48 protein-coding genes and 2 riboswitches (1 of these 50 running past the window's edge) are annotated in these 44,908 nt (G+C 70.0%); of the genes, 18 read left to right on the top strand and 30 right to left on the bottom strand.

Annotated features, from left to right (window positions below):
* Nucleotides 1–745: 745 nt before the first annotated feature.
* Both ACFQ4H_RS17805 and ppdK read right to left on the bottom strand, forming a co-directional pair.
* Nucleotides 746–1,099 carry a VOC family protein gene (locus ACFQ4H_RS17805; protein WP_377572100.1) on the bottom strand — a complete coding sequence of 118 codons (354 nt, stop codon included), beginning with the start codon at nucleotides 1,097–1,099 and terminating at the stop codon, nucleotides 746–748.
* Between the two features lie 220 nt (nucleotides 1,100–1,319).
* Entirely contained in the window at nucleotides 1,320–4,052 is a 2,733-nt protein-coding gene (gene ppdK, locus ACFQ4H_RS17800; protein WP_377572099.1) for a pyruvate, phosphate dikinase, read from the bottom strand.
* Between the two features lie 291 nt (nucleotides 4,053–4,343).
* Here ppdK and ACFQ4H_RS17795 point away from each other — a divergent pair, with 291 nt between their 5' ends.
* Nucleotides 4,344–6,125, top strand: coding sequence for a beta-N-acetylhexosaminidase (locus ACFQ4H_RS17795; protein WP_377572098.1), 1,782 nt, complete (start codon nucleotides 4,344–4,346; stop codon nucleotides 6,123–6,125).
* A 41-nt stretch (nucleotides 6,126–6,166) separates the two neighbouring features.
* Here ACFQ4H_RS17795 and dusB read toward each other — a convergent pair whose 3' ends face one another.
* The 7 genes from dusB to ACFQ4H_RS17760 form a co-directional block, all read right to left on the bottom strand.
* A complete protein-coding gene (gene dusB, locus ACFQ4H_RS17790) occupies nucleotides 6,167–7,336 on the bottom strand; it encodes a tRNA dihydrouridine synthase DusB (RefSeq protein ID WP_377572097.1) in 1,170 nt (389 codons plus the stop codon).
* A gap of 150 nt (nucleotides 7,337–7,486) precedes the next feature.
* Nucleotides 7,487–8,329 (bottom strand): hypothetical protein, encoded by an 843-nt coding sequence (locus ACFQ4H_RS17785; RefSeq protein ID WP_377572096.1) that lies wholly within the window; start codon nucleotides 8,327–8,329, stop codon nucleotides 7,487–7,489.
* A complete protein-coding gene (locus ACFQ4H_RS17780; protein ID WP_377572095.1) occupies nucleotides 8,326–9,240 on the bottom strand; it encodes a hypothetical protein in 915 nt (304 codons plus the stop codon). The genes ACFQ4H_RS17785 and ACFQ4H_RS17780 overlap by 4 nt, the downstream gene beginning before the upstream one ends.
* Nucleotides 9,241–9,282: 42 nt before the next feature.
* On the bottom strand, nucleotides 9,283–10,194 hold the full coding sequence (locus tag ACFQ4H_RS17775; RefSeq protein WP_377572094.1) for a hypothetical protein: 912 nt from the start codon (nucleotides 10,192–10,194) through the stop codon (nucleotides 9,283–9,285).
* Between the two features lie 162 nt (nucleotides 10,195–10,356).
* Nucleotides 10,357–11,736 (bottom strand): glycine--tRNA ligase, encoded by a 1,380-nt coding sequence (locus ACFQ4H_RS17770; protein WP_377572093.1) that lies wholly within the window; start codon nucleotides 11,734–11,736, stop codon nucleotides 10,357–10,359.
* Between the two features lie 139 nt (nucleotides 11,737–11,875).
* A complete protein-coding gene (locus tag ACFQ4H_RS17765) occupies nucleotides 11,876–12,397 on the bottom strand; it encodes an Rv0361 family membrane protein (RefSeq protein WP_377572105.1) in 522 nt (173 codons plus the stop codon).
* A gap of 161 nt (nucleotides 12,398–12,558) precedes the next feature.
* On the bottom strand, nucleotides 12,559–12,900 hold the full coding sequence (locus ACFQ4H_RS17760; protein ID WP_377572092.1) for an antibiotic biosynthesis monooxygenase family protein: 342 nt from the start codon (nucleotides 12,898–12,900) through the stop codon (nucleotides 12,559–12,561).
* A 27-nt stretch (nucleotides 12,901–12,927) separates the two neighbouring features.
* Here ACFQ4H_RS17760 and ACFQ4H_RS17755 point away from each other — a divergent pair, with 27 nt between their 5' ends.
* The 6 genes from ACFQ4H_RS17755 (at nucleotide 12,928) to ACFQ4H_RS17730 (ending at nucleotide 16,707) form a co-directional block, all read left to right on the top strand.
* The gene (locus tag ACFQ4H_RS17755; RefSeq protein ID WP_377572091.1) at nucleotides 12,928–13,185 is read left to right on the top strand and encodes a hypothetical protein; all 258 of its coding nucleotides are present in this window, start codon (nucleotides 12,928–12,930) and stop codon (nucleotides 13,183–13,185) included.
* 181 nt (nucleotides 13,186–13,366) lie between these two features.
* On the top strand, nucleotides 13,367–14,299 hold the full coding sequence (locus ACFQ4H_RS17750; RefSeq protein ID WP_377572104.1) for a metal ABC transporter substrate-binding protein: 933 nt from the start codon (nucleotides 13,367–13,369) through the stop codon (nucleotides 14,297–14,299).
* On the top strand, nucleotides 14,296–15,084 hold the full coding sequence (locus ACFQ4H_RS17745; RefSeq protein ID WP_377572090.1) for a metal ABC transporter ATP-binding protein: 789 nt from the start codon (nucleotides 14,296–14,298) through the stop codon (nucleotides 15,082–15,084). Before ACFQ4H_RS17750 ends, ACFQ4H_RS17745 begins: the two co-directional genes overlap by 4 nt.
* 1 nt (nucleotide 15,085) lies before the next feature.
* A complete protein-coding gene (locus ACFQ4H_RS17740; RefSeq protein ID WP_377572089.1) occupies nucleotides 15,086–15,958 on the top strand; it encodes a metal ABC transporter permease in 873 nt (290 codons plus the stop codon).
* A 48-nt stretch (nucleotides 15,959–16,006) separates the two neighbouring features.
* Entirely contained in the window at nucleotides 16,007–16,309 is a 303-nt protein-coding gene (locus ACFQ4H_RS17735) for an ArsR/SmtB family transcription factor (RefSeq protein WP_377572088.1), read from the top strand.
* On the top strand, nucleotides 16,306–16,707 hold the full coding sequence (locus ACFQ4H_RS17730) for a Fur family transcriptional regulator (RefSeq protein WP_377572087.1): 402 nt from the start codon (nucleotides 16,306–16,308) through the stop codon (nucleotides 16,705–16,707). The genes ACFQ4H_RS17735 and ACFQ4H_RS17730 overlap by 4 nt, the downstream gene beginning before the upstream one ends.
* A gap of 37 nt (nucleotides 16,708–16,744) precedes the next feature.
* Here the strand turns inward: ACFQ4H_RS17730 and ACFQ4H_RS17725 are convergent, their stop codons facing one another.
* A complete protein-coding gene (locus tag ACFQ4H_RS17725; RefSeq protein ID WP_377572086.1) occupies nucleotides 16,745–17,689 on the bottom strand; it encodes a phosphotransferase family protein in 945 nt (314 codons plus the stop codon).
* A gap of 136 nt (nucleotides 17,690–17,825) precedes the next feature.
* Here ACFQ4H_RS17725 and ACFQ4H_RS17720 point away from each other — a divergent pair, with 136 nt between their 5' ends.
* Nucleotides 17,826–18,011 carry a hypothetical protein gene (locus tag ACFQ4H_RS17720; protein WP_377572085.1) on the top strand — a complete coding sequence of 62 codons (186 nt, stop codon included), beginning with the start codon at nucleotides 17,826–17,828 and terminating at the stop codon, nucleotides 18,009–18,011.
* A 52-nt stretch (nucleotides 18,012–18,063) separates the two neighbouring features.
* On the opposite strand, the gene ACFQ4H_RS17715 is transcribed toward ACFQ4H_RS17720, so the two are convergent.
* The 5 genes from ACFQ4H_RS17715 to ACFQ4H_RS17695 all read right to left on the bottom strand — a co-directional run bounded on the left by ACFQ4H_RS17715 (nucleotide 18,064) and on the right by ACFQ4H_RS17695 (nucleotide 21,162).
* A complete protein-coding gene (locus ACFQ4H_RS17715) occupies nucleotides 18,064–19,092 on the bottom strand; it encodes a cupin-like domain-containing protein (protein WP_377572084.1) in 1,029 nt (342 codons plus the stop codon).
* On the bottom strand, nucleotides 19,089–19,289 hold the full coding sequence (locus ACFQ4H_RS17710; protein WP_377572083.1) for a hypothetical protein: 201 nt from the start codon (nucleotides 19,287–19,289) through the stop codon (nucleotides 19,089–19,091). Before ACFQ4H_RS17710 ends, ACFQ4H_RS17715 begins: the two co-directional genes overlap by 4 nt.
* 33 nt (nucleotides 19,290–19,322) lie before the next feature.
* Nucleotides 19,323–19,634: a hypothetical protein gene (locus ACFQ4H_RS17705; RefSeq protein ID WP_377572082.1), complete on the bottom strand. Its 312-nt coding sequence runs from the start codon at nucleotides 19,632–19,634 to the stop codon at nucleotides 19,323–19,325.
* On the bottom strand, nucleotides 19,607–20,488 hold the full coding sequence (locus tag ACFQ4H_RS17700) for an AfsR/SARP family transcriptional regulator (RefSeq protein WP_377572081.1): 882 nt from the start codon (nucleotides 20,486–20,488) through the stop codon (nucleotides 19,607–19,609). The genes ACFQ4H_RS17705 and ACFQ4H_RS17700 overlap by 28 nt, the downstream gene beginning before the upstream one ends.
* Before the next feature lie 86 nt (nucleotides 20,489–20,574).
* Nucleotides 20,575–21,162, bottom strand: a complete 588-nt coding sequence (locus ACFQ4H_RS17695) for a hypothetical protein (RefSeq protein WP_377572080.1) — start codon at nucleotides 21,160–21,162, stop codon at nucleotides 20,575–20,577.
* Nucleotides 21,163–21,246: 84 nt separating this feature from the next.
* Between ACFQ4H_RS17695 and ACFQ4H_RS17690 the strand changes: the two genes are divergently transcribed.
* Nucleotides 21,247–21,858 carry a CGNR zinc finger domain-containing protein gene (locus ACFQ4H_RS17690; protein WP_377572079.1) on the top strand — a complete coding sequence of 204 codons (612 nt, stop codon included), beginning with the start codon at nucleotides 21,247–21,249 and terminating at the stop codon, nucleotides 21,856–21,858.
* A gap of 78 nt (nucleotides 21,859–21,936) precedes the next feature.
* Nucleotides 21,937–22,545, top strand: a complete 609-nt coding sequence (locus tag ACFQ4H_RS17685; RefSeq protein WP_377572078.1) for a hypothetical protein — start codon at nucleotides 21,937–21,939, stop codon at nucleotides 22,543–22,545.
* Nucleotides 22,546–22,599: 54 nt separating this feature from the next.
* Here ACFQ4H_RS17685 and ACFQ4H_RS17680 read toward each other — a convergent pair whose 3' ends face one another.
* Together ACFQ4H_RS17680 and ACFQ4H_RS17675 are read right to left on the bottom strand one after the other, a co-directional pair.
* The gene (locus tag ACFQ4H_RS17680) at nucleotides 22,600–23,331 is read right to left on the bottom strand and encodes a DUF2510 domain-containing protein (protein WP_377572077.1); all 732 of its coding nucleotides are present in this window, start codon (nucleotides 23,329–23,331) and stop codon (nucleotides 22,600–22,602) included.
* Between the two features lie 129 nt (nucleotides 23,332–23,460).
* Nucleotides 23,461–25,455: an acyl-CoA dehydrogenase family protein gene (locus ACFQ4H_RS17675; protein WP_377572076.1), complete on the bottom strand. Its 1,995-nt coding sequence runs from the start codon at nucleotides 25,453–25,455 to the stop codon at nucleotides 23,461–23,463.
* A 229-nt stretch (nucleotides 25,456–25,684) separates the two neighbouring features.
* A riboswitch (cobalamin riboswitch) is annotated at nucleotides 25,685–25,808 on the top strand.
* A gap of 104 nt (nucleotides 25,809–25,912) precedes the next feature.
* Here ACFQ4H_RS17675 and ACFQ4H_RS17670 point away from each other — a divergent pair.
* From ACFQ4H_RS17670 to ACFQ4H_RS17660, 3 genes are all read left to right on the top strand, one after another.
* Nucleotides 25,913–26,962, top strand: a complete 1,050-nt coding sequence (locus ACFQ4H_RS17670; RefSeq protein ID WP_377572075.1) for a peptidase — start codon at nucleotides 25,913–25,915, stop codon at nucleotides 26,960–26,962.
* 71 nt (nucleotides 26,963–27,033) lie between these two features.
* Nucleotides 27,034–27,519 carry a hypothetical protein gene (locus tag ACFQ4H_RS17665; protein ID WP_377572074.1) on the top strand — a complete coding sequence of 162 codons (486 nt, stop codon included), beginning with the start codon at nucleotides 27,034–27,036 and terminating at the stop codon, nucleotides 27,517–27,519.
* Between the two features lie 202 nt (nucleotides 27,520–27,721).
* Nucleotides 27,722–28,444 (top strand): helical backbone metal receptor, encoded by a 723-nt coding sequence (locus ACFQ4H_RS17660; protein WP_377572103.1) that lies wholly within the window; start codon nucleotides 27,722–27,724, stop codon nucleotides 28,442–28,444.
* A gap of 144 nt (nucleotides 28,445–28,588) precedes the next feature.
* Here ACFQ4H_RS17660 and ACFQ4H_RS17655 read toward each other — a convergent pair whose 3' ends face one another.
* The 4 genes from ACFQ4H_RS17655 to ACFQ4H_RS17640 form a co-directional block, all read right to left on the bottom strand.
* Nucleotides 28,589–29,101 carry a DUF6328 family protein gene (locus tag ACFQ4H_RS17655; protein ID WP_377572073.1) on the bottom strand — a complete coding sequence of 171 codons (513 nt, stop codon included), beginning with the start codon at nucleotides 29,099–29,101 and terminating at the stop codon, nucleotides 28,589–28,591.
* Nucleotides 29,102–29,220: 119 nt separating this feature from the next.
* Nucleotides 29,221–29,970, bottom strand: a complete 750-nt coding sequence (locus tag ACFQ4H_RS17650; protein ID WP_377572072.1) for a sugar isomerase domain-containing protein — start codon at nucleotides 29,968–29,970, stop codon at nucleotides 29,221–29,223.
* Nucleotides 29,971–30,141: 171 nt separating this feature from the next.
* Nucleotides 30,142–31,185: a P1 family peptidase gene (locus tag ACFQ4H_RS17645; protein WP_377572071.1), complete on the bottom strand. Its 1,044-nt coding sequence runs from the start codon at nucleotides 31,183–31,185 to the stop codon at nucleotides 30,142–30,144.
* A gap of 23 nt (nucleotides 31,186–31,208) precedes the next feature.
* On the bottom strand, nucleotides 31,209–31,352 hold the full coding sequence (locus ACFQ4H_RS17640) for a hypothetical protein (protein ID WP_377572070.1): 144 nt from the start codon (nucleotides 31,350–31,352) through the stop codon (nucleotides 31,209–31,211).
* Nucleotides 31,353–31,672: 320 nt separating this feature from the next.
* On the opposite strand from ACFQ4H_RS17640, the gene ACFQ4H_RS17635 reads away from it, so the two are divergent.
* A complete protein-coding gene (locus tag ACFQ4H_RS17635; RefSeq protein ID WP_377572069.1) occupies nucleotides 31,673–32,068 on the top strand; it encodes a VOC family protein in 396 nt (131 codons plus the stop codon).
* Between the two features lie 122 nt (nucleotides 32,069–32,190).
* Here the strand turns inward: ACFQ4H_RS17635 and ACFQ4H_RS17630 are convergent, their stop codons facing one another.
* Complete coding sequence (locus tag ACFQ4H_RS17630) at nucleotides 32,191–32,952, bottom strand: TIGR03943 family putative permease subunit (RefSeq protein ID WP_377572068.1); 762 nt, start codon at nucleotides 32,950–32,952, stop codon at nucleotides 32,191–32,193.
* Between the two features lie 115 nt (nucleotides 32,953–33,067).
* Nucleotides 33,068–34,225, bottom strand: a complete 1,158-nt coding sequence (locus ACFQ4H_RS17625; protein WP_377572067.1) for a permease — start codon at nucleotides 34,223–34,225, stop codon at nucleotides 33,068–33,070.
* 176 nt (nucleotides 34,226–34,401) lie between these two features.
* Nucleotides 34,402–34,507, top strand: a riboswitch (TPP riboswitch).
* A 77-nt stretch (nucleotides 34,508–34,584) separates the two neighbouring features.
* On the opposite strand from ACFQ4H_RS17625, the gene ACFQ4H_RS17620 reads away from it, so the two are divergent.
* The 3 genes from ACFQ4H_RS17620 (at nucleotide 34,585) to ACFQ4H_RS17610 (ending at nucleotide 37,581) form a co-directional block, all read left to right on the top strand.
* Nucleotides 34,585–35,175 carry an ECF transporter S component gene (locus tag ACFQ4H_RS17620; protein WP_377572066.1) on the top strand — a complete coding sequence of 197 codons (591 nt, stop codon included), beginning with the start codon at nucleotides 34,585–34,587 and terminating at the stop codon, nucleotides 35,173–35,175.
* Between the two features lie 88 nt (nucleotides 35,176–35,263).
* A complete protein-coding gene (locus ACFQ4H_RS17615) occupies nucleotides 35,264–36,781 on the top strand; it encodes an ABC transporter ATP-binding protein (protein WP_377572065.1) in 1,518 nt (505 codons plus the stop codon).
* Nucleotides 36,778–37,581 carry an energy-coupling factor transporter transmembrane component T family protein gene (locus tag ACFQ4H_RS17610; RefSeq protein WP_377572064.1) on the top strand — a complete coding sequence of 268 codons (804 nt, stop codon included), beginning with the start codon at nucleotides 36,778–36,780 and terminating at the stop codon, nucleotides 37,579–37,581. Before ACFQ4H_RS17615 ends, ACFQ4H_RS17610 begins: the two co-directional genes overlap by 4 nt.
* Nucleotides 37,582–37,718: 137 nt before the next feature.
* On the opposite strand, the gene ACFQ4H_RS17605 is transcribed toward ACFQ4H_RS17610, so the two are convergent.
* Nucleotides 37,719–38,450, bottom strand: a complete 732-nt coding sequence (locus tag ACFQ4H_RS17605; RefSeq protein ID WP_377572063.1) for an NAD(P)-dependent oxidoreductase — start codon at nucleotides 38,448–38,450, stop codon at nucleotides 37,719–37,721.
* A gap of 105 nt (nucleotides 38,451–38,555) precedes the next feature.
* Between ACFQ4H_RS17605 and ACFQ4H_RS17600 the strand changes: the two genes are divergently transcribed.
* A complete protein-coding gene (locus ACFQ4H_RS17600) occupies nucleotides 38,556–38,963 on the top strand; it encodes a winged helix-turn-helix transcriptional regulator (protein WP_377572062.1) in 408 nt (135 codons plus the stop codon).
* Here ACFQ4H_RS17600 and ACFQ4H_RS17595 read toward each other — a convergent pair.
* From ACFQ4H_RS17595 to ACFQ4H_RS17570, 6 genes are all read right to left on the bottom strand, one after another.
* Complete coding sequence (locus ACFQ4H_RS17595) at nucleotides 38,944–39,549, bottom strand: hypothetical protein (RefSeq protein WP_377572061.1); 606 nt, start codon at nucleotides 39,547–39,549, stop codon at nucleotides 38,944–38,946. The two genes, ACFQ4H_RS17600 and ACFQ4H_RS17595, sit on opposite strands and share 20 nt — an antisense overlap.
* 14 nt (nucleotides 39,550–39,563) lie before the next feature.
* The gene (locus ACFQ4H_RS17590; protein ID WP_377572060.1) at nucleotides 39,564–40,829 is read right to left on the bottom strand and encodes an ABC transporter permease; all 1,266 of its coding nucleotides are present in this window, start codon (nucleotides 40,827–40,829) and stop codon (nucleotides 39,564–39,566) included.
* Nucleotides 40,826–41,623 carry an ABC transporter ATP-binding protein gene (locus tag ACFQ4H_RS17585; RefSeq protein WP_377572059.1) on the bottom strand — a complete coding sequence of 266 codons (798 nt, stop codon included), beginning with the start codon at nucleotides 41,621–41,623 and terminating at the stop codon, nucleotides 40,826–40,828. Before ACFQ4H_RS17585 ends, ACFQ4H_RS17590 begins: the two co-directional genes overlap by 4 nt.
* On the bottom strand, nucleotides 41,620–42,858 hold the full coding sequence (locus tag ACFQ4H_RS17580; RefSeq protein WP_377572058.1) for an efflux RND transporter periplasmic adaptor subunit: 1,239 nt from the start codon (nucleotides 42,856–42,858) through the stop codon (nucleotides 41,620–41,622). The genes ACFQ4H_RS17585 and ACFQ4H_RS17580 overlap by 4 nt, the downstream gene beginning before the upstream one ends.
* 41 nt (nucleotides 42,859–42,899) lie before the next feature.
* On the bottom strand, nucleotides 42,900–44,477 hold the full coding sequence (locus tag ACFQ4H_RS17575) for a sensor histidine kinase (RefSeq protein ID WP_377572057.1): 1,578 nt from the start codon (nucleotides 44,475–44,477) through the stop codon (nucleotides 42,900–42,902).
* An 86-nt stretch (nucleotides 44,478–44,563) separates the two neighbouring features.
* Nucleotides 44,564–44,908: the final stretch of a response regulator transcription factor gene (locus tag ACFQ4H_RS17570; protein ID WP_377572056.1), read on the bottom strand. Its footprint extends 384 nt past the window's final position; 345 of the gene's 729 nt are visible here — the last part of the coding sequence; its start codon lies beyond the right edge, outside the window; its stop codon occupies nucleotides 44,564–44,566.

Raw genomic sequence — 44,908 nt, 5'->3', positions numbered from 1 at the left:
CCGGCCAGACCATCACCCTCAGGTTCACCGCCGTCGAAGACATCTCGCTACAGACCTCGTTCGTCGTCGACGACACCGCACTCGACATCTCCTGACCCGACGCTGAACCACCACGAACGCTGAACCACCACGAACGCTGACCCCGGTGATCGCGCGCCCCAACCGCGTGCTCACCGGGGTCGGTGGGTTCCGACGCCCCTGGCCCAGGCTCCCGGCCTGTTGCGGCCGAGTAGCACAGGACGACCAATGTGGACAGTTACCAACCGCAGCCAGCTGGTCCACGCCGGGGTCCCGACTGTCGAGCCGAGTCGTCTGCGACATCGGCTCCACAGCCAAGGTGCAGAGTCACCGCCCCCTGTGCCGACTTCCTTCGGCAACCTCTCCCGCAACGCCGTCCAATTGTCGCTGGTCGATACGAGTAAGCCTCTCCGGGACACATTCATTCCGACTGTCGAGCTGGGCGCACAGACGGGGCACACGCATCGCAACATTGGGCCGACCGGAAACCTGAACCCCCGGCCGGATCGGTTGCCGGACGAGTAGCCCCAAACTGCATCCTGTGCCCTGCGCACAATCGGGTAGGACATTGCGGGAGCACACACGGGGCAGCTCGACAGGCACCGTGCTCACCGTCCCTCATGGAGGCCGAAGAAGGTCCGCTCTGGACCTCCGAGCGGCCTCCGAGCGACCTCGTAGCGACCTCGTAGCGACGCCGGCCCGACAACCGACCCTCGACTACCCTCGACTACCCGCGCCCCCGCAGCACGCAGAACTCGTTGCCCTCCGGATCGGCCAACATGGCCCCGGCGCTGTTGCCACGCCGACCCACGTCGACGTACCGCGCGCCCATGTTGACCAGCCGCTCGATCTCGGCCTCCTGGTCACTCGGCCGCAGGTCGATGTGCAGGCGGTTCTTCGTCGCCTTGGCCTCCGACGCCCGGACGAAGAAGAGACCGGGCAACTCGTCAGGGGATCGCCGGATCGCCACCTCGTCAGGTCCCTCATAGGTGATCTGGTAGCCGAGCGCCTCGGCCCACCAGCGCGCAAGACGCGCGGGATCCTGGGCGTCGATGACCAGGCTCTCCCACAGACTGCCCATTCGATACCTCCATGGCGAGGAGACGACGAAATTCGAGTGACGCATAGGTTACGCCGAGGCTGATCACCGGGTAACCCGGTAGCCGGCCCGACAAACGTTGCAGATCACCCAATCTCGTGAACGCGCTCCCGCCCGCACCGAGGCACTCCGGCCGGGGGCAGGCAAAACGCCAAGGCTGCCCGCCCCCGACCGGAAAGGTGCCCGCCCCCGACCGGAGAGGTCAGCGGCTGTCCGAACCCGTCGACTCGACCATCGCCCGGCCCGCCTCCAGCCGGGCCACCGGAACCCGGAACGGCGAGCAGGAGACGTAGTCCAGCCCGACCTCGTGGAAGAAGTGCACCGACTCCGGGTCACCGCCATGCTCACCGCAGACGCCGAGCTTGAGTCCGGGACGGGCAGCCCGCCCCTCCTCGGCCGCGATCCGGACCAGCCGCCCGACGCCGTCCCGGTCGATCGACTCGAACGGCGAGATACCGAAGATGCCCAGTTCGAGGTAGCGCCAGAAGAACGCCCCCTCCACGTCGTCCCGTGAGAAGCCCCAGCCCATCTGGGTCAGGTCGTTGGTGCCGAAGGAGAAGAACTGTGCCGCCTCGGCGATCTGACCGGCGGTCAACGCCGCCCGGGGCACCTCGATCATCGTGCCGATCAACACCTCGACGTCGCAGTCCCGGGTCACCTCCGCGATGATCTTCTCGGCTTCGGCGCGTACGGTCTCCAACTCCTGCACCGCGCCGACCAGGGGCACCATGATCTCCGGCTTCGGCACCCCGCCCTGCCGGGCGCACTCCACGGCCGCCTCGACGATCGCCCGTACCTGCATGGCGAAGAGTCCGGGGATGACCAGGCCGAGGCGTACGCCGCGCAGGCCCAGCATCGGGTTCTGCTCGTGCATCCGGCGTACCGCAGCCAGCAGGGCCTCCTCCTTGGCCACGTCCTCGCCGCGCTCCTGGGCAACCGCCACGTTGACCGCCAACTGCTCCAGCGGCGGCAGGAACTCGTGCAACGGCGGGTCGATCAGCCGTACGGTGACCGGGAGGCCGTCCATCTCCCGGAAGATCTCCACGAAGTCGGCCCGCTGTAGCGGCAGCAGTGCAGCCAGTGCCTCTTCCCGCTCCTGCTCGGTCCGGGCCAGGATCAGCCGCTCCACCATCTCGCGCCGGTCACCGAGGAACATGTGCTCGGTCCGACACAGGCCGATGCCCTCCGCGCCGAACCGACGGGCCCGGGCGGCGTCCGTACCGGTGTCGGCGTTCGTCCGGACCGCCAGCCGCCGCCGCGCGTCCGCATGCGTCATGATCCGGTGTACGGCCTTGACCAGCGCGTCGTCGGTCTCGGCCGGGTCGAGGTTCCCCTCGAAGTACTGGACCACCTCCGAGGGCATCACCGGCACCTCGCCGAGGTAGACCTTGCCCGTGGTGCCGTCGATGGAGACGACGTCACCCTCCCGGACGGTCTGCCCCGCTACGGTGAACATCCGCTGCGGGACGTCGATGTCCAGCTCGTCGGCACCGGAGACACAGGTCTTGCCCATGCCCCGGGCCACCACGGCGGCGTGGCTGGTCTTCCCGCCCCGGGAGGTGAGGATCCCCTGCGCGGCGATCATGCCGTTTAGGTCGTCCGGGTTGGTCTCCCGGCGGACCAGGATCACCTGCTCGCCTTCGGCTGCCACCTCGACCGCGCGGGCAGAGGTGAAGACGACCTTCCCGACCGCCGCGCCGGGGGACGCGCCGATGCCCTTGGCCACCGGCTGGAACTCGTGGTCGAGCTGGAAACGCGGGAACATCAGCTGGGCGAGTTGGGCGCCGTTGACCCGGTGCAGGGCCTCGTCGAGGTCGATCAGGCCCTCGTCGACGAGCTGACCGGCGATGACGAACGCGGCGGCGGCCGTACGCTTGCCGACCCGGGTCTGGAGCATCCACAGCTTGCCCCGCTCGATGGTGAACTCGATGTCACACAGGTCGAGGTAGTGCTCCTCCAGCCGGGCCATGATCCCGAGCAGTTCGTCGTACGACCGCTTGTCGAGCTTCTCCAGTTCCTGCAACGGGACGGTGTTGCGGATGCCGGCCACCACGTCCTCGCCCTGGGCGTTGGCCAGGTAGTCGCCGTAGATGCCCTGCGCCCCGCTGGCCGGGTCCCGGGTGAAGGCAACCCCGGTGCCGGAGTCCGGGCCGAGGTTGCCGAAGACCATGCTGCAGATGTTGACCGCGGTGCCGAGGTCGGCGGGGATCCGCTCCTGGCGACGGTAGAGCACGGCGCGCTCGGCGTTCCACGAGTCGAAGACCGCCCGGATGGCCAGGTCGAGCTGCTCGCGGGGGTTCTGCGGGAAGTCCCGCCCGGTGTGCTTGTTGAAGATCTTCTTGTACGCCTCGACCAGGCTACGCAGGTCGTCCGCGTCGAGGTCCAGGTCGTTGCTGGTGCCCTTGGCCCGCTTGATGCCGTCCAGCGCGTGTTCGAACTCCTCGCCCGGCACGTCACAGACCGTCTTGCCGAACATCTGGATCAGACGGCGGTACGAGTCCCAGGCGAAGCGGTCGGAGCCGGCCGAACCGCCGGCAGCAGCCCCACTGGCCTGCCGGGCCAGCCCCTCCACGCTCTCGTCGTTGAGCCCGACGTTGAGAACGGTCTCCATCATGCCGGGCATCGAGAACTTGGCTCCGGAACGTACGGAGACCAACAGTGGATCGAGCGGATCCCCCAACCGCCTGCCCATCGCCGCCTCCAATGCGGTTAGATGGGAGTCGATCTGTTCGGCCAGCCCGGCCGGCTCCTCGCCGGTGGAAAGGTAAGCCTTGCAGGCTTCGGTGGTAATGGTGAAGCCCGGGGGTACCGGAAGACCGAGGTTGGTCATTTCTGCCAGGTTGGCGCCTTTGCCACCAAGCAGGTCCTTAAGTTCTTTGTTGCCCTCGGCAAAGTCGTACACGTACTTGTGTTCCGCCAACTCCTGCGATGCCACCGGAAGCCTCCCAACGCGTCCGACCGAACCCAAACGAAGGTTAAAAGCGGTCTCTTCGTACCCCGGCGCAGACTTTCGTACCAGTGGTCAAGCAGATTCGGTGACAATAGGCACAGTCGTCACCACTATGCGCGCTCGGGGCAGTTTCTGGGAACGCTTCCACGCGCAGGATCACGCATAGCCACCAGCCTTTTTGTTGACAGTGCCGCACGATCGAACGTACCGTGGTATGCGCATTTTCTGTGGATATTCCCCAATCATCCCGCCCCCTGGCTCCCCGGAGGAAGCTCCGTGCCAATCCCCACCCCTCGCCCACAGCCCGCCGCCGAACACCTCGAAACGGTCACCGGCCGCGACGCCCTGGACCGCCTCGCCCCGCCCAGCCCGTGGGCCCCGGACGCGCCCGCTCTCGGCGACGTCGTACCGGTCCCGGTCGACGTCCGGCCGACCCCCGGGGTGACCTACGCGTTGACCGCCGACGCCGTCGTCACGACCACCCCGGAGCCGTCCGCCACCGCCGTCGGGGAATACCTGGCCGACCTGCTTCGCCCGGCCACCGGCTACCCGCTGCCGGTCAGCGAGGCGGGCCCGGACACCCCGGCGGGCGGAATCTCACTGCTGATCACCGACACCGTCACGGAACTCGCCGACACCGTCACAGGGCTCACCGACCACCCGGAGGGCTACCGGCTCGACGTGACGGCCGACCGGGTCGTCATCCGCGCCCGGACCGGGGCCGGGCTCTTCCACGGCGTACAGACGCTGCGACAACTCCTGCCGGCCGCCATCGAGAGCCGCACCACACTGGCCGCGCCGTGGATCGTGCCCGGCGGCAGCATCGTCGACCACCCCAGGTTCACCTACCGGGGTGCAATGCTCGACGTGGCCCGGCACTTCTTCCCGGTGGCCGACGTACGTCGCTACATCGACCAGATCGCCCGCTACAAGATCAATCACCTGCACCTGCACCTGACCGACGACCAGGGCTGGCGGATCGCCATCGACTCCTGGCCTCGGCTGGCCACCGTCGGCGGGGCCACCGAGGTCGGCAACGGCCCCGGCGGCTACTACACCAGGGAGCAGTACCGCGAGATCGTCGACTACGCGGCCAGCCGACACGTCACGATCGTCCCGGAGATCGACCTACCCGGGCACACCAACGCCGCGCTGACCGCGTACGACACGCTCGCCCCGGACGGTGTCACGCCCACGCCGTACACCGACACCGAGGTCGGGTTCAGCACCGTCGCCGTGAACCGCGAGCTGACGTACGACTTCGTCACCGACGTACTCCGCGAGCTGGCCGAGTTGTCCCCGGGTCCGTACCTGCACATCGGCGGGGACGAGGCGTTCAAGCTGGCCGCCGCCGACTACGTCGCCTTCATGGACCGTACGCAGTCGATCGTCGCGGCCACCGGCAAGACGGTCGTGGGCTGGCACCAGCTCGCACCGGCCGCGCACGTGCCGGGCCGGATCATCCAGTACTGGGGTACGGCCACCGCCGACCCGGTCGTGACCGAGGCGGTACGCCAGGGAGCCCGACTGATCCTCTCCCCCGGCAACCGGACCTACCTGGACATGAAGTACACCAGCGACACCCCGCTCGGGCAGGACTGGGCCGGCCTGATCCCGGTCCGGACGGCGTACGACTGGAACCCGGGTGCCTATCTGGACGACGTGCCGGCTGACGCCGTACTCGGGGTCGAGGCACCGCTGTGGACCGAGACCATCAAGTCGGCCAGCGACATCGAGGTCATGGCGTTCCCCCGGCTGCCCGCCGTTGCCGAACTCGGTTGGTCCCCGGCCACGGCCCACGACTGGGCCGGTTTCCGGGACCGGCTGGCTGCCCAGGGTCCGCGATGGACGATCGCGGGCATCGCCTTCCACCGTTCACCCGAGGTGCCCTGGCCCGGGACCGCCCCGCAGCCCGAGGCACCGGCACCGACACCGGACGCGACCGACAGCGGTGCCGCAGCGCCGGCCGGCCTGCCGGCCGGGTCACCTACCCGGGTGATCGGCCCGGCCACCCCGGAGGTGACCACGCCGGACGGCGGTTCCCTCGACCGCGCCTGACCGGCCACCCCGGGTCGGCTGCCGGGACGGCAACCCCATGGTCAGCCGCCGGAATCGTCCAGCTCCGCGCCGGCCGGGACAGCCTCGCTGTCCCGGTCGGCCAACCAGCCGTCCGGCAGGAACACCTTCCCCGGCGAGTTCGTCCGCCCGCGCGGCTGACCGAGCGTGCTGACCGGGAACGGCTCCGTCGGGTCGAGCTTTCCGAGCAGGTCGTCCAACTCGGCCAGGCTGTTCACCATCGCCAGGGCGCGGCGCAGCTCACTGCCGACCGGGAAACCCTTCAGGTACCACGCGACGTGCTTGCGGAAGTCCGTACATCCGTCGCGCTCGGTGCCGAGCCAGTCGGTGAGCAGTTCCGCGTGCCGGCGCATGGTCGTCGCCACCTCGCCGAGCGTCGGCAACCGCCGGTACGACCGCCCGTCGAAGGCTGCTGCAAGATCGGCGAAGAGCCACGGCCGGCCCAGACAGCCCCGGCCCACCACGACTCCGTCCGCACCGGTGTGCGCCACCATCCGCAGCGCGTCGTCGGCCTCCCAGATGTCCCCGTTGCCCAGCACCGGCACGTCCAGCGCCTGTTTCAGGGTGCCGATCGCGTCCCAGTCGGCGGTGCCCGAATAGCGTTGTGCCGCCGTACGGCCGTGCAGGGCGACCGCCGCGACCCCGGCATCCTGGGCAGCCAACCCGGCCTCGACGTAGGTCAGGTGATCGTCGTCGATGCCCTTACGCATCTTGACCGTGACCGGCACTCCGGCGGAAGCCGCCGCCGCGACCGCACCCCGCACGATGCGGGCGAACAGCCGACGCCGCCAGGGCAACGCCGACCCCCCGCCCTTACGGGTGACCTTCGGCACCGGGCAGCCGAAGTTGAGGTCGATGTGGTCGGCGAGGTCCTCCTCGACCACCATCCGTACCGCCGCTGCGGTGACCTCCGGATCGGTCCCGTAGAGCTGGAGGCTGCGCGGGCGCTCGTCGGTCCCGAAAGCGATCATGCGCAGGGTCTTCGGGTTCCGCTCGACCAGTGCCCGGGTGGTGACCATCTCGCAGACGTAGAGACCACCGCCCTGTTCCCGACAGAGCCGGCGGAACGCGACATTCGTGATCCCCGCCATCGGGGCCAGCACGACCGGAGGCCACACCTGGTGCTGCCCGAGCGTCAGCGGGCGTACGGATGGCGGGACGGTTCCACTCCCGGCGATGGCGTTCCTGGTCACGCCTTCGAGGATTCCATGCCGGCCGCAGTAGCCCCCACCCCGCCCGGTCCTGGACGACGCCAGGGTGACCGGCGTTACGGCCGAACAGCCGCACATACGGCAGATCGCCGTTCCGGCAACCGCACCGGAACGGCGATCCAGGTAGTCTGATCAGATCCCGAACGGGTCGGCCAGCACCAGTCCGGAGACGTCCACCACCAGTGAGGTGGCCGACTTCGCATAGATGGCGAACGAGAACCCGTTGCCGTTGTGCGCCCCGAGCTGCACCTCCACCAGGTTCGACAGGATCTGCCCCGCGTCCCACCAGTTGAGCGACGACGCCGACGAACGGGGAACCGACGAGCTGTGCGCGCTGAGGAAGCCGGCCGAGATCGTGTTGACCACGGTCAGGTTGACGTACGCGGCCACCGCGCGGAATTCGGCCGCCCGGTCGACGTGGCGGACCGTCAGGTGGATGGTCGTCCCGGCCCGCAGCCGGCCGTTGGCGTCGATGTTCTCGCGGCCACCGGCGATGTGCGTGTCGTAGCGCGACGAGCGCGGAACCTCACGGCTGTCGAGGATCCGCTGCGGTGCGATCGCCAGGGTCTGGTTGGCCCACCCACTCAGGTTGACCAGGGCCATCTCGTTGACCCCGCCGAGCACCAGGTCACCCTCGGGGGTGACCGTCATGGTCCCGGGTGGCGCAGCGTCGGGCACCTTGTCCGCCGGGGTCGGGGTCAGCACCAGCGCCGGAGCGCTGTTCCCGTTCGCCACCGTCAACGCGGGCACCGTCCCCGAACCACCGGTGAGGCTGGTGCCCGCCGCCCCGGCGTCGTTGTCCTGCCCGACCCGGACCGGGTCGGCATCCGCACTGGCCGGGCTGGCGAGGGCGGTGACACCGATACCCATGCCGGCGCCGGCGGCAATCCCGGTACGGAGCAACCGCCGCCGACTGGGGGTCGCCGTCTCTTCGGTCGTCATGTTGTCCTTCCCCTCGGTCTCACCCGCGCTCATCGCTGCGGCCTCGAGTTCGTCCGGCTGGCCGGCAGGTTGTTGCGCACCTGCTCCAGACGCTGCTGCCGCGCACCTGCGCTCGCCGAGCGGAGCGCCGTCGACCCGATCAGGCTCTGCTCGGGGACGTAGACCAGCAGCGCCGTCACATCGAGGATCACCACGGTCGGGGACTTCACGTAGATGGCCACCACGTCCGGGTAGGTTTCGTCCCAGGGACCGATCTGGGTCATGTACCCGTTGGAGAGCAGTTGACCAGCCGCCCACCAGTTGATGGTGGAGGACGTCGGGGTCTCGCCCCGTCCCCAGACGGTGGCGAAGCCGGCACCGGCGGTGTTCGCGACGGTGATGTTGCCCAGTAGTCCGTCACCGTATTCGACGATGCCGCCCAGGTGCACCACCAGGAAGGCGTTGGCGATCGCCCGGCCCGACGAATCGATCTCGTCCTGCCCGGCGAGGAGACGGCTCCGGCCGGCAGCGGTACGGGTGTCCAGGACCCGGGTGGGCGGAACCGGCACCGGCATGGTCGCGTTCTGCGCGGTGAACGCATGACGCTGCTGCACCGCGCCGGTCCCCGGGTCGGTACCGACGATGGAGAAGCCGCCGAAGGTCGGGAGGAAGGCGCCGGGCACGGTGCTGGTGTTGCCGCCCGGTTGCAGCCTCAGGTGCACCCCGTCGGGGTTGGCCACTTCCAGGGTGCTGGCCCCGCCGGGTGCGGCGCTGCGCAGGGTCGTCCTACCCGTTCCGGCGTTCTCCTGTCCCAGCTTGACCGGATCTCCGTTGCTGGCGGAGGCCGGCGCGGCGGTGGCCGCCGTCACGGCGACGGTGGCGGCCACCGCTGCCCCCGTCGCGGTGGCGGCGGTCCGCAACACACCGCGTCGGGGCACCACGTTCTCGGTTTCGGATGAAGTCATGATCGTTTCCCCCGTGCGTAAGGGTTTGGCATGAGGTCGGTTCTAGATCTGCGGGGCACCGAGATCGCCGCGCTTCGGCGTGGCCGCCGGGAGTTGCGCCGCCGGAAGTTGCGCCGCCGCCTTCGCCGCCGCACCGATCCGGACCTGAGCAGGGTGGCGCACCACCAGGCTGGTCAGGTCCAGGATGACCTGGGTCGGGGTGTGGGCATAGATCGCGACGACGCTGCGGGCGGTGCCGAGTTGGCCGAAGGCGGTGAAGACGAAGTTGGACAGGATCTGGTTCGCCCCCCACCAGTTCAGCGTCGAGGACACCGGCCGGGCACCACTGCCCCAGACCGTGACGTAGCCGGCGCTCGTCGTGCCGACGACGGTCACGTTGCCCTTCATCGCCAGACCATCCTTGACGTACGCGTCAAGGCTGACCACGATCGACGTACCGCCCTTGATCCGGCCGGTCGCGTCCAGGTTCCCGATGCCGCTGACGATGTTCGCCCGCTGCGCCGGGTCCCGGGTGTCGATCACGCGGGTGGGCGGAACAGCCACCGAGGTGGTCGCCCACTGGGTGGTCCAGGCCCAACTGTTGAACTCCTGCCCGGGGTCTCCACCCCGGACGCAGATGTCGCCCACCTCGTCGATCGCGACGGCTCCGGCCGGCTGCTGGCGCAGCGCCGGACTCAGCGCGCTGAGGGGGGTGGGCACCAACCGCAGGGGCGCCCCTTCGGAATTGGCCAGCACCAGGGTCGCCTCACCGGAGGTCGAGGTCAGCGACGTGGACTGGGGTTGTGCGGTATTGGTCGTGCCCATCAACATGTCGTCGCCGGGGGCGGCCTGAGCGGCACTCGGCAGAGCCGTCGCACCGACGACGGTCGCACCGGCGGTGGCGGCGGCAACCGTCGCTCCCCGGCGCAGCAGTCCCCGACGACTCAGGCTCCGATCATCTCGCGCGTGTGACATGAACACTCCCCGTAGTGAGATTCAACGGGGGAAATATTCGCATGAAGATCAAATCGCTGGGGATCATCCGAAAGGTGGATAGGCGCAGAAAACGTGTCGGGTGCCTCCGGAAGCTTCCGGAGGCACCCGACACGTTCCAATCCGGGCACCCGCTACGGCAGGTCAGCAGCCGGGGAGCCGCTCGATCAGGTAGTTCTCCACCCGGTCCAGCGGAATGCGTTCCTGGGTCATGGTGTCCCGGTCCCGCACGGTGACCGCGTCATCGTCGAGCGTGTCGAAGTCGACCGTCACGCAGAACGGCGTACCGATCTCGTCCTGGCGACGGTAGCGGCGGCCGATCGCCTGCGAGTCGTCGAACTCGACCACCCAGCGCCGACGCAACCGGGCCGCCAGGTCCTTCGCCTTCGGCGAGAGCGCCTCGTTGCGGGACAACGGCAACACGGCCACCTTGACCGGGGCCAGCCGGGGGTCGAAACGCATCACCGTACGCTTGTCGACCCCGCCCTTGGTGTTCGGCGCCTCGTCCTCGTCGTACGCCTCCAGCATGAAGGCCAGTACGGCCCGGGTCAGGCCGGCGGCCGGCTCGATCACGTACGGCACCCAGCGCTCGCCCTTCTCCTGGTCGAAGTAGGACAGGTCGACGCCGGAGTGCTTGCTGTGCGTGGAGAGGTCGAAGTCGGTCCGGTTGGCGATGCCCTCCAGCTCGGAGAACTCGGTGCCACCGAACATGAACCTGTACTCGATGTCGACGGTGCGCTTCGAGTAGTGCGACAGCTTCTCCTGCGGGTGCTCGTAGAAGCGCAGGTTCGACTCGCTCAGGCCGAGGTCGATGTACCAGTTCCAGCGCTCCTGGAGCCAGTACTCGTGCCACTGCTCGTCGGAGCCCGGCTCGACGAAGAACTCCATCTCCATCTGCTCGAACTCGCGGGTCCGGAAGATGAAGTTGCCCGGGGTGATCTCGTTACGGAACGACTTGCCGGTCTGGGCGATGCCGAACGGCGGCTTCTTCCGCGCGGCGGTGGCGACGTTGTTGTAGTTGACGAAGATGCCCTGGGCGGTTTCCGGGCGCAGGTAGTGCAGCCCCTCCTCGCTCTCCACCGGGCCCAGGTAGGTCTTCATCAGGCCGTTGAACATCTTCGGCTCGGTGAAGGAACCCTTGGCACCGCAGTTGGCACAGTTGATCTCCGCCAGGCTGGTGGGCAGCCGGCCGTGCTTGGCCTCGAACGCCTCTTCCAGGTGGTCGGCCCGGTAGCGCTTGTGGCAGGACTGGCACTCGGTCAGCGGGTCGACGAACGCGTCGAGGTGACCCGAGGCTGCCCAGACGTCGCGGGCCAGGATGACGGCCGAGTCCAGACCGACGACGTCGTCCCGCTGCTGGACCATGGTCTTCCACCACTGGCGGCGGACGTTCTCCTTCAGCTCGACGCCGAGCGGACCGTAGTCCCAGGCCGACCGGGTGCCCCCGTAGATCTCGCTGGACGGAAAGACGAAGCCGCGACGCTTCGCGAGGCTGACAACGGCGTCGATACGGTCGGCTGGCATGGTTTCTCCTCCTACGCCGACTGGCGGTCGGCGGGGACATGATGTGGCAGGTGCAGGGACATAGGGAACCGAGGGAACCAACGGTACGGCCACCCACGGCCCAAGCCCAGGAGATTACCCCTGCCCAGCTCGGACGCCGTCAACTGACCCCGCACACCTCGAAGGTTCCGGTCTTGCTGTCCTGCACCATGGTGACCCGAAGGTTGTCCCGGACCCCACCGGTGTAGGTCACGTCGACCGGCACGGTCACCTCGTTGCCGAGCACCGTCTCACGCACCGTGTAGGAGGTGATCTCCGGCTCGGCGGAGATCCGGCGCTGGAACTCGCGCGGCGACTCGCGCCGTTGGACGTTGTCGCAGAGCAGGTTGTACGCCTTGCCGTACCGCCTGGTCTTCACCGCCTCGAAGTAGTCGCCGACCACGGTACGGGCCTGCTCGTCGAGCGCCTGGCTACCGGAGATCATGAGCCCGACCAGCGCCACGCCACCGCCACCGCAGCAGAGCACGACAGCGAGGGCGGCTGCTCCGAGACCGAGCCACATCCGCCTGGTGCGTCCCTCGGTCGGCGGCGCGGCGAAGGGCGGCGCGACGCCCGGGCCCGGCGGCGGTGCGGGAGAACCAGCTGGCGCCGACGGAGAGCCAGCCGGTGCCGCGCCGGGCATGTCACCCGAGCCGGGAGGCATCGGGTACGACGATGACGGGCCGGGCGGTCCGGAAACGGTCATGTTGGCAAGGGTAGTGCTTCCCCGGCTCGCCCCTGGGAACGAGCCGGGGCACCGGCTGGTCCGCGCCGGCTATCCACCGACCGGGCAGCGACCGGGGATCACCGCCAGGGCTCGGCGGCCCGGTCGCTGACAGCGGCGACGACCTCGCCGTTCGGCTCGGCGCTGGCCAACGGCTCGTACGCGGACGGCTCGTCGAGGGATTCGGCCAGCAACGGGATGGAGTGGACCTTGACATCGAAGGCACTCAGCGCCCGACGGTAGGTGCCGACGGACTCCCATTCGGTCACCAGGCACCAGTGGCGCGGGTCGTCGAGTGCACGTAGCAGCTGGCCTCGCTGGTAGCCAGGTCGGGCCGCGAGGGCGGCCAGCGCGGCGTGCGCCCGTTGCGTGAAGTTCGCGGCGACATCTTCTTCGACCACGAACCTGTTCGTGACGAGCACCACTGTCCTCCTCGTAGAGTCTGTGGGATGCAGCGTACGCAGAGCACCATGCTGGCCCGCCTCGCCCGGGTGAACCCAACCGCAGTGTTCCTCGCCACGCTGGCCTTCGTGCTGGTCGCCCTCTTCGCACCGGGGATCGTCGGTGGCGCGATGCTCCTGGCCCTCGCGCTCGGGTTGGTCGCCCTGCTGGTGAGGACCTGGCCGGTGCAGCCGCCGGCGACCCGGGTCGTACGCCTGCTGATGCTGGTCCTGTTGATCACCGCCGCGCTGGTGAAGATCTTCTAACCCGGGCTTCGGGGGCGCGGGGAAGGCCCTTCTTCCACAGGAAGCGACCGGAATCGGCCTTTCCTGTAATGCAAACATGCGTTTTTGACAATCATTATCATTGGCGCGGAGAGTTGATGCCATGATGATCCACCCCGCCGCCCGTACCTCGTCCGCACGTCGGAGCCCACACGACCGGTCCATGCTCCGCAGGCGTGGCCTGGCCACCGCCGCAGCGCTGCTGGCCCTGGCCAGCGCCACGGCCTGCGCCGACTCCGCCGGTAGGGACCCGGACCGGGTCGACGCGGTCGCCGGGTTCTACCCGCTGCAGTTCGTCACCGAGCAGGTCGGCGGCGACGCCGTACGGGTGACCAGCCTGGCCAAACCCGGTGCCGAGCCGCACGACCTGGAACTCAACCCGGGTCAGGTCGGCCAGGTCGTCGACGCCGAACTGATCGTCTACCTCAAGGGTTTCCAGCCGGCGGTCGACGAGGCCATCAAGCAGGAGGGCGGAGACCGGGCGTTCGACGTCGCCACCGTCCAGCCACTCCTCGACGCCAGCGACGGCGGTCACACGCACGAGGAAGGCGAGGAACACGGCCACGGGGAGGAGAAAACCGGCGGCAAGGACCCGCACGTCTGGCTGGACCCCGCCCGGCTGGCCACCATCGGGGACCGGCTGGCCGAACGACTCGGCACGATCGACCCGGACCGGGCCGCCGACTACGCCGCGCGGGCCCAGACGCTGCGTACGGAACTGGAGGCCCTGGACAAGGAGTACGAGGCAGGGCTGAAGACCTGCCAGCGCCGGGAGATCGTGGTCAGCCACACCGCGTTCGGTTACCTCGCCGCACGGTACGACCTGGAGCAACTCGGCGTTTCCGGGCTGACCCCGGAGGACGAGCCCTCCCCACAGCGGCTCATCGAGGTCGCCGAGGAGGCCCGTAAACACGGTGCCACCACCATCTTCTTCGAGACCACGGTCAGCTCGAAGGTCGCCGACACGATCGCCCGCGAGGTCGGCGCGACCACGACGGTGCTCAACCCGATCGAGACCGTCGAGGACGGCGGCAACTACTTCTCGGCGATGCGGACCAACCTCGCCGCTCTCCGGAAGGCACTGAACTGCTCATGAAAGAGAACAGAAAACAGGCCGAGCCCACCCCGGCCACCGTCGTGTCGGTCACGCACGCCCAGGTGGCCTACGACAACCGCCCGGTGCTACGGGACGTCTCCTTCACCGTGGCCCCCGGCGAGGTGGTCGCCGTACTCGGGGCCAACGGCTCGGGCAAGTCCACCCTCATCCGCAGCATCCTCGGCCTCGTACCGCTGAACAGCGGGTCGATCGACCTGTTCGGCACCCCGCTGCGCCGGTTCCGGAAGTGGTGGCGCATCGGATACGTCCCGCAACGCATCGGCGCTGGCAGTGGCGTACCGGCGACGGTTGCCGAGGTGGTCGCCTCCGGCCGGTTGGCCCGCCGGGGAATACTGCGGCCGGCCGGCGCGGCCGACCGGGCGGCGGTGGCCGAGGCGTTGGAGCAGGTCGGGCTGGCCGACCGCGCCGCGCATCCGGTCACCACCCTCTCCGGTGGGCAACAGCAACGGACGCTGATCGCCCGGGCACTGGCCGGGCGACCCGAGCTACTCGTCCTCGACGAGCCGACCGCCGGCGTCGACGCCGCCAGCCAGGCCGCGTTCGCCGATGCCCTACGCGGGTTCATCGCCAAGGGCGGCACGGTGCTGCTCGTCGCCCACGAACTCGGCCCGCTGGCGCCGCTGATCAGCCGCGCGGTGGTCGTACACGAAGGGCGGATCGCGCACGACGGCCCGGTGCCGGAGCCGGTCGGCCATCACGCGGACCCCGACCATGATCACGTCCATCCGCACGGACCGGACGAACCGACCGGGATGTGGAGTTGAGATGGGCCTCTTCCAGTACGAATTCATGCTCCGCGCGCTGGTCGGCGCGCTCGTCATCGGATTGGCCGCGCCGGCACTGGGCATCTACCTGGTGCAGCGCCGGCTGTCCCTGATCGGCGACGGCGTCGGGCACGTCGCCCTCACCGGTGTCGGGGTCGGACTGCTCCTCAACCGCTCACCGGTGATCGCCGCGGTGATCGTCGCAGCCATCGGCGCGGTCGCCATCGAACTGATCCGCGAACGCGGTCGTACCTCCGGGGACATGGCGCTGGCCATCCTCTTCTACGGCGGTATCGCCGGCGGCGTGGTGCTCGTCGGGCTCTCCAGCAACCGCAGCAACGCGGCCCTGATGTCGTACCTGTTCGGCGCGCTGACCACCACGTCCCGCACCGACCTGGTGACCATCGCGATCCTCGGCGTGGTGGTGCTGATCGCCATGATCGCGCTACGCCCGGCGCTGTTCGCGATCTGCCACGACGAGGAGTACGCCCGGGTCTCCGGCCTGCCGGTACGGGCACTGAACCTGCTGCTGGCGGTAACCACCGCGGTGACCGTGACCATCGCCATGCGGGCGGTCGGGCTGCTGCTGATCAGCGCCCTGATGGTGGTGCCGGTCGCCACCGCGCAACAGGTGACCCGGGGCTTCGTCGGCACCATGGCCCTGGCGATGGGGCTGGGGCTGGTGGCAGCCGGTTCCGGGGTCTGGCTGGCCGGCACCCTGGACACCGCCCCGGGAGCCACCATCGTGGTGCTGGCGATCACGATGTTCCTGCTGGTCGCCATCGGCACGGCCACGTGGCGCACACTACGACGGCGGGCCCTGCCCGTACCGGCCACCGAACTGGAACCACCTGATGTGGTGCTCAAGCACTGAGTCCGGGCCTGTGGATCGTGCCGGCGTGGAATTGGTTACCGTTGCAGCATGACGAGCAGCAACCGATACGAGGCATACGAGGGGGCCGGGGAGCTGCTCCGCGCCCTGTCCGCCCCGATCCGGGTCGCCATCGTCACCGAGCTCGCCCAGGGTGAGCGGTGTGTGCACGAGTTGGTGGAGAAGCTCGGCGCGCCACAGCCGCTCGTCTCCCAGCACCTGCGGGTGTTGCGCGGTGCCGGCGTGGTGCACGGGTCACGACGCGGACGGGAGATCGCCTACGCCCTGGTGGACGAGCACATCGCACACATCGTGGCGGACGCGGTCAGCCACGCCGGGGAGGCCAGTTCATGACTGAAGAGGGCACCACCGCCGTACGCAACACCCGGCAGCGCAGCGCCGTCAGCGCGCTGCTCCGCGAGGTGGAGGGCTTCCACAGCGCCCAGGAGTTGCACGCGATGCTGCGGAACCGGGGCGAGCGGGTCGGGTTGACCACCGTCTACCGCACGTTGCAGGGGCTGGCCGACGCCGGCGAGATCGACGTGATGCGACCACCCGGCGGTGAACACCTCTACCGTCGGTGCAGCGAGGGACACCACCACCATCTGGTGTGCCGGGCCTGTGGCCGTACCGTCGAGGTCGAAGGGCCGGCGGTCGAGACCTGGGCGGACCGGGTCGCCGCCCAGCACGGATTCGTCGACGTCAGCCACACCCTGGAGATCTTCGGCACCTGCCCCGCCTGCGCGGACTGACGAACCACCACCGGCTGCCCGGTGCCGGCACCGGTGGTCAGGACCGGGCGTCGAGACGCTCCAGCAGCCACGGCAGTACGGCTTCCGCCTGGGCCCGCTGGAAGGCCCGGACCGTGGGCAGGCCCGGTGGCGGCGGCTGCCGGGCAGCGTCGAAGAAGAAGCCCGCGAAACCCGCCAGTACGGCGGTCAGGTCGGCGGGATCGACCCCGGTGTACGCCGTCTGCTCGACAAGCAGACGATCGGTGGGATGCCCACCGAAGAGCTGCACGTTGATCAGCAGGATCAGGGTGTCCAGCCAGGCCGGGCCGAGCGCAGCCCACGGCCAGTCCACCAGCTTGACCCTGCCGTCGGCGGTGACCAGGAGGTTGTCCGCACGTACGTCGATGTGCGCGAGTGTGTCACCGGCCAGGGCCGGCACCGCCCGCGTCGCCAGTGCGCACAGGTCGTCGAGCCGCTCCCGGGCCCGCTCGGGCAGGTCGTCCGGCGGGTCGAGGCGGATCCGGTGCCACCCCTCGAAGTCCCAGCCGAGGACCTCGGCGGCGGTCGGCAGGTCGGTCAACGGGGCCGGGGTGAGCTTCCCGGCGAGTTCCCGTAACACGGCGAGGACGGCCGACAGTTCGTCGGCCGTCCACGGGGTACGCGGGTGGCGGCCGTCGATGTCCTCAAGCACCAGGGCCACCCAGTCACCGTCGTCGTAGCTGCCCAGAAGCCGGGCCGCCGGTGCTTCGGGGGGCAGGGCGGCGGTCACCCGTACCTCGGTGCGGTGCAGTTGGGGACTGCGTTCGTTCAGTGCCCGGCCCACCGCCTTGACGAAGGCCCGACGGCCGCTGGCGGTACGTACCCGGTCCGCCGTGCCGGGTGAGAAGCCACCGGGCTGGGAGACGGCCTGCACCACGGGCTCGCCGATGATGTCCTCGATCGCTGATCGCACCTGATCGGGCAGATCACGCCAACCGATCCGCACACCGAATGCATCCACCATCGACCACATTCTTGCACTTCCCCGGGCCGGCCGCCTTCCGGGACCGGGGTCCCAGCGGGATCCCAGCCGGCTCACCGATGCTGTTCCCGGACACCCCGCCGGGTGCCTGCCCGGCGAGGAGGAGAGGAGGTGACACATGCGGAAACTACTGGTCGCCACCCTGCTGGCCGCCACCGTCCTGCCAATGTGGACGGCGGCGCACTCCGACGACCTACCGACGGTCCGGTACAGCGCCGACGTACGTGACCCACCGCCGGACCCCGAGCCCGGCCTGACCACGGACGAGATTCCGGATCCCCCACCGGAGCGGGACAAGGGCTAGTCGGCAGGCGGGGGCACCCAACCCGGTGCCCCCGCCGTCAGCAACTCCGGCGTCAGCCGTCGGTACGTACCAGCGGCGGATGCAGGTAGTGGTTACCCGAGGGCACCCGGAAGTGGTGGAGACTCACGGTGGCACTGACGTCCAGCGCCCGTACCCAGTGCCACCAGCCGGCGGGCACCAGCAACGCGTCCCCCGGCTCCAGCACCCCCTCCAGCACGTCGGCCTGCGCGTACGACGGGTACTGGTCGAGGTCCGGCCGTGCGGCGTCGACGTGGCTGAACGTGCCGCCCCGGGGATACACCCGTTGCCGCTGGTACGACGGCACGAGTCGAACGTGCTTACGCCCCATCACCTGACACAGCAGGATGTTCATGTTGTCCTGGTGCAGCCCGGTGACGGTGCCGGCCGGGCCCAGCAGCAGGGTCACCATCTCGGGCAGCAGGTCCGGATCGATGATTCCGGGCACCGGCCTGACGTCCCGGGCCAACGGTCGGAGCCCGTTGCGCCAGTTCTCGTTGCGGGCCACCATGTAGTGGTCGTTGGTCTCGCCGCCAGTCTCGACCATCGTCAGATAGTCGGCGAACGACATCCGCGTACGGTGTGCGTCGTGCTGCCAGCCGTGCTCCGGGTTGCTGTCCCGGCCGGTCATCACCTCGACCTCGACGTCGCCCAGCCGCTCGCGCAGGCTCGCCAGCGACCACTGCTGTCGGGCCGGCCAGTCGTCGACCGCCCCGGCCAGGATCACCGGGCGGTTGGCGAAGTAGTACCGGTCGAAGAACTCGGTCGCGGAGAGGTCGGTACGACGGTCGAGCCCACCGGCCAGGTCGGTCGATCGGAGATCGCTGTAGAAGTCCAGCAGCGACTCCAGCCAGGCGTACTCGCGGGCCAGGCGCAGGCACGCCTGGAAGTACGGGTGCTCCGACACGCCCGCCAGTTCGTCGTCGACCGCCGGGGCGGGCAACCCCGCCGCCAGCAACGCCTCCCGTACCTGCCCCACGGGCGCACCGAGGGCCAGGTTCTCCGCCGCCCAGGCCCGCCACCGAGGGGCGAGCCCGGGCAGTTCGGTGCTCGGATCAGTCACCGGGACTCCGGCGACCCGTACTGGCCCCGGCCGGTCCCGAACGACTCGCTGTGCCCACCGCCGCCGACGCTCGGGGCGGGTGGGGGAAGCAGTTGACGGGTACGCGCGTTCGGCAGATCCACGCAGTCGACATAGTTGTTCTTGACGTTGACCTCGAACTCCGGTTCGGTCCCGGTCATCGGCCGAAGAGCCCGCATGACGTCTCCCCTCACAGTGGACGGCTGTACGGCCTACGGTGCCGTACGCCGCTGGGAATCCACTGGGATCCATGACCGCCTGCCACAAAGTGGCCCGTTCAGAAGCCTCAGCTCCGACTGGCGATGGTCCCCGACCTCGGCAACCGCCCGCAGCCAGCGCCGGTGGCGTTGCGCGACCGCCGCCCGCTCACCGGGCGAGAGCGCGCTGCACTGCGCCGCCGCCAGTTCCACCAGCCAGGGTCCGACGGGTTCCCGACGTCGCCGGGCGAGTTCGACCGCCAGGCGGGACTTGCCGGCCCCACCCGGGCCGTTGAGGGTCACCAACCGGCTGGTCGAAAAGGGCATCCTGGATCACGGCAAGCTCGTGGCGGCGACCGACGAACGAGGAGACCGGCAGGGGCAGGTCGGCCACCGCTGCCGGTCGGCAGGCTCAGGGAGACGTCCTGCGCCAGGATCGCCGCTTCCAGCCGACGCAACCCGGCACCCGGGTCGATACCGAGGTCCCGGGCCAGCCGGGCCCGCGCGCGACGGACCACGGTCAACGCGTCCCCCTGCCGGCCGCCCCGGTACAGCGCGATCGCCAGCAGCTCCCAGCCACGCTCACGCAGCGGATGTTCGAGCACGAACGCTTCCAACTCGCCGAGCACCTCGGCGTGCCGTCCCAGGTCCAGCAACGCGGTCAGCCGCAACTCCGCGCCGGTGGTCCGTACCCCGTCGAGACGGGCGATCTCCGGCAGCGCGAACGAGGCCTCCGCCAGATCCGCGTACGCCGGGCCACGCCACAGACCCAGCGCCTCGGTCAGGGCGGCGACGGCCGGGCCGGGCTGGCCCCGGCCCAGCAGGGCCGTCCCGCGTTCGACCAGCGTGGTGAACCGCTCCGCGTCGATCCGCCCGGCCGGTATCCGGATCGCGTACCCCGGGCCCTCCCGGAGCAGCACGCCGCCCGACGAGCGCGGCGGCCGATCCGGTTCGAGTGCCCGACGCAGCCCGGCGACGTAACCGTGCAGCGTCGACCGACCGGCAGGCTGCGGGCTGTCGCTCCACACCAGGTCCTGCAACCGCTCGGCTGGCAGCATCCGTCCCCGGGCCACCAGGAGCGTGGCCAACACCATGCGTTGTCGACGACCGCCGAGCGCCACCCCCACGCTGCCGCGCCATGCCGTCAGCGGCCCGAGCACGGACAGTTCGACCCCGGTCACGCCTTCTCACCGCCATCCGTGGCCACGCACCCGGCCATCTCGGATCCGGCCGTCCGGGCTCGGCTGTGAGCCGCTGTCCATCCTGGTCAGACTGCCTGGTCGCCGAGTGCGACGCAGACGTTGTCCTGTTCGCCAACCGCCAGGGTCAGGTCACGGACGCCGGACGGATCGATCGAGATGACGTGCAGGCCGTCGAGTATGTAGTAGCCGCGCGCATACGGGTCCTCCGGCCGGAAGCCGAATCCCGCCGGCCCGACGATGGTGTAGCGCAGCCAGGTGCCGTCCGGGCGGTACTCCAACAGTCCGGAACCGCCCGCGTCGCGGCGTACCGCCTGACCGGTGTCGGCGTTGACGAAGTCCACGGTCAGCGGACCGGCGTACTCCTCCAGTTGGACGGTCCCGTTGGTGTGCCGGGCCAGCACTCGGACCCGGACGTCCTGGGAGACGATGCGCACCTGGAGCGGGAACGTGCAGTACCGGCCGGCCGGTCCGAGCCAGTCCTCCTGGATGGACGGACGCCAGGGCTCCGGGTAGCCGCCGTGCGCTGTTCGATCGTTCACCCCGGTCGGGGTGTACGGGTTACCGGCCGCCGCCGGAACGCCGGTAGCGGTCAGGGCCGTGGTCACGGCCATCGTTCCGATCAGGAGCCGACCGACGAGCTTGCGCAGACGCATGACATCCCCTAACCAATAAAAATTGATTAACCGGTGTTTGGCAGACTACTGGTTAATGTCGCCCAGTCAAGGCACACTGTCTGGATGCACTGGGTGGAGGTCGAGGGCTATCCGATGCCCGTCCTGCTCAGCGGGCATCGCGCGCTGGAGCTCTGCAACACCTGGGCTGGCTGGGACCAGCCGCACAGCCCGGAACGCGAGTGGCTACGGAACTTCGACCGGCTGGCGGTCTGGACCGGCCACGTACAACTCCTGCCACCGGCAACCGTTCAACGGCTGCGGGAACAGGGCCGACGCTGCCCGGACGAGGCCGAGGACGTACTCGTGGCGACCCGGCTGCTCCGTACCGCACTGCACGATGTCCTGCTCGCCCCCGACGACGACGCCGCGTTCGGACACGTCGCCGCGCAGGCGCAGCGGGCCGCCGCCGCTGCCGTACTGGTCGCCGGTCCCGACGGGGTCGCCCGGTGGACACTGCCCGATCACATCGGCCTGAGCCTGCCGCTGCTGGCCAGCGCCCGAGCCGCCGCCGACCTGCTCAGCACCCCGGACCGCAACTGGGTACGCGCCTGTCCCGGCGACGACTGCGGCTGGCTCTTCCTCGACCGGCGCGGCCGACGGCGCTGGTGCAGCATGGCCGGGTGCGGAAACCGGGCCAAGGTACGGGCCTACGCCAGCCGCCACAGAAGCGGCTGATCCGGCCAACGGTGGATGCCTGCGGTGCCCCGTGCCGCCGTACTGCCGACATCCGCGCCTCGTGACACGCTGTCCAATGTGAAGATTTACGCTGACCGTTCCTCGTCCGCCGCCCGTCAACTCCTCACCGACCTGCTCGTCGCCGCCTGGGTGTACGCCTCGATCCGGGGCGCGATGTGGCTGCACGACCTGGTCGAGAAGCTTGCCGTACCCGGCCAGAAACTCGAGGGAGCCGGCAGTGGCCTCGCCGAGAACCTGGCCGAGGCCGGTGGCAAGGTACGCCGGGTGCCGGTGGTCGGCGACGAGCTGACCACACCGTTCAACGAGGCCGCCGCTGCGGCCCGTGCCGTCGCCGAGGCCGGTCAGGACCAGCAGGACCTGATCAGCGACCTCGCCCTCGTGCTGGCCCTGACCGCGCTGGTGCTACCGCTGGGTCTGGTCCTCTTCGGCTGGTTGCCCCTACGGATCCGGTGGATACGTCGGGCCACCGCCGCCTCGGCCCTACGCTCGACGGCGGCCGGTCGGGACCTGCTGGCCCTGCGGGCACTGGCCAACCAGCCGCTGCGCAAGCTGACCCGGATCGATCCGGACGTGGCACAGGCGTGGCGACGCGACGACGAGTCGGTGGTCGATGCGCTGGCTGCCCTGGAGTTGCGCGGCCTCGGACTACGCTCCGCGCGTCGGTGATCGCCGCCCACTCCGCTCTCAGCGTTGCCCACCGGCCCAGCCCTGACCGGCAACTCACCGCCGGCCATCACGTCGCGCTTCCTGCTCGACCGGAATCGCGATGCCCAGCAGGAGGAAGGCGAACGAGACCAGGTAGGGAGCCCAGCCAACCCGTACCCCGGCCCCGGCTGACGCGCTGGGCCAGCCCAGGAAGCTGGCGACGAAGAAGACGAAGACCAGCAGAAGCGGAATCAAACACCAATCGGGCACCGGACCCGGGCCGCGCGTGGCCAGAACGACCGTGGCGACGGTCCCGAGCAGCGCCGCCACCGCCATCCCCACGGCCAACCCATGGTTGTACAACTGTTGCCAAAGATTGAGGTCTTCCCCGCCGTACCTGCTCACGGCCACGGCGACCCTGGGATAGCTGGTTCCCCGCCAATCGTTGCCGTCCCAGACTTCCACCCACGGCAGCAGTACCAACCCGAGCATCATCAGCACGGCAGCGACGCCGATGAAGGCATACCGCCAGATCGGCAGCGCCTGCGGTTGGACCGGCACAGACGGCGGTCGGACCGGCACAGACGGCGGTCGGACCGGCACAGACGCTGGCTGGGCGGGAACCCTTGGCACATACGGTGGCTGGGCCGGCCCGGCCGGGGAGGACAGCTGTCGACCGGCTGGTGGCGGCAGCGGATCGACCACCGGGCGCTGCCACCCGTCCATGGCCTGCGGGGTCCACTGGATGCCGTCGTGCCACCGCAGCGGGTAGCGACCCGTCGGGTCCGGGAACCAGCCTGCCCGCATGCCGGCCTCCCCGTTCTGTTGTAGGCGGCACGTCGACTCAGGGTAGTCCCGCATCGCCCCACCCGGATGCCCTGAAGCATCGACGGGTCGATACTGCCGCCGATCCGAGTCCGGAAACCTGCCCGCCCCTCAGGCAGGCGGGATGCGACGGCGTACGTCCGGGGTGGTGGCCGGGCCGGGTTGCCAGGACGCCACCCAGGGCCGGTCGGCGGTCGGGGTGACGACCCCCTCCTCAAGGAAGGCGTAACGGCCGTCGAGGATCCGCTTGGCCGCCGCCACGTCGACCGAGTCCGCGTTGTCCCACAGGGCGGTGAAGAGGGCCTCCGCCCGCAGCCGGGCCTGCCGACAGAACAGGTCGGCCAGCTCCAGGCCCTCGGGACGGCTGTCCCGCTCGGCCCTGGCCCGTACGCAGACCGCCGACATCGCGAACAGTTCCGCGCCGATGTCCACGATCCGGCCGAGGAAGCCCTGCTTGCGCTCCATCTTTCCCTGCCAGCGGGACATCGCGTAGAACGTCGACCGGGCCAGCCTGCGGGAGGCCCGCTCGACGTAGCGCAGGTGCCCGGCCAACGGCCCGAACTCGCCGTACGACACGGGGTTCTGGCCGCGACCGACGGCCAGTGTCGGTAGCCACTTCGCGTAGAAGGCGCTGGCCTTCGCGCCGGCCCGCGCCTTGCGGCCGAGGTCGGCGTCCGGGTCGATGATGTCGCCGGCCACCGACAGGTGGGCGTCGACCGCCTCCCGGGCGATCAGCAGGTGCATGATCTCGGTGGAGCCCTCGAAGATCCGGTTGATCCGCAGGTCGCGCAGCAACTGTTCGACCGAGGCGGCGCGCTCGCCCCGCGCGGCCAGCGAATCGGCGGTCTCGTAGCCACGGCCACCCCGGATCTGGACCAGCTCGTCGGCGATCTTCCAGGCCATCTCGCTGGCGTAGAGCTTGACCAGGGCCGCCTCGATCCGGATGTCGTTACGGTCGTCGTCGGCCAGCAGGCAGCACAGGTCGAGCATGGCCTCCATGCCGTACGTGGTGGCGGCGATGAACGAGAGTTTCGTGGCGACCGCCTCGTGTTCACCGACCGGGCGACCCCACTGCACCCGGTCGGCCGCCCACTCCCGGGCCACGTTCAACGACCACTTGCCGGCGCCAACGCACATCGCCGGCAACGACAGCCGGCCGGTGTTCAGGGTGGTCAGGGCGATCTTCAGGCCCTTCCCCTCGCCACCGATCACGTTCTCCTTCGGCACGACCACGTCGTGGAACCTGGTCACGCTGTTCTCCAGGCCACGCAGGCCGAGGAACGAGTTGCGTCGTTCGACGGTGATCCCGTCCGAGTCGCCCTCGACCACGAAGGCGGTGATGCCACCCCGCCGGGCCGGACCGTCCGGACCCGCCGGCCTGGCCGGCACCCGGGCCATCACCACGAGCAGGGTGGCCACGGTGCCGTTGGTGGCCCACAGTTTGACCCCGTTGAGCCGGTAACCGCTACCGTCCTCGGTCGGCTCGGCGGTGGTGGCCAGCCGGGCCGGATCGGAGCCGACGTCCGGCTCGGTGAGCAGGAAGGCGGAGACCTCACCAGCGGCCAACCTGGGCAGGAAGCGCTGCTTCTGCTCGTCGGTGCCGAACATCTTCAGTGGTTGCGGCACCCCGATCGACTGGTGGGCCGACAGCAGCGCGCCGATGGCCGGGCTGACCGAGCCAGCGACCATCAACGCCCGGCAGTAGTCCAGATTGGACAGCCCGAGTCCGCCGTACCTCTCGTCGATCTTCATGCCGAACGCGCCGAGCCGGGCGAGACCGTGGAACACGTCGTCCGGAATCGACGCCTCCCGCTCGATCCGCTCCCCGTCCACCTCGGAGCGGACGTACGCGTCCAGTCGGGCCAGGAATTCCGTGGCCTTGGCGCTCTTCGCGGGATCAGCCCGTGGCCAGGGGTCGATCAGATCGAGCCGGAACCGGCCGAGAAACAGCTCCTTGCCGAAGCTCGGCTTACCCCACTCGGCCTCGCGGGCGGCCTCGGCAACCTGCCGGGCCTCCTTCTCCGAAACCTGTCCGGCCTCTGCGGGCAACGGCCCGGCGCCATCCGGGCCATCCGTTGTGGGTCGGTCGTTCTGCGTCGTGGTCACGGCTACCCCCTAGACCCGGGTACGGCTATACCAGCGCTGATGGTGACAACGCTACTCCGGACTGTTACCCAGCGGTAGCCTTCGCTAATCGGCCGGCGGCGCTCCCCTCGCCCGGTCCAACTCGAACCGTCCCCGGTTCCGGGCGGGCGAATCGGGGTGCCGGTGGGAGAACCGTCACGGTCACCCGTCATTGACAGCCACCGTCGCCGTGGCAAGACTGACTGCCAGAACTGAATAGACGTACCTGCGTATGGGGGAAGTCCGGTCGAAGTCCGGCGCTGGCCCGCAACGGTAGGTCGTCGAGTGTCCTCTCGACGACGAGCCCGAATACCCAGGCAGATACGTGATCTCCACACCACCCGTCGTGGCCCACGGGTCGGAGTCCAGACCCGTGCACGCCGGTAGGGCGCTGCCGGTCCGGTTTCGACACCCCCGTCGGGCCGGAAAGGCGCTCCTGATGGTTGTCCGCCTGAGCCGGCACCGCCTGCTCGCCCTGTTCTGCGGCGTTGTCGCCGCCCTCACGGTCGCCACCGGTGCGACCGCTGCCACCACCAGTTCCCCGCCGACCGTGGACCGATCCAGGGCGGCAGCCGGCTGGCTGGCCCGCCAACTCGTCGACGGCGAACGCTTCGAGGTCGTCTTCGACGGAGTCGCGTACCCGGACCAGGGGCTGACCCTGGATGCGGTGTTCGCCTTCGCCGCCGCCCGGACCGCCGACGACCGGGGCGCCGCCGCGCTGGCCTGGGTGTCCCGGCCCGAGATCCGGGACGGCTACGTCGGCGACGGCACCACCGAGGCGTACGCCGGTGCGACCGCGAAGCTGACGCTGGCCGTCCAGGTACGCGGCGGTGACCCGACCTCGGTCAACGGCGTCGACCTCGTCGCCCGGCTCCGTACGCTGGAGGCACCCACCGGACGGTTCACGGACCGCTCCGCCTGGGGCGACTACAGCAACACGTTCAGCCAGTCGTTCGCGATCCTGGCACTGGCCCGTACGCCGGACGGCGTACCCGGGACGGCGGCGAGCTACCTCGCCGAAACCCGGTGCGCCGACGGTGGCTATCCACTGCTGCCGGAGCAGCCGGTCTGCCAGTCGGACGTGGACGCGACCGCGCTGGCGGTACAGGCGCTACGCGCCGCCGGCCGTACCGCCGACGCAGCGGCGGGCGTGCACTGGCTCGTCTCGGCACAGGCCACGGATGGCAGCTTCCGCAACGGCACCGGGGTGGCCAACGCCAACAGCACCGGGCTGGCCGCCCAGGCTTTGCACGTCGGTGGTCAGCCGCTGGCCTGGCTACGCGCCCGGACGTACCTGGTCGGGTTGCAGGTCGGCTGCGCCGGTGGGACCGCCGACCGGGGCGCAGTCGACTACGACGGCGGTGCCTTCGACCCGGGCACCGCTCCCCGGGCGACCGCACAGGCCGTACTCGGCCTGACCGGCACCGGATACGCCAGCCTGACGGCCGCCGACGCCTCGCCGGCCGTACCGGTCCTGGCCTGCTGGTGAACCGGCCGAGTCCGGCAGTGAATCGCCGAAGCCTGGCTGTGACCCGTCCGAGTCCGTCCCGAGGAGAAGACATGAACCCGCCCGTTCCGACCGTCCGCCGCCGACTGGCCACTCTGCTGGCCGCCGCCCTCATCGCGTTCGGCCTGGTCACGGCCGATCCCGCACCCCCCGCCGCGCAGGCTGCCGCCTGCACCGGCACGACCGGTGTGACCGTCGTGGTCGACTTCACCGCGCTCGGTGGCGGGGTGCAGGTCGGCTGCGCCCTGGGTGACCCGGCCACCGGACTCGCCGCGCTACAGGGTGCCGGTTTCGCCGTCACCGGCACCGCCCGCTGGGGCCTAGCCTTCGTCTGCCGGATCAACGGCCTGCCGACGTCGGCGACCGAGCCCTGCGTCAACACGCCACCGGCGACGGCGTACTGGTCGTACTGGCACGCCCCCAGTGGCGGTGCCTGGTCCTACAGCACCTCCGGTGCCAGCAGCTACGACCCGGCACCGGGTTCGGTGGAGGGTTGGTCCTTCGGGGCCGGTGCCGCACCTGGCGTCCCCGCCCCCTGATGCGACTACGGTTCTGCCCAGGCCGGCTCGGCCGCCTGGGCAGAACCGACCGGATCGACCGACCGGATCAGCGGACGGGTGGAACCCAGCGGCCGGGTGACCCGGACCGGCCGAAACCTGGACCAGTTGGAACAAGGACCGGCCGGAACCCGGGTCAGCTGGAACAGGGGCCGGGCCAGTATCGAGGAGGGAGGCGACGATGATCCGGGTGGTGTCGTTGGTGCCATCGCTGACCGAGGCGGTCGCGGTGACGCTGCCGGGGCTGCTGGTCGGGGCGACCGACTACTGCACCCATCCCGCCGGACTCGACGTACCCCGTGTCGGTGGCAGCAAGTATCCCGACCTGGCCGCCGTGCTGGCTCTCCGACCCGACACCGTGCTCATGAACGTCGAGGAGAACCGCCGCTCGGATGCCGAGGCACTTCGGGCGGCCGGGGTTCGGGTACGGCTCACCTATCCCCGTACCGTCGATGCCGCACTGGACGAACTAGGCGCACTGGTGATCGACCTCGGTGCCCCGGGCGAACCCGACTGGCTGTCCGCCGCCCGCACCGCCTGGTCCACGGTCGGACCGCCGCCACGGACCCGCCGGGCCGTGGTGCCGGTCTGGCGGCGGCCCTGGGTGATGGCCGGTGGTGACACCTTCGCCTCCGACGTACTGCGCCGGTTGGGCGTCCACAACCTGTACGCCGGATCCGACGAGCGGTACCCCCGCCCGTCCCTCGCCGAGGTACACGGTCTGTCGCCCGAACTCGTCGTGTTGCCCGACGAGCCGTACCGGTTCACCGCCACCGACGGGCCCGAGGCGTTCCCCGGCATCGCCTGCGCGCTGGTCTCGGGTCGCCATCTGACCTGGTACGGACCGTCCCTGGCCGAGGCCCCGCAGGTTCTCGCCGCCCAGCTCGCCCGCACCGTGACGGCGTAGTCCACTGATCGGTGAGGGTGATCGGTGAGAGCCCCGTCCATCCGGTCGATGACAGCCGGCCCGGTCGGTGACAGCCCGTCCGGTCGGTGGTGGCCGGTCCGGTCGGTGGTGGCCGGTCCGGTCGGTGGTGGCCCGCCCTCAGGCTCAGTCGCCGGCGGCTACCTCCGGATCCTTCGCCTCGCCCTCCTCCGCGTCCTCGTCATCGGTCCAGCGGGTCCGGCGGGCGAACGGCAACGCGGCCCAGAAGGTCAGGAACCAGACCGCGGTCACCGCGCTGAGTACGAACGCCAACGGCCGGGGCAGCACGAAGTCGGTAACCAGCAGCACCGAGCTGACCATCGCCACCAGCATGAAGGTCAGTCCACCGGTCGCCATGCGATGTGCGTACCGGACCAGCTCCGGTTTACGTCCCTGCCGGAACAGCGCCCGATGGAAGGCAACCGGCGAGATGATCAGTGCGGTGGCGGCAGCTGCGGCCAGCAGCGCGACGACGTACACCTCCTTCTGGAAGGTCGTCGTCTTGTCGAACCCGCTGCTGAACGGCAGCGTCAGCAGGAACGCGAAGAGGATCTGCACACCCGTCTGCGCCACCCGCAGTTCCTGGAGCAGGTCGGCGAAGTTGCGCTGCCACCGCTGCCGGTCGGTCTCCGTGGACACGCTGCCCCTCCACTTCCCGGTCGGCTCGGGCGGCGCAGGTCCGCCTGGGCCGTGTTTGCCCGCCCGGCCCACCGGTAAAACGTGGGTGCCGACCGACCGGCACGCGACGGTCGATCGACTCAGGCGCCGCGCCGGATCCGGCCCGCGTACTGGGCTTCGAGCGCGTTGTTGTGGGCGTCGCCGGCCGGGATGTTGGCCGACAGGTAGACCGGGGGCGTCTCCCCCGCGTCGACCAACCGGGCCACCACCTCCACCACGATCTGCTGGGCCAGCAGAGCGGCGGTGATCGACGACACCGCACCCACCGCGCCGCCGCCGGGCAGGGGCAGGGTCGCATCACCGTACGGAGCCCCATTGTCCAGCACCACGTCGGCGAGTTCGGAGAGTTTGCGGCCGGACGGGTGCCGGGAGTCGACCCGTGCCGAGTGGTCCCGGGAGGTGATCGCGATCAGCCGGTGGCCGCGTTCCTTCACCAGCAGGGCGAACTCCACGATCGACCCGTTGACTCCGGAGTTGGAGGCCACCACGAAGATGTCCTGCGGTGCCACCGGTGCCAGCTCGTAGAGGCGCTTGACGGCAGCCGGGTCCCGTTCCAGGGTCGGGCCGAGGATGCTGGCCGGCTCGCCGCCGTAGAGCACCACGTCCCGCAGGGCGATCCGGTTGGTCGGGACCAGTCCCCCGGCCCGGCCGGCGATCTCCATCGCCAGCGCCTCGGAGTGTCCGGTGCCGAACGCGTGGATCACGCCATCGGCCCGCAACGTGGCGGTGATCAGGTCGGCGGCCTGGCGTACCGCGTCCCGCTGCTCGGTCGCGACCCGGGTCATCGTCTCGGTGACGACCGAAAGGTAGCCCTCGGCGCTGAGTGTCATGCGTCCTCCGACCTCTACTCGTACTGCTGTTTCCCGGCCCCGTCACCGAGGCCACGGGATGACGAGATCCGTCATACACGAGCACCCGCGACACCGACCAGCGCACCCCGGTCCGATCACCTGGCAGCGGATTCCTGGATCTGGCCGGGGGCCATGGTCCGCCGCCAGTGGTCAGGCTCGCGGCGCGAGGCGGCCGGCTGCGGACAACCGCTGGATCACCGCTTCGTGCGGAACGGCGTGACTGGTACGACCGCCCACACCGGTGGTGGTGACGGCGGTGAACAGCGAGTTGAGCAGTGCCTCCTCGACCGAGTCCAGGACGGCGGCGAAGACCGGGTCGATCTCCCCGTCGGGGATCGCCGGCTGGTCCGGGCGTGCCGTGCTGAACGCGATCGCATAGTCGCCGCTGCCGTTGCTGTAGGAGGCCCCGACCCGGCCCATCGCAAAGACCGCCCGCCGGGCGACCCGGCCGAGCTGCCGGGCGTCCAGGGGCACGTCGGTGGCCACCACGATCATGCACGAGTTGCCGGACGGCTCGGTCCGATCGGTGTCCGGGACCAGTTCGTCGGCGGGCAGCGGGACGCCGAGCGCGGTCAGCACCCCGCCGAAGTTGGACTGGACGAGGGCACCGACCGTCGCCGGGATGTCGCCGGTCCGTACCGTCCTGGACGAGGTGCCGATGCCGGCCTTGTAGCCGAGCGCCGTGGTGCCGGTGCCGGCCCCGACGCACCCCTGCGCCGGTGGTCCGCCGGCTGCCCCGGCGATGGCGGACAGCACGTGTTCCTCGGTGACCGGACGACGACGGATGTCCGAGAGGTGACCATCGTTGGTCTCGCCGACCAGCGGGTTGAACGACAGGCCGGCCGGCCGGCGGTCCATCAGGTATCCCAGCAGCGCGTCAGCGGCCCGGAACACGGACAACGTGGCGGTCAGGACGATCGGAGACTCCAGTACGCCGAGTTCGTCGACCTGGGTCGATCCGACGAGTTTCCCGTAGCCGTTGCCGGTGTACACGGCGGCCGGCAGGGTCCACCGTCCGGGGCCAAGTTGGCTCGGCACGACGGCGGTGACACCGGTGTGCAGGTCGGCACCATCGTCGATGGTGGTGTGCCCGACCAGGATCCCGGGGACGTCGGTGATCGCGTTGTGTCGTCCGGTGGGCAGTGGCCCGACGACGATCCCGAGGTCGCGGGCGCGGCGGCTGAGCTGGTCCATCAAACTCCTGTCGGGTGTCGGCTTCAGGCAGCGGTGCGGATCACCGGAGCGTCCTCGGAGGTGGCCATCGCGTGTTCCCGGTGGGCCGCCCGGCTGCCGTCGACCGTACGGCGCGGCCAACCGTCCCGGTCCACCCGGTACTGGTCGTGCCCGTGGGCGATGAACATCGCGGCTCCAGGACGATCACCAGACCTGACGCCAGTAGCAGGCCTCGGCCAGCCCGGCCCTCGTTGGGGACGGTCCGACACCACCGCCGCCGTACGCCAGCGTCGGTCTGCACCGGTGCTGAGATCACCGGGGTACGGTGCTGAGCTGAGCAAGCCGCTCGGCGGTCGGCTGGCCCCGGTCGTCAGAAGTAGACCCGCCGGCTGAAGTCTGGACCGGGTCCAGCGAAGGGCCGACACCAGCCGGCCCGGAAAATCCCCAAGCGGTCGAACGGGCGGCACGCCGCTAATCTGAGTCCTTTCCGCACTTATCGGGGAAGACCATGACAAGCAGGTTTACCGAGTTGGTCGTCGATTGCCATGATCCGGAGAGGCTCGCGGCCTTCTGGTGCGAGGTCCTGGACTTCAAGGTGATCGACCGGAGCGAGGGCAAGGTCGAGATCGGATCCTGGGTGCCGACCGTTGAGGATGTTCGGGCCCGCCAGATGCCGCCCACCCTGCTGTTCATTCAGGTACCTGAGGACAGGACCGTGAAGAACCGGCTGCACCTCGACGTCAGCCCGATCGACGGCAGCACCGAAGACGAGGTGACCAGACTGCTCGGCCTCGGTGCCACCAAGACGGATGTGGGTCAGGGCCCAGACCGGAACTGGACGGTCATGGCAGACCCCGAAGGCAACGAGTTCTGCGTCCTACGCACCCTGGCACCACAGCAGTAGGCCACCGGCGGACCACTCTCGTTCACACCGCGACCGTCACGTTGGCGAGGAGCCTCGATAACGTCCCGGCGCTGATCGCAGGCAGCGCTACCGCTTAGCCACTCCGCTACGCGGCGTCGACCCTACTCGTACGGGTTCTTCGGGGCGTCGACCTGCTGCCACGACTCGACCTGGATGTACGGGATGTCCTCGCCGTTGACCGGGTCGGTACCGGTCCGGTCGACGTAGCGCCCGACCACCTCCACCCAGGTGTCCGCAGCCAGTCCGGTCGGCGGATCACCGGCCATCCCGAGTTTGATCGGGCGGCCGTCGGCGGCGCAACAGGAGAGGATCATCCGGGCCAGGATCGGCTCACCACCGGGCCCACTGGCGATGAAGCCGGTGATCCGTACCCGGCGGTCACCGATCGACGCCCCCTTCTCGAACAGCGCCCGCGACGCGTAGTCGAGCACGCTGATCTTCACCGGGTCACCTTCCGGCAGCGGCGGATAGTCCGACATCTCCTGGCGGGACAGGGCGGTGCCGGCCTGCCCGACGGCGTACGACCCGAGGGCCGGCGGGGTGATCAGCAACAGCCCGAGCACCGGCAGGATGAGCAGCCAACCGACCCGGGGCTCGTGGTGCCCCTTACCCCCGTGTCCGTGGTCGTGTCCATGGTCGTGCTCTTGTCCGTCACCTTCCGGATCTCCGGTGGCGGTCGACACGGGCTGCCGCAGGTCGTACACCAGGGTCATCACCGCGGCGACCACCAGCAGGATCCCGGCGGCGATCAGGAACGGACGCAGCCCCTCCTTGACGTAGCGCAGGTAGATGTCGGTGACGCTGGCCTTGAGCACCGCGCCACCGAGCAGCAGCAGTACGACCGCCTGGGCCTGCCGGTTCACGCCGCACCCACCACTTCGCTCATGACGCACCCACCACTGTCGCTAACGAGGCGCTCACCGCGGTCGCTCATGACGTGCTCACCGCTGTCGCTCATGACGTGCTCACCGCGGTCACTCATGACAGAAACAGTGCTCCCACCCCGACGGAGACTCCGACCGCGACGACGAAGGTCGTCGGCGCGAACCGGAAGGCAAACCGACGCCCGAAGACGCCGGCCTGCATGGAGATCAGCTTGAGATCGACCATCGGCCCGACGACCAGGAACGTCAACCGCGCGGTCAACGAGAACTGCGACAGCGACGCGGCCACGAAGGCATCCGCCTCGGAACAGATCGACAGCAGCACCGCCAGTACGGCCAATGCCAGCACCGACAGCACCGGGTTGTCGGCCAACGTCTGCAACCACCGCTCGGGCACCAGCACGTTGATGCTGGCGGCGGCCATCGCGCCGAGGACGAGAAAGCCTCCCGCGTGTACGACGTCGTGTCGTACGGCGGCCCAGAACGCCCGCCCCTTCGACTGCCCGTCGAGTTCGGGCCGGTACGGCAGCCGGATCCAGTCGGCGCGGCCGAGTCGCAGCCAGAGCCACCCCATAATCATGGCGACGATCAGGCTGGCCCCGGCCCGGGCGGCGACCAGCTCCGGATCGTTCGGGAAGGCGACCGCGGTGGCGGCCAGCACGATCGGGTTGATCGCCGGGGCGGCCAGCAGGAACGCCAGCGCGGCGGCCGGGGTGACGCCCCGGCGGATGAGCGATCCGGCGATCGGCACCGATCCGCACTCGCAGCCGGGCAGCACGACTCCGGCGCAGCTGGCCACCGGTACGGCCAGCGCGGGGTGACGCGGCAACGCCCGGGCCCAGAAGGACCGGGGCACGAAGACCGCGATTACGGCGGAGAGCACGACACCGAAGACGAGAAACGGCACGGCCTGCACCATCACGGACACAAACACCGTGGTCCAGGTCTGTAGCCGGGGATCGGAGATGGCGCTGCCCAGTGGTCCCCGGAAGATCACCAGCAGGATCAGCAGTGCCGCCAGTACCTCGACCGAACGGTCCTCCCAACCACGGCCGGACCGCCGACGACGAGGTGTCCCCGGGTCGGGGGTGTCGCGAACCGGCCCGCCGCCGGGTGTGGATGCTGCGGGAGCGTCGCGAACCGGCCGGACGCCGGGTGTCGATTCTGTGGAGGTGCCAGCGGGCGGGATCGTCCAGTCGATCTCGTCACCCGTCCGGGTGCGACCGGGGGCCGCACGGTCGGGGGCCGTCACAACAGTTTCGTCCCTTCGCTCGACGTTCCGCGTGGGCCCTCGACGTTTCGCGTGGACCTCTGCTTAGTGGCGGCGGCCAGCTCACCCTAACCCGAACCGGGGTGGGCACCACCACACCGGCCAGCCGAGCCCCTGTGCCCTTCGGCTGGTTGGTGCTAGCGTCTGCGGAACAACTTCACATCCGACAGGGGAGCGCACAGCGCTGAGAGTGCGGGTCACACCCGCAGACCCTCGAACCTGATCTGGGTAATGCCAGCGCAGGGAGTTCGGTCGAACCTCCAGCCGCGCCGCAGTCCGGGCCCACCGGATGGCGGCGTGCGTCTTCTCCTGGTTCGTTCAAGGGACTGGGAGGCAACATCATGAGTCAGCCTGACAACCACCGATGGCGTACGGTCGACGTCGTCGTCGCATCGGTCATCGCCGTCGCCTTCGGCGTCGTCTTCTGGGCGTGGGGTTACGTCTGGAGCGCCACCGATGCCGCGTTCGCCTTCTTCCCACCGGCACAGTCCCTGCTCTACGGCATCTGGTTGGTGCCGGCGGTGCTGGGTGGGCTGATCATCCGTAAGCCCGGTGCGGCGCTGTACACCGAGACCGTGGCCGCCATCGTCTCCGCCCTGCTCGGCACCCAGTGGAGTGGCACGGTCATTCCGCAGGGCCTGGTCCAGGGCCTCGGTGCCGAACTGGCGTTCGCCGCCCTGCGCTACCGCTCGTTCAAGCTGCCGTCGGCCATGCTGGCCGGGGCGATGACCGGGCTAAGCGCATCGCTGTTCGACTTCTTCGTGTGGAACACCGAGTACGCGCTCTGGTCGTACCGGATTCCGTACGCCCTCGCCACGATCGTCAGCGCCGCCCTGGTGGCCGGCATCGGCGGCTGGGCCCTGACCCGGGCGCTGGCCGGGACCGGGGTGCTGGACCGGTTCCCCGCCGGCCGCGAACGCACCGCCATCTAGCCCACCCATCCCGGTTGATCATGAAGTTATCACCCGGAAAACGCCGATATTCCGACGATAACTTCATGATCAACGCGGAGGGACAGGCATGAGTGTGGTCGAGTTGCGCGGGTTCGGGTGGCGGCACGCCGGTCGGAAGGCCTGGGCGGTACGTGACGTCGACCTGCGGATCGAGCACGGCGAGCGGGTGCTGCTGCTCGGCCCGTCGGGTGCCGGCAAGAGCACCCTGCTGGCCGCGCTCGCCGGCCTGCTGGCGGAGGACTCCGGTGAACAGGCCGGCACGGTCGAGATCGACGGCTTGGACCCGCGCAAGGCCCGGGAACGGGTCGGCATCGTCTTCCAGGATCCGGTCACCCAACTGGTGATGGCCCGGTCCGGGGACGACGTCGCGTTCGGGCTGGAGAACCGGGGAGTGCCGGCCGACGAGATCTGGCCCCGGGTGGAGGAGGCGCTAAGGCGGGTCGGCTTCCCGTACCACCGGGACCGTCCCACGGCGGCGCTGTCCGGCGGCGAGCAGCAGCGGTTGGCACTGGCCGGGGTGCTGGCCCTGCGTCCCGGTCTGCTGCTGCTCGACGAGCCCACCGCCAACCTCGACCCGGCCGGGGCCGACCTGGTCCGTGGGGCGCTGGCCGCCGCCCTGGACGGGAACGTCGCCATGGACCGGAACACCACCCTGGACCGGAACGCTGCCATGGACCGGAACACCACCCTGGTCCTGGTCGAACACCGGGTCGCCGAGGCGCTACCGCTGGTGGACCGGGTGGTGGTGCTGGAACCGGGCGGGGGCGTACGCGCCGACGGCCCACCGGAGGCGGTCTTCGCCGTACACGGCGAGGCCCTGGCCGAGGCGGGAGTCTGGGTTCCCGGTCGGGCGGTGCCGCCCCGAGCGGCGGCAGCCACCCCCGGGGAGGTGCTGCTCACCGCCGAACGGCTCGGCCTGCCTCCCCGGCTGGGCGCGACCGATCTCGACGTACGCGCCGGCGAGGCGCTGGCCGTACTCGGGCCCAACGGGGTGGGCAAGTCCACCCTGGCCCTGCTGCTCGGCGGACTACTCAAACCGGGTACCGGACGGGTGGTGGCCGGTCCGGCACTGGTCGGTCAGTCGGGCAGCCCGGCACGGACCGGACGGGAGGGTACCGCGCCACACCGCTGGCGGGCACCGGTGTTGACCCGACGGATCGGGTCGGTCTTCCAGGATCCGGAGCACCAGTTCGTCGCCACCACGGTCTTCGACGAGCTGGCCCTGGGACCACGCCGGACCGGTCAACCACCGGACGCGGTGAAGTCCATCGTGGACGATCTGCTGGTCCGGCTACGCCTGGATCGGCTGGCCAGGGCGAATCCGTACACCCTCTCCGGGGGTGAAGCACGGCGACTGAGCGTCGCGACCGCCCTGGCCACCGCGCCCCGACTGCTCGTCCTGGACGAGCCGACCTTCGGTCAGGACCGGCGTACCTGGATCGAGTTGGTCGACCTCCTGGCCGGGCTACGCGACGCCGGGCACGGAATCGTCACCGTCACCCACGACGCCGACTTCGTCGCGGCGCTGGCCGATCGGACCGTGACCCTGCCGGCCGGGACGACGAACGAAAGGCCCGTACGGTGAGCAGCCTCGCCATCCCGGTTGCCACCGGCAGCGGTGTGCTGGCCCGACGCAACCCGGTCGCCAAGCTCGCCGCCGCCCTGCTCTTCTCCTTCACACTGGTCGCCACGCTCGACCCGGTCGCCCCCGCCGTGGCCATCGCCATCGAGCTGGCCGTCCTGCCGCTGTTCGGCATCCGCTACGGCGCGCTGCTCCGTCGGGTCTGGCCGGTGCTGGTCAGCGCGCTGGGCATCGTGGTCACCATGGTGCTCTTCGCCGCCGAACGTACCGGTCCGGTCCTGCTCACCGTCGGGCCGATCGTGGTCACCAGCGGCGTACTGCTCACCGCCCTGGGCCTGGCGCTACGCATGGTCGCGGTGGCCCTGCCCGGGATAATGGTGTTCGCCACCACCGATCCGACCGATCTGGCCGACGCCCTGATCCAGAACGCCAGGACACCGCCCCGCTTCGCGATCGGTGCCCTGGCCGCGTTCCGGCTGCTCCCACTGCTCTCGGCGGAATGGCAGATGATCAGCATGGCCCGGCGGGCGCGTGGGGTCGATGCCGGCCGCAATCCGGTAGCGAAGCTACGGCTGTTCGTTTCGACCGCGTTCGCCCTGTTGGTCGGCGCGATCCGGCGGGGCACCCGGTTGGCCACCGCGATGGATGCCCGTGGCTTCGACGCCGGGGTTCCCCGTACCAGCGCCCGCCGGCAACGGTTCACGTCAGCCGACACGGCGCTGGTCGTCGCGGCGGCGGTGGCCGCCGGAGCGGCACTGGGCGTCAGCATCGCGCTGGGCACCTTCCGGCCACTGATCGGATAGCGGCCTGCGCAACGGGCCGGTCGGACGACGGGCAGGTCGAGACGACGATCCACACGAGGGGCAGGTCGGACGATGGCCCGCGCAGCGGGCAGGTCGGAGAACGACCTGCCCGAAGGGCAGGCCGGCACCGACGACGGTCAGTCGAACACCGAGACGCGGGTACGGTGGTGCCGGGGCGTCTCGATCTCGTCGATCACGGCGACCGCGAGGTCGGCATAGGACAGCCGGTCCGCACCGGGAACCAGGGTCTCACCGCCGACCCGGTACCGGCCGGTCCGGGGACCCGTCACATCCAGCAGCGCCGGTGGGGTGAGCATGAGCCAGTCGGCCGTGGTGTCCGCCGCCCGGAGCCGCTCCAGACCCGCCGTGTGCGCGAGCGCGAAGGGCCGGAGCTGGCTGGGGAACGCCTCGGGGTCGTCCAGCACCATGCGCCCCTGCTCATCCACGAGGTTGGCGAAGAGGCCGATGAGGACGAGCCGGCTCACCCCGGTCCCCTCGACCCCCTGACCCTCGAGGCCCTGGAGTTCGGCCTCCTGGCGTTCGACCCTCTGACGTTCGACGCCTTGGAGCAGCGCGTCGACACCGTCGACGAAGAACCGTCCATCGAGTTGGCCGAGATCGGCGAGGGCCTCCGGTCCGGACGCCGGGGTCACGGCGACGACGATGGCCTGGTGGTCCCGCGCGATCGAGGACGTCACCCGTACGTCCCGTACGTCGCCCGCCGCGACCTGGATGCCGTCTCCCGCGAGGTCGGGATACCTACCTGGATCGCGGACCACGGCGGTGACCTGGTGCCCCCGACTGCGTGCCTCGGTGGTGATGGCCCGGCCGGCCCGGCCACCGGCTCCGAAGATGGCGATGCTGCTCATTTTCCCTGCTCCCTGCTGGTGACCCGCTGGTGGGACTCACTCGGGCAGGGACGGTATTCACGAGAGCCTGGTTACTTCAACGGTACCTGGGCTAGCCTCGGGCGCGTGCTGCCGGAGTTGGACCCCGACATGTTCGACCCGCTGTGCCCGTCCAGCGCGCTGCCGATCCAGATCGGTGACAAGTGGACCGGAATGATCGTGCTCTGTCTCGAACACGGTCGGCGGCGATTCAACGAAATCAAGGTGCCGCTCCGCGGCATTACCTCGAAGGTCCTCAGCGAGACCCTGCGGGCGATGGAGCGGGACGGTCTGGTGGTGCGGACCGCCTACCCGGAGAACCCTCCGCGCGTCGAGTACGAACTGACCCCGCTGGGCCGAACCCTGCTGACGCTCATCGACGCGGCCCGTACGTGGAGCAGGGCGCACCTCCCGACACTGCTCGACGCCAGGCAGGCGTACGAGGCCGGGCTCACCGGGCAGCCGGTCCCACCCGTCACTTCTCCTGACCGGTGACGGTGGTCGCGGTGACGGTACCCGCCGTACCCGACCCCTCGACGGTGACCTGATCACCGACCCGGAGTTCCTTCAGGGTGCCGTCCCTGGCGATCCTGACCGTGGTGTCCGTACCGGTCCGGACCGTGACCACGGTCCCGTCGGCGGTCTGTAGGTAGATGGTCGTGCCATCCACCAGCTTGACCGTGCCGGTCGTGGTCGACGTCGTGCCGGTGGCCGCTCCCGTCGGACGGAGACCGCCACCGGGCTGGCCGCCACCGGGCTGGCCGGCACCGGGCTGGCCGGCACCGGGTGCACCGCTGGGCTGGCCGGCGCCGCCCGGGAAGCCACCCTGTCCCGTACCACCGCGCTGGCCCGGGCCGGTGGCGGTCCGACCGGCTGGGGCAGCCGGTTCGCCGTACGACTTCTGCACCTGTACGCCGATCATGAAGCCGGCCAGCAGGAGCACCATCGCCCCCAGGCAGAGCGTCCACCTGTTCCACCAGCGCCGGCCGGCTGCGGCAGCGATCTGCGTGGCCAGCCCGTCGCCGTCGGGGTCACCCGGAACCTCCGGTGCCCGGCGGTCCCACTCAACTGTCTCCGTCATGTCGTTCCCCGAGATCATTCGTAGCGTAGGGCGTCGATCGGCCGAAGGCCGGCGGCCCGGCTGGCCGGAACACTGCCGAAGAAGAGTCCGATCGCGACGGAGACACCCAGTGCCAGCACGACCGAGCTCGGGACGATGACCGGCTTGACGCCGACGATGGTGAACTGGCTGCCGACCAGGGCAGCCACCACGCCCAGCCCGCCGCCGATCAGGCTCAGCATGGTCGCCTCGGCCAGGAACTGGGTGAGGATCACCCGACGCGGCGCGCCCAGCGCCTTGCGGATGCCGATCTCCCGGGTCCGTTCGGTCACCGTGACCAGCATGATGTTGGTAATCCCGATGCCGCCGACCAGCAGGCTGATGCCGGCCACCGCGCCGAGCAGCACGGTGAAGGTCTGGGCCGTCTCGGTCTGGGTCTCCAACAGCTGCGCCGCGTTCTGGATCCGGTACGGCGAGGAGCCCGACCCGCTTCCCGAGCCGACTCGGCCAGCCGATCCGGCACCCGATCCGACCCTGCTTCCCGAACCGGTCGTGGAGACCCGGAGCCGCTGGTCGAGGATCATCGCTACCTGTGCCTCGGCGGTGGAGACCCGGGCCGAGCTGGTTGCCTCGACGATGACCGAGCTGACCGCGCCGTACCCGGTCAGGGTCTGTTGCACGGCGGTCAACGGCGCAACGACCACGTCGTTGGCATCCTGGAACCCGGACGAGGAACTCTTCTCCCGTAGGACTCCGACCACGGTGAAGAGCGCGCCACCGGCGGTCACCTCCTTGCCGATCGGGTCGGTGTCGGGGAACAGTTCCTCCGCGACGGTCTGCCCGATCACCACCACCCGCCGGCCCTGGTCCACATCGGCCTCGCTGAAGGCCGCTCCCCGACCGACGGGCGTGTTCGACGCCGCGAAGTACGTCGGGTAGGTGCCGAGGAACTGCTGGACCGAATGGTCGGCCCCCTGGTACGTGATGGTCGTCGACGTGTTGACCACCGGGGACACGGACTTCACGTCCGGTGCCAGTACCGGATCCTTCAGTGCCCTGGCGATCTCGACGGTGATCGCGGTACTGCTGCTGCCGCCACGGGACGTGCTCTGCACGGTGATCGTGTTGGTGCCCAGCGCGGCGATCCGGTCGGTGATCTGCTTGGCCGAGCCGTTGCCCACCGCGACCAGCAGGATCACCGCCCCGACTCCGATCAGGACGCCGAGCATCGTCAACGCCGAGCGCAGCTTGTTGGCGGTCACTCCCCGGACGGCGAACCGCAGGATCTCGAAGAAGCTCACGGGATCCGCTCCAACCGCATGGTCGGGCGGTCGGCCAGCCGGACCGTGTGCCGTCCCGTCCCGTCCTGGCGTACGTCGGAGGAGATCTGCCCGTCGAAGAGCTTGATCAGGCGCTTCGCACGGTCTCCCACCTCCGTCTCGTGGGTGATCAGGACGATGGTACGACCGGCGGCGTTCAGCTCGTCGAAGATCGCCAACACGTCCGCGGTGGACCTGCTGTCCAGGTTCCCGGTGGGCTCGTCGGCCAGCACCAGGGCGGGCTCGGTCACCAGGGCCCGGGCCACCGCCACCCGCTGTTGCTGGCCACCGGAGAGCTGATTGGGCTCATGGTCGGCCCGGCCAGCCAGGCCGACCAGGTCCAGCGCGGCCATCGCCCGCCGACGCCGTTCGGCGCCCTTCACCCCGGCGTACGCCAGCGGCAGCTCGACGTTGGCCACCGCGCTGGTACGGGCGATCAGGTTGAACGACTGGAAGACGAAGCCGATCCGCCGGTTCCGGACCAGCGCCAACTGCCGGTCGTTGAGCCGGCTGACGTCCAGCCCGTCCAGCAGGTACTGCCCGCTGCTCGGCACGTCCAGGCAGCCGAGAATGTTCATCAGCGTGGACTTGCCGGAGCCCGACGATCCCATGATCGCTACGTAGTCACCGCGCTCGACGACAGCGGAGACGCCACGCAGCGCATGCACCGCAGCCTCGCCCTCGCCGTACACCTTGGTGAGCCGGCGGACGTCGAGCACCGGACGTTCGGGGGCGAGCCGGTCGGCCGACGGGCCAGGTCCGATCCGGGAGGTCATCGCCCGCCCCCTCGCACGCCACCGCCGGGCTGGCCGCCACCGGGCAGGCCACCGCCCCCGGGGAAGCCACCGCCCGGCTGCCCGCCGCCACCGGGCTGCCCTCCGGTTCCTCCACCCGTGGTGGACGAGGACTTCAGGACCACCTGTTCGCCGACCTGAAGACCGGACTTGATCTCCACTGTCTGGTCCCCGATCAGGCCGACCTGCACCGACCGGGTCTCCTGCTGGCCATTCGTCAGCACGGTGACGGTGTGCCGGTTCCCGGTCGTGGTCAGCGCCGCCGAGTTGACGTAGACGACGTTCTCCACCCGGCCGACGGTCACCGACACCTGGACGGTCTGACCGGCCCGTACGCCGTTTGGCAGGGTGTCCAGGCTGAACACCACGCCATAGGTGACGACGTTGTTCACCGTGCTGGCGTTGGGGTCGATCGAGACGAGCCTGGCGGTGGCGGTCACCCCGGCGAGTGCGTTCCAGCTCACCGTCGCCGCCTGGTCGACCTTCAGCTTGGTGGCGTCGGTCTCGGCGACCGACGCGGAGATCTCCAGCTTCGTCAGGTCGGCCAGTTCGATGAAGCCACCGGAGGATCCGCCCGAGGATCCGCCGGCCTGGCTACCGCCGGAGGATCCACCGCCCTGGCTGCCGCCGCCGCTGGACGACCCACCCGAGGTGCCCGATCCACCGCCGGAGGAACCCCCGACGCTGCCGTTGACGGCAACCACCGTACCGGCCATCGGAGCCGTCAACACGGTCCCGTCCACCGCATCCTCGGCCTCGGTGACCGCCAGCCTGGCGCTGGTCACCTGGGCTTCGGCGGTGCTGGTGTCCCCGCCTGCCGACTCTGCCCGACCGAGCGCCGCCCGGGCCGCGACCAGGTCCGCCCGGGCCGCTTCGAGTCGTCGGTTCGCCACCGTCGGATCGACCTTGGCCAGCACCGCGCCCTTGCCGACCACATCACCCACCTTGACCCTGATCTCGGTGACCGTGCCGGAGGTGACGAAGGCCGCGCTGGCGGTCGAGGCACTTCGTACCGTCCCGGATGCGGAGACGGTGGCGGTCACCGTGCCCTGCGCCACCGCGATGGCACGGGTCGCACCACTGTCCGCCGCGGAACTCGACTCGGGTCGAACGAATGATGCGTAGGCCCACACCCCACCTCCGACGATCGCCAGGCCGAGTACGGCGTTGACGATCACCAATGGGCGGCGCGCTGAGAGCAGACGTCGCACAGGCATGTTCGCCAGCCTGCCCGGGCCGGCTCGGAGCAGGCCCGGGGTTACCTCAGAGCCCGCTGGGAACCGGACCCGCCGTCGACCTGGTCGTCGTGGGACGGCGGGACGCTGCGCTGCCGCCCGGTCGGCAGCAGAACCCGGAACACCGAACCCCGTCCTTCGCCGGTGACCAGTTCGACCCGGCCACCGTGCCCCTGCACGATCGCCGCCACGATGGACAGACCGAGCCCGGACCCGACGCCGGGACTACGCGTACGGCTCGGGTCGACCCGGTAGAGCCGCTCGAAGATCCGGTCGGCGTGCTCGGCCGGAATGCCCGGACCATCGTCCTCGACCTCCAGTACCGCCAGCCCGCCGGCACGGTCCGTCCACCCGAACTGGTCATCGGCGACCGTCACTGGTTTCGTCCGCACCGTGGTCGCTGCCGACCGACCCACCCGTACCGTGATGCGGGTCCCGGACGGCGTGTGCCGCAGCGCGTTGGAGACCAGGTTCGTCGCCACCTGGCGGAGCCGGTGCTCGTCGCCGAGCACGGTGACCGGCTCGAACCCGCCGTCGTCTGGGCCGAACCCGGCCAGCCGGACCGGCCGGTCCGGCATCCGGGCGTACGCGTCCCGGATCGTGTCCGCTGCGATCGCCAGCAGGTCCACCGGGCGGTGTCGGATCGGGCGTTGCAGGTCCAGCCGGGCCAGCAGCAGCAGATCCTCGACCAGTTCACCCATCCGGGCCGCCTCGCCCTCGATCCGCCCCATCGTCTCGTCCAGCAGCGGCCCGGGTGGCGCACCGCCACGACGGTAGAGCTCGGCGAACCCCCGGATCGAGGTGAGCGGCGTACGCAACTCGTGCGAGGCATCCGCGACGAACTGGCGTAGCCGCTGCTCAGAGGTGGTACGTGCGGCCATCTCGGCACCGATCCGGTCAAGCATCGTGTTCAACGCGATGCCGAGCCGGCCGGGTTCGGTGTGTGGATCGGTCTCCTCGACCCGACGGGACAGGTCCCCCGCGGTGATCTCTGCGGAGATCGTCTCCATCCGGGTGAGTGGACGCAGTCCGATCCGCACCATCGACGCCGAGGTGAGGCCGAGCACCAGCACCACCAGCAGCAGCACCGCCCCGTCGATCAGCAGCAGCCCGTCCGAGGTCGCGTCGACGTCGCGCAGGGAATGCGCCAGCGCTACCAGCCCGCCGCTGTCGGTACGTTCGACGAGCACCCGCCAGTTGCTGTCCCCGTCCCGGGACCTGACCGTGAACGGGCGTCGTTCGTCGGCCCGGTGGCTCAACTCGGCGAAACCGCCCAGGTCCGGCGGGGAGAGTTCGTCGGGCCAGGTCGTCCGGGACAGTACGGTGCCGTCGGGGTGTAGGAGCAGTACGGCCTGTCCCGGACCGCCGCCCGGCGGACGGTTGGCGCGGGGGGTGATCAGCCCGAAGTCCGGGGGCATGCTGCCGGTGTACGGCCGGATCACCCGCTTCAACTGCTCGTCGACCCGTTCGACGAGATACGAGCGCAGCAGCACCAACCCGGCCACGTTGGCGGCGATCAACGCAACCGAGGCCAGCGCGACGATCACCACCACCAGCCGCGAACGCAGGGTCCAGTGACCCCAGCGGCGGGGTAACGGCACACGCAACCAACGGGGTAACGGCACGCGCAACCGGCGGGATGACGGCATGCGCAGCCGGCGGGGCACCAGCCTTCGCAGCCGCCCGGTCACTCGTCGGCCGTTCGGGGCAACCGCAGCGCGTAGCCGAATCCGCGTACGGTGTGGATCAGCGGCGGATCCCACCGGTCGATCTTCTTGCGCAGGTAGTAGACGTACGACTCGACGATCCGCCCGTCACCGCCGAAGTCGTAACTCCACACCCGGTCCAGGATCTGCGCCTTGCTGACCACCCGGCCGGCGTTGACGAGGAGGTAGCGCAGCAGGTTGAACTCGGTGGGCGACAGGTCGACCAGCCGGCCGCCCCGGCGTACCTCGTGGGCGTCCTCGTCCAGTTCCAGGTCGGCGTAGCTGAGCACCGCGCTGGCCGGCTCGACCCGGCTGCGCCGCAGGAT

This window comes from Micromonospora sonneratiae (assembly GCF_042679305.1).
In the GTDB taxonomy this organism is placed as follows: domain Bacteria; phylum Actinomycetota; class Actinomycetes; order Mycobacteriales; family Micromonosporaceae; genus Micromonospora_H; species Micromonospora_H sonneratiae.
Note: the sequence above shows the minus strand (reverse complement) of the source record. Positions and strands in the feature narration are given on the sequence as shown.

Excerpts from the sequence above, each read along its gene's own strand:
- ACFQ4H_RS17805 (WP_377572100.1), bottom strand. The coding sequence starts at position 1,099 with ATGGGCAGTCTGTGGGAGAGCCTGGTCATCGACGCCCAGGATCCCGCG.
- ACFQ4H_RS17785 (WP_377572096.1), bottom strand. The coding sequence starts at position 8,329 with ATGAGCGCGGGTGAGACCGAGGGGAAGGACAACATGACGACCGAAGAG.
- ACFQ4H_RS17780 (WP_377572095.1), bottom strand. The coding sequence starts at position 9,240 with ATGACTTCATCCGAAACCGAGAACGTGGTGCCCCGACGCGGTGTGTTG.
- ACFQ4H_RS17775 (WP_377572094.1), bottom strand. The coding sequence starts at position 10,194 with ATGTCACACGCGCGAGATGATCGGAGCCTGAGTCGTCGGGGACTGCTG.
- ACFQ4H_RS17770 (WP_377572093.1), bottom strand. The coding sequence starts at position 11,736 with ATGCCAGCCGACCGTATCGACGCCGTTGTCAGCCTCGCGAAGCGTCGC.
- ACFQ4H_RS17765 (WP_377572105.1), bottom strand. The coding sequence starts at position 12,397 with ATGCCCGGCGCGGCACCGGCTGGCTCTCCGTCGGCGCCAGCTGGTTCT.
- ACFQ4H_RS17755 (WP_377572091.1), top strand. The coding sequence starts at position 12,928 with ATGCAGCGTACGCAGAGCACCATGCTGGCCCGCCTCGCCCGGGTGAAC.
- ACFQ4H_RS17750 (WP_377572104.1), top strand. The coding sequence starts at position 13,367 with ATGCTCCGCAGGCGTGGCCTGGCCACCGCCGCAGCGCTGCTGGCCCTG.
- ACFQ4H_RS17745 (WP_377572090.1), top strand. The coding sequence starts at position 14,296 with ATGAAAGAGAACAGAAAACAGGCCGAGCCCACCCCGGCCACCGTCGTG.
- ACFQ4H_RS17740 (WP_377572089.1), top strand. The coding sequence starts at position 15,086 with ATGGGCCTCTTCCAGTACGAATTCATGCTCCGCGCGCTGGTCGGCGCG.
- ACFQ4H_RS17735 (WP_377572088.1), top strand. The coding sequence starts at position 16,007 with ATGACGAGCAGCAACCGATACGAGGCATACGAGGGGGCCGGGGAGCTG.
- ACFQ4H_RS17730 (WP_377572087.1), top strand. The coding sequence starts at position 16,306 with ATGACTGAAGAGGGCACCACCGCCGTACGCAACACCCGGCAGCGCAGC.
- ACFQ4H_RS17725 (WP_377572086.1), bottom strand. The coding sequence starts at position 17,689 with ATGGTGGATGCATTCGGTGTGCGGATCGGTTGGCGTGATCTGCCCGAT.
- ACFQ4H_RS17720 (WP_377572085.1), top strand. The coding sequence starts at position 17,826 with ATGCGGAAACTACTGGTCGCCACCCTGCTGGCCGCCACCGTCCTGCCA.
- ACFQ4H_RS17710 (WP_377572083.1), bottom strand. The coding sequence starts at position 19,289 with ATGCGGGCTCTTCGGCCGATGACCGGGACCGAACCGGAGTTCGAGGTC.
- ACFQ4H_RS17705 (WP_377572082.1), bottom strand. The coding sequence starts at position 19,634 with ATGCCCTTTTCGACCAGCCGGTTGGTGACCCTCAACGGCCCGGGTGGG.
- ACFQ4H_RS17695 (WP_377572080.1), bottom strand. The coding sequence starts at position 21,162 with ATGCGTCTGCGCAAGCTCGTCGGTCGGCTCCTGATCGGAACGATGGCC.
- ACFQ4H_RS17690 (WP_377572079.1), top strand. The coding sequence starts at position 21,247 with ATGCACTGGGTGGAGGTCGAGGGCTATCCGATGCCCGTCCTGCTCAGC.
- ACFQ4H_RS17680 (WP_377572077.1), bottom strand. The coding sequence starts at position 23,331 with ATGCGGGCAGGCTGGTTCCCGGACCCGACGGGTCGCTACCCGCTGCGG.
- ACFQ4H_RS17670 (WP_377572075.1), top strand. The coding sequence starts at position 25,913 with ATGGTTGTCCGCCTGAGCCGGCACCGCCTGCTCGCCCTGTTCTGCGGC.
- ACFQ4H_RS17665 (WP_377572074.1), top strand. The coding sequence starts at position 27,034 with ATGAACCCGCCCGTTCCGACCGTCCGCCGCCGACTGGCCACTCTGCTG.
- ACFQ4H_RS17650 (WP_377572072.1), bottom strand. The coding sequence starts at position 29,970 with ATGACACTCAGCGCCGAGGGCTACCTTTCGGTCGTCACCGAGACGATG.
- ACFQ4H_RS17645 (WP_377572071.1), bottom strand. The coding sequence starts at position 31,185 with ATGGACCAGCTCAGCCGCCGCGCCCGCGACCTCGGGATCGTCGTCGGG.
- ACFQ4H_RS17640 (WP_377572070.1), bottom strand. The coding sequence starts at position 31,352 with ATGTTCATCGCCCACGGGCACGACCAGTACCGGGTGGACCGGGACGGT.
- ACFQ4H_RS17635 (WP_377572069.1), top strand. The coding sequence starts at position 31,673 with ATGACAAGCAGGTTTACCGAGTTGGTCGTCGATTGCCATGATCCGGAG.
- ACFQ4H_RS17620 (WP_377572066.1), top strand. The coding sequence starts at position 34,585 with ATGAGTCAGCCTGACAACCACCGATGGCGTACGGTCGACGTCGTCGTC.
- ACFQ4H_RS17615 (WP_377572065.1), top strand. The coding sequence starts at position 35,264 with ATGAGTGTGGTCGAGTTGCGCGGGTTCGGGTGGCGGCACGCCGGTCGG.
- ACFQ4H_RS17605 (WP_377572063.1), bottom strand. The coding sequence starts at position 38,450 with ATGAGCAGCATCGCCATCTTCGGAGCCGGTGGCCGGGCCGGCCGGGCC.
- ACFQ4H_RS17595 (WP_377572061.1), bottom strand. The coding sequence starts at position 39,549 with ATGACGGAGACAGTTGAGTGGGACCGCCGGGCACCGGAGGTTCCGGGT.
- ACFQ4H_RS17585 (WP_377572059.1), bottom strand. The coding sequence starts at position 41,623 with ATGACCTCCCGGATCGGACCTGGCCCGTCGGCCGACCGGCTCGCCCCC.
- ACFQ4H_RS17580 (WP_377572058.1), bottom strand. The coding sequence starts at position 42,858 with ATGCCTGTGCGACGTCTGCTCTCAGCGCGCCGCCCATTGGTGATCGTC.